The organism is Aggregatibacter actinomycetemcomitans, from assembly GCF_023518055.1.
Classification (GTDB): domain Bacteria; phylum Pseudomonadota; class Gammaproteobacteria; order Enterobacterales; family Pasteurellaceae; genus Aggregatibacter; species Aggregatibacter actinomycetemcomitans.
In genome coordinates this window covers 1,960,529-2,018,199 of the sequence record NZ_CP085096.1, presented here as the reverse complement: position 1 = coordinate 2,018,199, position 57,671 = coordinate 1,960,529, and the positions used below count along the sequence as shown (strand labels likewise).

The 57,671-nt window shown below is 42.5% G+C and carries 51 protein-coding genes, 2 tRNA genes and 3 pseudogenes (2 of these 56 running past the window's edge); 43 read left to right on the top strand and 13 right to left on the bottom strand.

The genetic code is table 11. The annotated features are described in order from the left end of the window. From rnt to LIN98_RS09885, 3 genes are all read right to left on the bottom strand, one after another. On the bottom strand, positions 1 to 400 hold the 5' portion of the coding sequence (rnt, locus tag LIN98_RS09895; RefSeq protein ID WP_005539889.1) for a ribonuclease T. Its footprint begins 254 nt before the window's first position; 400 of the gene's 654 nt are visible here — the first part of the coding sequence; it begins with the start codon at positions 398 to 400; its stop codon lies off the left edge, out of view. 86 nt (positions 401 to 486) lie between these two features. Next, positions 487 to 894, bottom strand: coding sequence for a lactoylglutathione lyase (gloA, locus tag LIN98_RS09890; RefSeq protein ID WP_005567670.1), 408 nt, complete (start codon positions 892 to 894; stop codon positions 487 to 489). A gap of 158 nt (positions 895 to 1,052) precedes the next feature. Continuing rightward, positions 1,053 to 3,005, bottom strand: coding sequence for a TonB-dependent receptor domain-containing protein (locus LIN98_RS09885; protein ID WP_005567671.1), 1,953 nt, complete (start codon positions 3,003 to 3,005; stop codon positions 1,053 to 1,055). Positions 3,006 to 3,405: 400 nt separating this feature from the next. Here LIN98_RS09885 and pgtP point away from each other — a divergent pair, with 400 nt between their 5' ends. Both pgtP and LIN98_RS09875 read left to right on the top strand, forming a co-directional pair. Beyond that, complete coding sequence (gene pgtP, locus LIN98_RS09880; RefSeq protein WP_005569178.1) at positions 3,406 to 4,737, top strand: phosphoglycerate transporter protein PgtP; 1,332 nt, start codon at positions 3,406 to 3,408, stop codon at positions 4,735 to 4,737. Between the two features lie 142 nt (positions 4,738 to 4,879). After that, positions 4,880 to 7,447 carry a GDYXXLXY domain-containing protein gene (locus LIN98_RS09875; RefSeq protein WP_061869927.1) on the top strand — a complete coding sequence of 856 codons (2,568 nt, stop codon included), beginning with the start codon at positions 4,880 to 4,882 and terminating at the stop codon, positions 7,445 to 7,447. Between the two features lie 79 nt (positions 7,448 to 7,526). On the opposite strand, the gene cmoA is transcribed toward LIN98_RS09875, so the two are convergent. Further along, positions 7,527 to 8,252: a carboxy-S-adenosyl-L-methionine synthase CmoA gene (gene cmoA, locus LIN98_RS09870; protein WP_014167374.1), complete on the bottom strand. Its 726-nt coding sequence runs from the start codon at positions 8,250 to 8,252 to the stop codon at positions 7,527 to 7,529. 71 nt (positions 8,253 to 8,323) lie between these two features. After that, positions 8,324 to 8,851, bottom strand: coding sequence for an isoprenylcysteine carboxyl methyltransferase family protein (locus tag LIN98_RS09865; protein WP_005539902.1), 528 nt, complete (start codon positions 8,849 to 8,851; stop codon positions 8,324 to 8,326). Between the two features lie 207 nt (positions 8,852 to 9,058). Here LIN98_RS09865 and aspS point away from each other — a divergent pair, with 207 nt between their 5' ends. The 8 genes from aspS (at position 9,059) to ruvB (ending at position 16,579) form a co-directional block, all read left to right on the top strand. Next, positions 9,059 to 10,837, top strand: a complete 1,779-nt coding sequence (gene aspS / locus LIN98_RS09860) for an aspartate--tRNA ligase (protein WP_014167373.1) — start codon at positions 9,059 to 9,061, stop codon at positions 10,835 to 10,837. 391 nt (positions 10,838 to 11,228) lie between these two features. Next, the gene (locus tag LIN98_RS09855; RefSeq protein ID WP_005571754.1) at positions 11,229 to 12,497 is read left to right on the top strand and encodes an NRAMP family divalent metal transporter; all 1,269 of its coding nucleotides are present in this window, start codon (positions 11,229 to 11,231) and stop codon (positions 12,495 to 12,497) included. Positions 12,498 to 12,602: 105 nt separating this feature from the next. Further along, positions 12,603 to 13,049 (top strand): dihydroneopterin triphosphate diphosphatase, encoded by a 447-nt coding sequence (gene nudB / locus LIN98_RS09850; RefSeq protein WP_005542305.1) that lies wholly within the window; start codon positions 12,603 to 12,605, stop codon positions 13,047 to 13,049. Positions 13,050 to 13,082: 33 nt separating this feature from the next. Continuing rightward, on the top strand, positions 13,083 to 13,823 hold the full coding sequence (locus tag LIN98_RS09845) for a YebC/PmpR family DNA-binding transcriptional regulator (protein WP_005567678.1): 741 nt from the start codon (positions 13,083 to 13,085) through the stop codon (positions 13,821 to 13,823). An 11-nt stretch (positions 13,824 to 13,834) separates the two neighbouring features. Further along, positions 13,835 to 14,245 (top strand): ACP-like domain-containing protein, encoded by a 411-nt coding sequence (locus LIN98_RS09840; protein WP_005545571.1) that lies wholly within the window; start codon positions 13,835 to 13,837, stop codon positions 14,243 to 14,245. Positions 14,246 to 14,300: 55 nt separating this feature from the next. Next, positions 14,301 to 14,873 (top strand): crossover junction endodeoxyribonuclease RuvC, encoded by a 573-nt coding sequence (ruvC, locus tag LIN98_RS09835; RefSeq protein WP_005545573.1) that lies wholly within the window; start codon positions 14,301 to 14,303, stop codon positions 14,871 to 14,873. Positions 14,874 to 14,936: 63 nt separating this feature from the next. Next, the gene (gene ruvA, locus LIN98_RS09830; protein ID WP_005545575.1) at positions 14,937 to 15,551 is read left to right on the top strand and encodes a Holliday junction branch migration protein RuvA; all 615 of its coding nucleotides are present in this window, start codon (positions 14,937 to 14,939) and stop codon (positions 15,549 to 15,551) included. 14 nt (positions 15,552 to 15,565) lie between these two features. Beyond that, positions 15,566 to 16,579: a Holliday junction branch migration DNA helicase RuvB gene (ruvB, locus tag LIN98_RS09825; RefSeq protein ID WP_005545577.1), complete on the top strand. Its 1,014-nt coding sequence runs from the start codon at positions 15,566 to 15,568 to the stop codon at positions 16,577 to 16,579. Positions 16,580 to 16,632: 53 nt separating this feature from the next. Here ruvB and LIN98_RS09820 read toward each other — a convergent pair whose 3' ends face one another. Then, the gene (locus LIN98_RS09820; RefSeq protein WP_005542297.1) at positions 16,633 to 16,944 is read right to left on the bottom strand and encodes a DUF5339 domain-containing protein; all 312 of its coding nucleotides are present in this window, start codon (positions 16,942 to 16,944) and stop codon (positions 16,633 to 16,635) included. A 451-nt stretch (positions 16,945 to 17,395) separates the two neighbouring features. On the opposite strand from LIN98_RS09820, the gene LIN98_RS09815 reads away from it, so the two are divergent. From LIN98_RS09815 to recC, 18 genes and pseudogenes are all read left to right on the top strand, one after another. Next, positions 17,396 to 18,961, top strand: coding sequence for a cytochrome ubiquinol oxidase subunit I (locus tag LIN98_RS09815; protein ID WP_005545579.1), 1,566 nt, complete (start codon positions 17,396 to 17,398; stop codon positions 18,959 to 18,961). Positions 18,962 to 18,975: 14 nt separating this feature from the next. Next, positions 18,976 to 20,112 (top strand): cytochrome d ubiquinol oxidase subunit II, encoded by a 1,137-nt coding sequence (gene cydB, locus LIN98_RS09810; protein ID WP_005542295.1) that lies wholly within the window; start codon positions 18,976 to 18,978, stop codon positions 20,110 to 20,112. A gap of 11 nt (positions 20,113 to 20,123) precedes the next feature. After that, complete coding sequence (locus LIN98_RS09805; RefSeq protein ID WP_019518193.1) at positions 20,124 to 20,222, top strand: cytochrome bd oxidase small subunit, CydX/CbdX family; 99 nt, start codon at positions 20,124 to 20,126, stop codon at positions 20,220 to 20,222. A 4-nt stretch (positions 20,223 to 20,226) separates the two neighbouring features. Beyond that, the gene (gene ybgE, locus LIN98_RS09800) at positions 20,227 to 20,505 is read left to right on the top strand and encodes a cyd operon protein YbgE (RefSeq protein WP_005587199.1); all 279 of its coding nucleotides are present in this window, start codon (positions 20,227 to 20,229) and stop codon (positions 20,503 to 20,505) included. Between the two features lie 115 nt (positions 20,506 to 20,620). After that, entirely contained in the window at positions 20,621 to 21,025 is a 405-nt protein-coding gene (ybgC, locus tag LIN98_RS09795) for a tol-pal system-associated acyl-CoA thioesterase (RefSeq protein ID WP_005545583.1), read from the top strand. A 29-nt stretch (positions 21,026 to 21,054) separates the two neighbouring features. Then, complete coding sequence (gene tolQ / locus LIN98_RS09790; protein ID WP_005545584.1) at positions 21,055 to 21,744, top strand: protein TolQ; 690 nt, start codon at positions 21,055 to 21,057, stop codon at positions 21,742 to 21,744. An 85-nt stretch (positions 21,745 to 21,829) separates the two neighbouring features. Continuing rightward, positions 21,830 to 22,252 carry a colicin uptake protein TolR gene (gene tolR, locus LIN98_RS09785; RefSeq protein ID WP_005545585.1) on the top strand — a complete coding sequence of 141 codons (423 nt, stop codon included), beginning with the start codon at positions 21,830 to 21,832 and terminating at the stop codon, positions 22,250 to 22,252. A gap of 16 nt (positions 22,253 to 22,268) precedes the next feature. Next, positions 22,269 to 23,477, top strand: a complete 1,209-nt coding sequence (gene tolA, locus LIN98_RS09780) for a cell envelope integrity protein TolA (RefSeq protein ID WP_005545586.1) — start codon at positions 22,269 to 22,271, stop codon at positions 23,475 to 23,477. Positions 23,478 to 23,511: 34 nt separating this feature from the next. Further along, entirely contained in the window at positions 23,512 to 24,792 is a 1,281-nt protein-coding gene (gene tolB / locus LIN98_RS09775; protein WP_005545588.1) for a Tol-Pal system beta propeller repeat protein TolB, read from the top strand. A gap of 14 nt (positions 24,793 to 24,806) precedes the next feature. Then, a complete protein-coding gene (gene pal / locus LIN98_RS09770) occupies positions 24,807 to 25,274 on the top strand; it encodes a peptidoglycan-associated lipoprotein Pal (protein WP_005544510.1) in 468 nt (155 codons plus the stop codon). A gap of 319 nt (positions 25,275 to 25,593) precedes the next feature. Continuing rightward, positions 25,594 to 25,669: transfer RNA gene (locus tag LIN98_RS09765), tRNA-Lys, on the top strand. A 25-nt stretch (positions 25,670 to 25,694) separates the two neighbouring features. Further along, positions 25,695 to 25,771: transfer RNA gene (locus LIN98_RS09760), tRNA-Lys, on the top strand. 112 nt (positions 25,772 to 25,883) lie between these two features. Beyond that, a pseudogene (locus LIN98_RS10460) lies at positions 25,884 to 26,021 on the top strand (prepilin-type N-terminal cleavage/methylation domain-containing protein); the annotation flags it as partial. 34 nt (positions 26,022 to 26,055) lie between these two features. Further along, positions 26,056 to 26,190: pseudogene (locus tag LIN98_RS10455) on the top strand (type IV pilus minor pilin ComGF family protein); the annotation flags it as partial. Beyond that, a complete protein-coding gene (locus LIN98_RS09750; RefSeq protein WP_148326111.1) occupies positions 26,177 to 26,920 on the top strand; it encodes a PulJ/GspJ family protein in 744 nt (247 codons plus the stop codon). The pseudogene LIN98_RS10455 and the gene LIN98_RS09750, both read left to right, overlap by 14 nt. Continuing rightward, the gene (locus LIN98_RS09745) at positions 26,917 to 27,612 is read left to right on the top strand and encodes a DUF2572 family protein (RefSeq protein ID WP_148321775.1); all 696 of its coding nucleotides are present in this window, start codon (positions 26,917 to 26,919) and stop codon (positions 27,610 to 27,612) included. The genes LIN98_RS09750 and LIN98_RS09745 overlap by 4 nt, the downstream gene beginning before the upstream one ends. Then, the gene (locus LIN98_RS09740) at positions 27,587 to 27,889 is read left to right on the top strand and encodes a DUF5374 domain-containing protein (RefSeq protein ID WP_005545595.1); all 303 of its coding nucleotides are present in this window, start codon (positions 27,587 to 27,589) and stop codon (positions 27,887 to 27,889) included. The genes LIN98_RS09745 and LIN98_RS09740 overlap by 26 nt, the downstream gene beginning before the upstream one ends. Positions 27,890 to 27,900: 11 nt before the next feature. Further along, positions 27,901 to 31,317, top strand: a complete 3,417-nt coding sequence (gene recC / locus LIN98_RS09735; protein ID WP_014167945.1) for an exodeoxyribonuclease V subunit gamma — start codon at positions 27,901 to 27,903, stop codon at positions 31,315 to 31,317. Between the two features lies 1 nt (position 31,318). On the opposite strand, the gene rimI is transcribed toward recC, so the two are convergent. Then, positions 31,319 to 31,762 (bottom strand): ribosomal protein S18-alanine N-acetyltransferase, encoded by a 444-nt coding sequence (gene rimI / locus LIN98_RS09730; protein WP_005590261.1) that lies wholly within the window; start codon positions 31,760 to 31,762, stop codon positions 31,319 to 31,321. Between the two features lie 9 nt (positions 31,763 to 31,771). Next, entirely contained in the window at positions 31,772 to 32,209 is a 438-nt protein-coding gene (locus LIN98_RS09725; protein ID WP_005572487.1) for a DNA polymerase III subunit psi, read from the bottom strand. Between the two features lie 67 nt (positions 32,210 to 32,276). Between LIN98_RS09725 and rsmC the strand changes: the two genes are divergently transcribed. The 12 genes and pseudogenes from rsmC (at position 32,277) to LIN98_RS09665 (ending at position 48,370) form a co-directional block, all read left to right on the top strand. After that, complete coding sequence (rsmC, locus tag LIN98_RS09720) at positions 32,277 to 33,281, top strand: 16S rRNA (guanine(1207)-N(2))-methyltransferase RsmC (protein ID WP_005557893.1); 1,005 nt, start codon at positions 32,277 to 32,279, stop codon at positions 33,279 to 33,281. Positions 33,282 to 33,367: 86 nt separating this feature from the next. Then, positions 33,368 to 33,612: pseudogene (locus LIN98_RS09715) on the top strand (PTS transporter subunit EIIB); the annotation flags it as partial. A 284-nt stretch (positions 33,613 to 33,896) separates the two neighbouring features. Continuing rightward, positions 33,897 to 34,439 (top strand): hypothetical protein, encoded by a 543-nt coding sequence (locus LIN98_RS09710; RefSeq protein ID WP_053330411.1) that lies wholly within the window; start codon positions 33,897 to 33,899, stop codon positions 34,437 to 34,439. 134 nt (positions 34,440 to 34,573) lie between these two features. Then, a complete protein-coding gene (gene glyA / locus LIN98_RS09705) occupies positions 34,574 to 35,836 on the top strand; it encodes a serine hydroxymethyltransferase (RefSeq protein ID WP_014167942.1) in 1,263 nt (420 codons plus the stop codon). A 317-nt stretch (positions 35,837 to 36,153) separates the two neighbouring features. Next, positions 36,154 to 36,606 (top strand): serine hydroxymethyltransferase, encoded by a 453-nt coding sequence (locus LIN98_RS09700; RefSeq protein ID WP_005557900.1) that lies wholly within the window; start codon positions 36,154 to 36,156, stop codon positions 36,604 to 36,606. A gap of 334 nt (positions 36,607 to 36,940) precedes the next feature. Beyond that, entirely contained in the window at positions 36,941 to 37,447 is a 507-nt protein-coding gene (locus LIN98_RS09695; RefSeq protein WP_005545611.1) for a toxin-activating lysine-acyltransferase, read from the top strand. Positions 37,448 to 37,459: 12 nt separating this feature from the next. Beyond that, on the top strand, positions 37,460 to 40,627 hold the full coding sequence (gene ltxA, locus LIN98_RS09690) for an RTX family leukotoxin LtxA (RefSeq protein WP_005557902.1): 3,168 nt from the start codon (positions 37,460 to 37,462) through the stop codon (positions 40,625 to 40,627). A gap of 68 nt (positions 40,628 to 40,695) precedes the next feature. Beyond that, positions 40,696 to 42,819 (top strand): type I secretion system permease/ATPase, encoded by a 2,124-nt coding sequence (locus tag LIN98_RS09685; RefSeq protein ID WP_249856117.1) that lies wholly within the window; start codon positions 40,696 to 40,698, stop codon positions 42,817 to 42,819. A gap of 14 nt (positions 42,820 to 42,833) precedes the next feature. After that, positions 42,834 to 44,267, top strand: coding sequence for an HlyD family type I secretion periplasmic adaptor subunit (locus LIN98_RS09680; RefSeq protein WP_005557906.1), 1,434 nt, complete (start codon positions 42,834 to 42,836; stop codon positions 44,265 to 44,267). Between the two features lie 409 nt (positions 44,268 to 44,676). Beyond that, positions 44,677 to 46,557 carry a PTS mannitol transporter subunit IICBA gene (locus tag LIN98_RS09675; RefSeq protein ID WP_005557907.1) on the top strand — a complete coding sequence of 627 codons (1,881 nt, stop codon included), beginning with the start codon at positions 44,677 to 44,679 and terminating at the stop codon, positions 46,555 to 46,557. Positions 46,558 to 46,634: 77 nt separating this feature from the next. Beyond that, positions 46,635 to 47,783: a mannitol-1-phosphate 5-dehydrogenase gene (locus LIN98_RS09670; protein WP_005569141.1), complete on the top strand. Its 1,149-nt coding sequence runs from the start codon at positions 46,635 to 46,637 to the stop codon at positions 47,781 to 47,783. Between the two features lie 74 nt (positions 47,784 to 47,857). Next, positions 47,858 to 48,370, top strand: coding sequence for an MltR family transcriptional regulator (locus LIN98_RS09665; RefSeq protein ID WP_014167940.1), 513 nt, complete (start codon positions 47,858 to 47,860; stop codon positions 48,368 to 48,370). Between the two features lie 104 nt (positions 48,371 to 48,474). Here the strand turns inward: LIN98_RS09665 and iolG are convergent, their stop codons facing one another. The 3 genes from iolG to iolD are packed head-to-tail and all read right to left on the bottom strand — an operon-like array spanning position 48,475 to position 52,386. Next, entirely contained in the window at positions 48,475 to 49,485 is a 1,011-nt protein-coding gene (iolG, locus tag LIN98_RS09660; RefSeq protein ID WP_014167939.1) for an inositol 2-dehydrogenase, read from the bottom strand. 2 nt (positions 49,486 to 49,487) lie between these two features. Continuing rightward, positions 49,488 to 50,384 (bottom strand): myo-inosose-2 dehydratase, encoded by an 897-nt coding sequence (gene iolE, locus LIN98_RS09655; RefSeq protein WP_005571035.1) that lies wholly within the window; start codon positions 50,382 to 50,384, stop codon positions 49,488 to 49,490. Between the two features lie 55 nt (positions 50,385 to 50,439). After that, entirely contained in the window at positions 50,440 to 52,386 is a 1,947-nt protein-coding gene (gene iolD, locus LIN98_RS09650) for a 3D-(3,5/4)-trihydroxycyclohexane-1,2-dione acylhydrolase (decyclizing) (RefSeq protein ID WP_014167937.1), read from the bottom strand. A 311-nt stretch (positions 52,387 to 52,697) separates the two neighbouring features. Between iolD and LIN98_RS09645 the strand changes: the two genes are divergently transcribed. Next, entirely contained in the window at positions 52,698 to 54,605 is a 1,908-nt protein-coding gene (locus LIN98_RS09645; RefSeq protein WP_005591970.1) for a bifunctional 5-dehydro-2-deoxygluconokinase/5-dehydro-2-deoxyphosphogluconate aldolase, read from the top strand. A 39-nt stretch (positions 54,606 to 54,644) separates the two neighbouring features. On the opposite strand, the gene LIN98_RS09640 is transcribed toward LIN98_RS09645, so the two are convergent. After that, a complete protein-coding gene (locus tag LIN98_RS09640) occupies positions 54,645 to 55,484 on the bottom strand; it encodes a MurR/RpiR family transcriptional regulator (protein WP_025298511.1) in 840 nt (279 codons plus the stop codon). A 128-nt stretch (positions 55,485 to 55,612) separates the two neighbouring features. After that, positions 55,613 to 56,443, bottom strand: coding sequence for a 5-deoxy-glucuronate isomerase (gene iolB, locus LIN98_RS09635; protein WP_014167933.1), 831 nt, complete (start codon positions 56,441 to 56,443; stop codon positions 55,613 to 55,615). Between the two features lie 263 nt (positions 56,444 to 56,706). Here iolB and LIN98_RS09630 point away from each other — a divergent pair, with 263 nt between their 5' ends. Then, positions 56,707 to 57,510 (top strand): inositol monophosphatase family protein, encoded by an 804-nt coding sequence (locus LIN98_RS09630; protein ID WP_014167932.1) that lies wholly within the window; start codon positions 56,707 to 56,709, stop codon positions 57,508 to 57,510. A gap of 17 nt (positions 57,511 to 57,527) precedes the next feature. Next, positions 57,528 to 57,671, top strand: partial view of an MFS transporter gene (locus LIN98_RS09625; RefSeq protein WP_014167931.1) — the 5' end (the start) only. Its footprint extends 1,200 nt past the window's final position; only the first 144 of its 1,344 coding nucleotides appear in the window; it begins with the start codon at positions 57,528 to 57,530; the stop codon falls past the right edge of the window.

Here is a 57,671-nt window from a genome sequence, read left to right as displayed (position 1 = left end):
CCATGAGAAACCCCTGATCGAACGCCGCATTATGCGCCACGATAATGGATCGCTGGCAATCCGCATCTTTTTGCGCTTTACGTACCATCTTGAACATTTCGCTGATGGCGATATTTTCGCTCACCGCACCACGCAACGGGTTATCAATATCAATGCCGTTAAATTTAAGGGATTCGGGATCGATATTCGCCCCTTCAAAAGCTTGAATGTGAAAATGGCATTTTTGATCCGGCAGCAAATTGCCGTTTTCATCCATTTTGAGGGTAATTGCTGCCAACTCCAACAACGCATCGGTTTTGGCGTTTAACCCGGCGGTTTCCACGTCGATTACCACCGGCAAATAACCTCGGAATCGATGTTTTAATATATTGTAATTAATGGTTTCTTGGGTTTCTGACATAGTTCATCCTAAAAATAAAACGTGGATAATCGTTCATAATCCACGTTAAAAAACGTTTGAATTTTCTACCGCACTTTTGGTGCGAACTAGTTGCCTAATCCGGCTTGTGCGTTTTTGTTTTCGATAAATTCGATTTTATAACCGTCCGGATCTTCCACAAAGGCAATCACTGTTTTGCCGCCTTTTACCGGGCCGGGCTCACGGGTGACATTGCCACCGGCTTTGCGCACCGCTTCGCAGGTGGCGTAAATATCGTCCGTGCCGATGGCGATATGCCCGTAAGCGGTGCCGAGTTCGTATTTATCCACGCCCCAGTTGTAAGTCAGTTCCAACACGGAGGTTTTGTCTTCATCGTCGTAACCTAAAAATGCCAGAGAATATTTGTATTCGGGATTTTCGCCGGTGCGCAATAAACGCATACCCAACACATCTTGATAAAATCGAATGGAACGTTGTAAATCGCCGACGCGTAACATGGTGTGTAAAATTCGCATGGTATTCTCCCTCACATAACTAAAAACTGCGCCAATTATGCCACAGAATGAGGGCATTTGTTTGGAGAAAATAAAAAGGACTAAGCAGCTTAGGCTTAATCCTTTTTGAATATGACGCATCATAGAAACACGGTGAAAACCCACCGCACTTTTATGGCTTAGAAGGTGTAATTGACATTTAAGCGAACATCGCGACCCGGTTCGGGTAGGGTGGAAACACCTGCACGTTGGCTGTGGCTGCGATAATATTTATTAAACGCATTATTTAACGCCAAGTTAACGTTGATGTTTTCAACCGGTTTCCATGTGACGTAGAAATCGTTCACACCATAGCCAGGGCGTTTAGTGGTGGTTGAACCGCCACCACGGTTATTCGTGCTGGTATCATAACTCGTATGCTGTACGAAACGTCCTCTCCAGCCAATTTCCACATCAGGTTGTTCAAAGCGGTAAGATACGCCGGTGGTCCAAGTACGACCAATTGGAATGGCAGTAACCGTACTGTCGACGGTTCTGCCATCTAATTCAGGCTTGCTATAGGCTACACCAGCACGTAAAGTTAAACCTTCATATTTATATGCCGCACCTAATTCGTAACCGCTATTTCTCAACTTACCTGCATTTTGAATTTCAAAATAACCCGGTCTAATTTGAGTGAACGCGTGAGTATCCTGAATCGTTTGCCAGAAATAGCTACCGTTTAATGAAAGGCTATCGGCTAATTTATAGTTGAAGCCGACTTCCGTATTGCGTGACTTTTCAGGTTTAATATTGCCGGCAATGGAATAGACTGCGGGGTTTCCTCTGGTAGTTCCTGACGACAATAGAATTTCCCGGAAACGAGGACTACGGGTTGCGTAGTTTAAGCTGGCACTAAAACTTAAATCCTTCGTTACTTCATAGATTAAACCAAAACTTGGGTTTAAATTACCTTTGTTTGATTTTCTGCCATCCATAGCTCGGAATGAGAAGTGATCGTAACGTAAACCTGTGGTTAAGGTGAATGCACCGAGACCCCAGATACCTTCTGCATAAACGCCCACATCACGTTTCTTTTGATTTCTTATTTGTACCCCGTTTTGTACCGTGAGAGAATTTGGTCTGCCTTCTTGATCACGGTAATTGACACCATATTTGATTAAGTGAGACTCACCGATTTGAGAATCTAAGTTAAGGTTTGCACCATTGGCAACCAAATGGATTTTGGAACGTTCGGTAGGTTCTTCTCGGCTAATAACTGTACGCCAAACATTGGCTTTTGCGGTACTGATAAAGCCAATGTTTTTGCCGGTCCACTCAATCTTGCCGGTATCATTAGTGGTGACGCGATAGCGTGGAGCATTAACTGATTCTCTTCCGTCCTGAGCAAAGTCAAACTCCTCACGTAATGCGCGGACACCATAATGGCGTTCTTGGCGGCGGCTTAATTCAATACGATGATCTTCGTTTAGATCTACACCGATTTTAGCCAATAAACCACGCTGACCCAGTGCACTATTTTTGATCTTATAGCCATTACCCGCTTTGTAATCACGTTCTTTTACCCAGTTACCGGAAATTAAAGCATCGAATGCACCGACTTTGGAATAAATGGTGGCGCCTTTGCTCCAACCGCTATTCGAACTTACGCCGGCATTAACTTTAAAACCAAAGTCTTGTTCCTCTTTCAGCAAATCTTTTGCGCTGACAGTTTCCGCCACAATTGTACCACTGGTGGCGCCAATGCCTGCGCTGGCGGAGCCTGTACCTTTTTGTACACTAACTTTTTTAAACAAAGACGGATCAAAAACGAAGCGACCTTGATGGTGGAACAGTTGAGCATCAGTGTAGGCATCATCGATTTTAACATCCACCTGATCCTGTCCCATACCACGAATGGTAAACCATTGAGAGGTTCCGCGCCCTCCCCCGAAGTTAAGTGCGGGCTCTTCCTTGAGTAAACCTTTTAACTCGGTTTCAGTACTGCGATTAACTGATTCTGTAGTAATTACATTGGTTTTGCTTTTGGCACCGGTATTTTCGGACACCACATTGATGATATCTAATTCCTCAGCCTGAACTGCGGTGGCAACTAATATTGCCAGAGGAAGCAATGAAAAATGTTTACGCATAAATGCTCCTGTAAGGGTTAATAAAAGTATGAAATTTATCGCGGGGCAATTTAGCTTATTTGGATTCTGTTTGCAAATGATAATTGTTGCTAATTTTAACGTCGTTTGTTAACCGACTGTTATTAAAGCGGAAAAACAACGTGAACTTTTGGTCAAAAAGTTCCCTAACTAACTGGTCTGATGTGATTTTGATAGTATGCTATGAACTATTTTTAAAGATTATTTTATTTTATTTCAAATGGTTATGCTCTTTATTTTTTTATTCAATATGAAGTGATGGATTTTTTAGTTAGAAAAATATTTGGTATTTTAAAAAAGCGTAGACGGAAATGACTTTTCCGGTCCTAATTTTCATTTCTACGCAATATTAAAAATTACATGTAAATCAAGGAGATTTAAGATGTTTTCATTTCTTAAGGCCTCTCCGCCGGCACCTCGAATTGAGTCTTCCCGAGTTGATGCGGAGTATAAGAAATTACGTTGGCAGGTATTTGCCGGTGTATTTATAGGCTATGCGGCGTATTATTTGATCCGCAAAAACTTTTCCCTCGCTATCCCTTACCTAATTGATGAATATGGTTTTACTAAAGCGGATTTAGGCACTGTGGGTGTTGCGTTGTCCCTCGCTTATGGTTTTAGTAAGTTCATTATGGGGAATGTTTCCGACCGTAGTAATCCTAAGTATTTTATCACTATAGGTTTGCTGGGTTCGGCAATCGTGAGTTTAATTTTCGGCTTAGTGCCCGGCGTGTTGGCTTCCATTCCGATCATGATCGTGCTAGCCGCTTTTAACGGCTGGTTCCAAGGAATGGGTTACCCACCGGGTGCAAAAACCATGACCAACTGGTTCTCCGTATCCGAACGGGGTGTGTGGTGGAGCTGGTGGAATGTGTCCCATAACTTGGGCGGCGGTTTAATCGGCCCGTTAGCCATTTTAGGTTTGGCGATTTTTGGTACATGGCAATCACTTTTCTATTTACCGGCATTAATTGCTATCGTGTTAGCGTTTATTATGTTTTGGTTAATGCGCGATACACCGGAATCACAAGGTTTACCGCCGGTGGATGAGTGGAAGGGCGAAAAAGTCGTACAGCAGGTTGAATCAGCCCATACCCTTTCTTCAAAAGATATTTTTATGAAATATATCTTAAATAACAAGTTCTTATGGGCAATTGCTATTGCCAATGTGTTTGTATATTTCATTCGTTACGGCATTATCGACTGGGCACCGACCTACTTAAAAGAAGTGAAACATTTTTCCGTAGATAAACAAAGCTGGGCATATTTCCTGTATGAGTATGCAGGGATTTTCGGCATGCTGACCAGTGGTTATTTGAGCGATAAAGTGTTCAAAGGTCACCGCGCCCCGCCAATGCTATTGTTCCTGACAGGTGTGCTTGTTGCGATTTTTGTTTATTGGAAAAATCCGGCGGGTAATCCGTTAGTCGATAATATCTGTTTGGTCGCAATTGGTTTCCTGATTTACGGACCGGTGATGATGATCGGCTTACAGGCAGCAGATTTGGTACCTCGTGTGGCGACCGGTACAGCAACAGGCTTAACCGGTTTATTTGGTTACTTGTTGGGATCTGCCAGTGCCGGTTATGTGATGGGTAAACTGGTGGATGTATTCGGTTGGGACGGCGGATTTTATGCGCTCATCCTTTCTTGTTTCCTCGGTTTTGCTTTTATTTCCGTCACTTTATTCCATAAACCGAATACCAAGAAATAATCTTTATTCTTAAATAATACTAAAGTGCGGTTGAAATTCGCGGCGAAAATCCACCGCACTTTTTCTTTCATTTTTCTGTTGAAGTTGGCAGAATAGCCTCGATTTTTTACGCATAATTATAAATTATCAAGGAAAGCAAAAAATGATAAATCAATCTTCTCTGTTTAATTTATCTTGGCCACGTTATTTAAATTTATTGTTTTTAATCTTAAGTGCAGGATTTTTAGCCAGCGGTATCGTGACATTAATTGCCGCTAATTTAGATTATTTTTCCGATTTAGCCAAAATTTACGGCTTGCAACTGATTTTGGTCGCTTCGGTTTTATTAGGGAGTTATTTCTTTTTGCGTGAAAGCCAAAAAGTCGCAAAAGAGAAATTAAAACTGCTTTCCGCTACTTTTTTCTTTCTTACTGCCGTGCTTATAGGCGCGGTGTTTGCCCTAGTAGGGCAGACGTATCAAACGGGCGCGAATGCGTGGGAATTATTTGCACTGTGGTCGCTGTGCCAACTGCCGTTGTTATTGTTGCTGCCGAATATTGCTTCCGCTTTATTACTTATCGCCACGACCAATCTCACCTTGTATTTGTATTATGATGCTTGGTTTGATCATGGTGTGGTGAATTATGTTGTCCTGTTAAATTTTATTTTCTTGTTGTTAAGTGAAATTTTTATTCGCCAATTACACGATCAAAACTGGCGCATTCTGCCTAAAATTCTTACCTTTTTAGTGTTAAGTCATTTATTCGGCGTCCGTGTTATTACCGATAATTTACCTAACGATATTTACTCCGGTGTGTATTTTTTTCTTGTGTTTTTACAAGTGGTGATTCCATCGGGGATCGTGATTTATGTGTATAAAAAATACCGATTTGATTTTGTTAATTTAATTACTGTAACTATCTGTTCTATCGTTGCTTTTGGTATTTTCCTATTTTCCAATGTAAATTCCGGTGATTTTGCCGTATTGGCAGGCCTGTTGCTTTTTATTATTACGATCTTTGCCATTATGTTGTTGCATGGTTGGTATAAGCAGCATTATCCGCACCTTAAGAACATTTCTTGGGCACTGTCCATTTTATTAATTTTTGCCATTTTTATCGGTATTGTGACTGCATTAATTTGGCTTTTTTTAACGTTAAATGTGTCTGAACCGAAAACCGGTTTGCTGATTTTAAACGTTATTGTGTTGTTTATTGCGCTGGGGTTGCATTTTGGCAATCCCCACGCGGAAAGTCATATGTCGATTATCATCGGGATTTTCTTCTTTATGGGCTACAATCTGCTTGCCGGTTATTTCCTTGCCGATGTATTTGATTCTTACGGTGAGGGCGCCTTAACCTGTGATGTACCGTTATTGTTTACTGCGATAATTTCTATGCTTTATTTTTTACGCAAAGAGAACTGGCTGAGAACTCTAACTCTCGTGATTGTTTTGGGCGTGTGGCATATTTATTTAACCGATTGTTCCACAGGTGATCTTAGCCATGCCAATCGCATCGAATACAGTTATGTGCCTTTGTATTTTGTCACGATGTTGGGTTGCATTATTGCTTTCTTTGTGCAAAATATATACGGAGAAAACAGTAAAGTCAGAGTGCGGATCACGCCTGTTGCTTGGGCGTTTTTACTGTTCAGCATAGGCGGCTGGGCGTTTTCCACTGATAATTTCTTGTCTTTGTTTGTAGTCTACGTTCCCGGCACTGTGGATGCGCTACCGGAAATTGATACTTTCAGCGGCTTCTTTACGATGATCACCGCCGGGTTTTATTCTCGCGCTGTGCTCGGATTAGGTTGGACAATTCCTTTCTTAGTTTGTTTTACGCCGTTGGTCACGTATTTCGCCATCAGCCGTTTTTTCAGTTTAAAAACCGATGAAAAAATGTGCATTGCCGCGATCCTGGCACTATTTACTTTCCTCTTTGTCGGTCAGCCTTCCGTATTATTTTTCGTTACGTTGTTGCTGATTGCCTACTTTGTGCAAAGCCGCACGTTGTTTTTTATCGGTGTTTTATCTTTAGTCGGTAACTTGGCAATTTACTATTATTTGTTATTTATTCCACTGCTTTACAAGGCATTTTTACTGCTGTTCTTTGCTTTGCTATTCTCTGCGGTTGCTATTTATTTACACAGAAAACATCAACCGCAAACACAAAGCGCGGTTAGTTTTTACAACGTTTCTAAAGTGAAACCGATGGTTGCGCTCTGTACGGTGTTGCTTATTCTGATTCCGTTAAATTATAAAGTGTGGCAGTTTGAAAATGTGTTGATGACAGGTAAGCCGGTGGTGTTAAAAATTGCGCCCGTTGATCCGCGTTCCATCATACAAGGGGATTATATGTCTCTCAGTTATGCTATTTTGACGGATATTCGTGCACAATTAAATACTTCCGTAAATGATCAAGAAGCTGCCATTAGTGGACGAAAAACACGCCCCAAACGGGTTTACGCGTTAGTACACCAGGACGAACAGGGTGTCGCCACATTATGTCGTGTAGAGAATCGCATTCCGACGGATTTCTACGATTGTGTGCCTGATATGTATTTGCCGGTCAATAATGTCGGTTGGTTCCCGCAACTGCCAAGTCAGGAATATTTCTTTGCGGAAGGCAAAGGACAACATTATGCGCAGGCGGAATATGCCGAATATCGCTTTAAAGACGGCATCTTATTGCTTGCCCGTTTGCTGGATAAAGATTTGAAAGGCTTGTAGAAAAGGCGTTCAACAAAAAGTGCGGTGGATTTTTAAAATGTTTTTTAAATCCACCGCACTTTTCTCTTGGAAGAACGCATTATTTGATGGCGATCATCGAACCGAAATTAAAGCACTGGAACCACAGTTCCACATGGGAAAATCCCACATTTTTTAACCGCACTTTATGGGTTTCAATACTGTCCGTACGCATAACCTTTTCCAAGGCAGTGCGTTTCTGGCTCACTTCTAATTCACTGTAGCTGTTGGCACGTTTGAATTGGTGGTGCAGGTCGATCAGCAATTCGTCAATTTTCCCATCTTCAAAACGGAATTTTTCCGATAGCACCAACACGCCATTGGGATTTAATCCTTGATAAATTTTCTCCAGTAACGCAATGCGATCCTGCGGCAGTAAAAATTGCAGGGTGAAATTTAAAATCACCATGGATGCGTTTTTGATCCCAATATGACGAATGTCATCACATAAAATTTCCACCGGGATGTTGCTGTGATAGGCGGCGATATGCTGACGACAGCGTTCCACCATCGGTTGGGAATTATCCACACCGATGATTTTCACATTTTTGCATTGAATATGACGACGGGCGGATAAGGTTGCTGCGCCACGGGAGCAGCCCAGATCGTAAACGTTACTGTCGGCACTGACAAAGCGTTCGGCAATCATACCGATAGCGGTGATGATGTTGGAGTAGCCCGGCACGGAGCGTTGGATCATGTCGGGGAAAACTTCCGCAACACTTTCATCGAAAGTAAAATCACCCAATTTTTCAATAGGGACGGAGAAAATGGTGTCTTTGTTCATGAGAGTAAATAAAAAATTACATGATTTAAAAATAACTATTTTATGGTGTTCTAGATATAGAATGTATAGATTTAGATATTATGATTTTCTTTAAACAAGCATTTCATCGCCTTTTCTTCTTGCATAATACGGATAGCTAAGATGATCATGTATAAAGGTAATATAAACATGGCAGTTAGTTTAGCTTGGCATAGTAAGCTTAAACCAATTAATTCGGGAATGATATTCAGAAAATAATTAGGATGTCTAAAATATTTGAATATAAATGAAGTATTTATCTTATGATTAGGCAAGATGTAAACTTTTACAGTCCAAATTTCTTTTAGTTGATAGATTACGTAAAACAGCATTATAAGAGAGAAAATCAAGATTATTAATCCAATCTGAGATTCTTTATTAAAAATAACTTGATTGTAATTGGCTTCAGTAATACATGAAAGATAGAATAAAATATGTACTACTGATAAGGCAATTGAATTTTTCTTTCCATATTGTATGGCGCCTTTTTTTAGTAAATTTTTTTCATTTCTGATTGAAATAGATAAAGTATAAAATCGTAATAATAGAGCTAACGCAAAGAAAATATTAATAAGTAGCATAAAGGCTATCCTTTTTAAGTGATATGTCTTGTGATAACAAAGGGTTATGTTTATTTTATCGTTCTATGAGTACAACTCATGTAAGAAGCTGATAATGACTATAGTATAATATCTCTTGTAATAAGAAATATAATTTTTATTGATAGGTATTTTAAGTTACTATATTTTTTCGCATACTACATAGATTTATCAAAATGAGGTATAAAAATGATGCGTTCACATTATTGCGGTGCGTTAAATCGTACCAATATTGGCCAAGAGATAACCTTAAGCGGATGGGTTCATCGTCGCCGTGATTTAGGCGGTTTAATTTTTATTGATATGCGCGATCGTGAAGGCATCGTGCAAGTGTGTTTTGATCCGAAATATCAAAAAGCCTTAACCGCCGCTGCGGGTTTGCGTAACGAATTTTGTATTCAAATTCAAGGCGAAGTCATTGCCCGTCCGGATAATCAAATCAACAAAAATATGGCGACCGGTGAAGTGGAAGTGTTGGCAAAAGTGTTGAAAATTTACAATGCTTCCGATGTGTTACCGCTCGATTTCAACCAAAACAATACTGAAGAACAACGCCTAAAATATCGTTATTTGGATTTACGTCGCCCTGAAATGGCGCAGCATTTGAAAACCCGCGCGAAAATCACTGGTTTTGTGCGCCGCTTTATGGACGACAACGGTTTCTTGGATATTGAAACGCCGATGCTCACTAAAGCCACCCCGGAAGGCGCGCGCGACTATCTTGTGCCAAGCCGTGTGCATAAAGGCAAATTCTACGCGCTTCCGCAATCACCGCAGCTTTTCAAACAGCTTTTGATGATGTCCGGTTTTGATCGTTATTATCAAATCGTGAAATGCTTCCGCGATGAAGATTTACGCGCGGATCGTCAGCCGGAATTCACGCAGATTGATGTGGAAACTTCGTTCTTAACCGCGCCGGAGGTACGTGAAATCATGGAACGTATGGTGCACGGTTTGTGGCAGCATACTTTAGGTGTCGATTTGGGCAAATTCCCGGTGATAACCTGGCAAGAAGCGATGCGCCGTTTTGGTTCCGATAAACCGGATTTGCGCAATCCGTTAGAACTGGTGGACGTGGCAGATATTGTCAAAAACGTAGATTTCAAGATATTCCAAGGTCCGGCAAATGACCCGAATGGTCGTGTCACCTTAATTCGTGTGCCGCAGGGGAATGAAATCACCCGTAAACAAATTGATGAATATACCCAATTTGTCGGCATTTATGGTGCTAAAGGCTTGGCTTGGTTAAAAGTGAATGACGTAAACGCCGGTCTTGAAGGCGTCCAAAGCCCTATTGCAAAATTCTTAAATGAAGACGTGCTAAAAGCCTTGTTTGAACGCGTGGGCGCGCAAACTGGCGATATTTTATTCTTCGGTGCCGACAAATGGCAAACCGCCACAGATTCAATGGGCGCGTTACGTTTGAAATTAGGACGCGATCTCGGTTTAACCCGTTTAGATGAATGGCAACCGCTTTGGGTTATTGATTTTCCCATGTTTGAACGTGATGATGAAGGCTGCTTGACGGCAATGCACCACCCATTCACCTCGCCAAAAGATTTCACACCTGAACAATTAGAAGCGGATCCGACAAGTGCGGTCGCCAATGCTTACGATATGGTCATCAATGGTTATGAAGTGGGTGGCGGTTCCGTGCGTATTTTTGATCCGAAAATGCAACAAACCGTGTTCCGCATTCTCGGTATTGACGAAGAACAACAACGCGAAAAATTCGGCTTCTTATTAGATGCGTTAAAATTCGGCACACCACCGCATGCCGGTCTTGCGTTCGGTTTAGACCGTTTGACTATGTTATTAACCGGCACGGAAAACATTCGCGACGTGATCGCCTTCCCGAAAACCACTGCAGCGGCGTGCTTAATGACGGAAGCGCCAAGTGTGGCAAATCCGCAGGCGTTGTCGGAATTAAGCATTCAAGTGGTAAAGACCAATAAAGCGGAGGGGTGATTTAATATAGAACAAACTTATCGAGAAATGTTACTACACCCTATATAAATCGGTAAATTTGTTTATATCACGCTTCTGCTGATTGGTTTTTTGTAAAGAAAGTGGGGCAGGGTGCGTTGGCATACATAAAAGTGCGGTAAAAAACATCGGCGTTTTTGACCGCACTTTTTTCATCAGAAAAATTTTATTCTCTGAGATAAATCGATTTTTTGGTATTATTGCCGGTTATTTATTTTTTATCTTAATATTATTTCCTGAAATTATTAAATAATCAGAGTTTTATTCTGCTATTTTCTCTGAGGTAGAATTTTATTTTCTTTACTCAATTGTTAAATTCTATTATAAATGGTTTCCATTGCATTTTTATGGTCAATTTATAAGAGGATATTTTATGAGTGAAGTTTCAAATCTGGTAGAAAAATCCACTTGGGCGAGTAAATTTTCTGCCTTAGGTCCGGGCATTGTCATGGCGTCAGCTGCTGTCGGTGGTTCGCATATTATCGCTTCAACCCAAGCCGGTGCAATTTATGGTTGGGAGTTGGTGAGCATTGTTATCCTGGTTAATTTATTCAAATATCCTTTTTTCCGATTTGGTGTGCAATATACCTTGGATACGGGCAATACCTTGTTGGAAGGGTATCGCCAAAAAGGGCGTTTCTATTTGTGGTTATTTCTTATTTTAAATGTCTTTGCAACAGTCGTTAATACGGCAGCGGTGGGGTTATTAACTGCTGCGATTCTGATATTTATTACACCAATCCCTTTGCCAATGCCGGTGTTAAGTTCATTAGTCATTGTTATTACAACAGGGATTCTATTGTTAGGTAAATATCGTCTTTTAGACAGATTATCAAAAATCATCATGATTGCTTTAACCGTCACGACGGTGAGTGCAGTGGTGATTGCCGTTATGCGTAACGGAATGCAAGGCGTCGCACCGGCAGATTTTGTTGCGCCTTCGCCATGGGAATTGAGCAAATTAGCATTCTTAGTTGCACTCATGGGCTGGATGCCTGCCCCGATTGAAATCTCGGCGATTAATTCCATGTGGGTGGTTGCTAAACGTCGTTTGACCAAAGTGTCTTATCAGGACGGTTTGTTTGACTTTAACGTGGGGTATATCGGCACGGCGATTTTAGCGGTGGTGTTCCTGGCACTAGGCGCCTTAGTGCAATTTGGTTTGCCTGAAACCGTTGAAATGGTCGGCGGAAAATATATTGCACAACTTATTAATATGTATGCAAGCACCATCGGTGAATGGGCGCGTTTACTGATCGCAGTGATCGCCTTTATGTGCATGTTCGGCACAACTATCACCGTGATTGACGGTTATTCCCGCACTAACGTGGAATCTTTGCGTTTATTGCTCGGTAAACATGAGTGTTCGGTCAGAACCTTAAACATTTCCATGGTTTTGGCGGCGTTATCCGGTTTGGTGATTATTTTCTGTTTTAATAACGCTGTGGGTCCGATGCTCAAATTCGCAATGATCGCCTCGTTTGTTTCTGCCCCGGTTTTTGCCTGGCTAAATTTATCCTTAACCAAGAAGTCTAAGCACAGCGTGAAAGGCGGGTTATTGTGGTTGTCTTTTATTGGATTATTCTATTTAACCGCATTCGCTGCGTTATTCATCGCTCAACAAGCAGGCTGGCTAAGTTAAAAAACAAGGTAGAAGATTACTGCACTTTATTACCGTAAAGTGCGGTAATTTTTTTGAAAGTTTTTTAAAGACAAGGTATTATGCCATTCATTTCCAATAACACGAATGACCATATTGAAATACAAAAGTAATGAGTCGGTTCTGGTTGTGATCTCCGCCCAAAATAGTGGCAGGGTATTAATGCTGCAACGCTGCGATGATCCTGATTTCTGGCAGTCTGTAACGGGATCTCTGGAAGAAAATGAAACACCGCGACAAGCCGCAATTCGTGAGTTATGGGAAGAAATCGGGTTAAAAACGCCGTCAAAAACAACCGCACTTTTTGATTGCAACGAAAGCATAGCGTTTGAAATTTTCCCGCATTTCCGCTATAAATACGCACCGAATATCACCCATTGTCGCGAACATTGGTTTTTATTGGCGGTTGAGCAGGAATTTACCCCTAAATTAACGGAACATTTAGCGTTTCAATGGGTACCTGCCGAACAAGCTGCTGAAATGACAAAGTCGCCGAATAATGCGGAAGCAATAAAAAAATATTTATTGAAATAAGCCGAATTTAAATAAATTGAGAAGGAATACAAAATGGCAGGCCATAGTAAGTGGGCAAATATTAAACACCGTAAAGCGGCACAAGATGCTCAGCGCGGGAAAATTTTTACCAAATTAATTCGTGAATTGGTGACTGCCGCTAAAATCGGTGGCGGTGATGTTAGTTCTAACCCGCGTCTGCGTGCGGCGGTAGATAAAGCATTAAGCAATAATATGACCCGTGATACCATTAACCGTGCGATTGAGCGCGGCGTCGGCGGTGGCGATGATACCAACATGGAAACCCGCGTGTATGAAGGTTACGGTCCGGGCGGTGCGGCAGTGATGGTGGAATGTTTAAGCGATAACGCCAATCGCACTATTTCCCAAGTGCGCCCGAGTTTTACCAAATGTGGCGGTAACTTAGGCACCGAGGGTTCCGTGGGCTATTTGTTTAGTAAAAAAGGCTTGATTTTAGTGAATCAGGCGGATGAAGACGCTTTGATGGAAGCAGCAATTGAAGGCGGCGCAGACGATGTTCAGCCACAAGAAGACGGTTCCTTCGAAATTTATACCGCTTGGGAAGATTTGGGTTCTGTACGTGATGCCATTGAAGCGGCAGGGTTTAACGTTGAAAACGCGGAAGTGACAATGATTCCTTCCACTACAGTAGATTTGGATGCAGAAACTGCGCCGAAGCTACTACGTTTAATCGATATGTTAGAAGACTGTGATGATGTACAAAACGTATATCATAACGGTGAAATTAGTGATGAAATCGCAGCAATGCTATAAGGAGCATATATATGAAATTAGTAAAAACATTATCTGCTGTTGCAGTCATTGCGGTACTGTCCGCGTGTTCTGCTTCTAAGAAAGAACCACAACCGGTTAAATCGGAGAAAACTGTGGTTTATTCTTGTAACAAAAGAACCGTTACCGTGACTTACCAATTTGAAAACCAAGAAGCCACTGAAGCGAAAGTTGTGATGCGCAAAAAGGTGATTGCGGAATCTCTTCCGGTGAGTAACGTCGATAAAGATTTCCCTTCATTTATTTCCGACAAATACATCTGGAGCGTTGACAGCGGGTTTTCATTAAATACGGCAACAGCAACCGATGGCGTAATGTTGACTCAACGCGGTAAGAAAGTGGATAGAATCTTGGCTAAAAATTGTAAAGTCAATGCAAAAGCCACAGCAAGAGCTAACCAATAGTTTTTAATTTGAGGTAAAACGGGTAAAGGATTTCTACCCGTTTGTTTATGAGTTCATGAGCATTATTTTAGGCATTGACCCCGGTTCCCGTGTCACCGGTTATGGTGTGATTCGGCAAAACGGACGGCATTTGGAATATCTTGGCAGCGGCGCAATTCGCACCCAAGTAGAAGATTTGCCTACGCGCTTAAAGCGTATTTATGCCAGTGTAACGGAAATTATCACGCAATTTCAGCCCGATATGTTTGCCATTGAGCAAGTTTTTATGGCGAAAAATGCCGATTCGGCATTAAAACTGGGACAAGCCCGCGGTACGGCAATTGTGGCGGCGGTGAATCATAATTTGCCGGTATTTGAATATGCGGCACGCTTAATCAAGCAAACGGTGGTCGGTATCGGTTCTGCGGATAAAGTTCAAGTGCAGGAGATGGTCACCCGCATTCTTAAACTTTCCGATAAACCGCAAGCCGATGCGGCAGATGCCTTGGCGATCGCCATTACGCATGCCCATTCCATACAGCATTCTTTCCATGTGGCAAGTTCGGCCGGTCAAAACGAAACGCAGGAAAAACTGACCGCACTTTTACGCACTCGATACAGCCGGGGACGCTTTCACTTAAAAATTTAACTGGATAAATATCCAGTTTTATTTTATGCTACGCACAATTTTTTATTCATCACTAGGATTCTTATGATTGGTCATCTCACCGGTATTTTAATGGAAAAACAGCCGCCGGAAATTTTGTTGGATGTGCAAGGTATCGGCTATGAGCTACTGCTGCCGATGACAAGTTTTTATAACTTGCCGGAAGTAGGCAAACAAACTTGTTTATTTACTCATCTGGTGGTACGTGAGGATGCCCATTTGTTGTTTGGATTTGCTCAAAAAGCCGACCGCACTTTATTCCGCGAACTGATAAAAACCAATGGTGTCGGGCCCAAATTGGCGCTGGCAATTTTATCGGCCATGTCGGTAGATGAATTTGCTTATGCTATTGAACGCGAGGAACTCTCCCGTTTGGTAAAAATTCCCGGTATCGGCAAGAAAACCGCCGAACGGTTATTGGTGGAGTTAAAAGGTAAATTTAAAGAAGTAAAAACAAACGACTTCTTCGTGCAGGCGGATCATTTACCTCGTTTTAGTACGGAAATATCGGCGACGGTTGAACCGTCCAACGAAGCGGTAGCGGCGCTCGTGGCATTAGGTTATAAACCGTTAGACGCGGAAAAAATGGTGAAGAAAGTTTCCAAACCTGAACTTTCCAGCGAACAGATCATTCGTGAAGCTCTGAAAGCGGCATTATAATTCGGATAATGAAAATGATTGAAGCAGACAGAATTATCAGTGCGACGGCAAAATTAGACGAGGATGTTATCGATCGTGCCATTCGCCCGAAATTGCTGGCGGATTATGTGGGGCAACCGCAGGTATGCGAGCAAATGGAGATTTTCATCAAGGCGGCAAAATTGCGTCAGGATGCGTTGGATCATTTGCTGATTTTTGGCCCGCCGGGTTTGGGAAAAACCACCTTGGCAAATATTGTTGCCAATGAAATGGGCGTAAATATTCGCACTACGTCAGGCCCCGTGCTGGAAAAAGCGGGGGATTTGGCGGCAATGTTGACCAATCTGGAGCCTCATGATGTGTTGTTTATTGATGAAATTCATCGTCTTTCTCCGGCGATTGAAGAAGTGCTTTATCCGGCAATGGAAGATTATCAGCTTGATATTATGATTGGCGAAGGGCCGGCAGCGCGTTCTATTAAATTGGATTTACCTCCTTTTACGCTTATCGGTGCAACCACCCGTGCGGGCTCTTTAACCTCTCCGTTGCGCGATCGTTTTGGTATTGTGCAGCGTTTGGAATTTTATTCCGTGTCGGATTTAACTTCTATTGTGTCCAGAAGTGCGGTCTGTTTACAGCTTAAAATTAACGATACAGCAGCTTATGAAATCGCCCGCCGTTCTCGCGGCACGCCACGGATTGCCAATCGGTTATTACGTCGGGTGCGTGATTATGCTGATGTGCGTAACAATGGCATGATTAGTGAAGAGATTGCTAAAGCAGCGCTATCCATGCTGGATATTGATGATGCGGGGTTTGACTACTTAGACAGAAAATTGCTTACGGCAGTTTTGGAGCGCTTTGACGGTGGTCCGGTCGGTTTGGATAATTTGGCGGCGGCAATTGGGGAAGAGCGGGATACCATTGAAGACGTATTGGAACCATACTTAATTCAACAGGGTTTTTTACAGCGAACCTCAAGGGGGCGAATTGCTACACTCACCACATATCGCCATTTTGGTATTGAGAAAATTACTCGCGAAGATTAAACGAAAAGAAGGCTTATTGGATTCCAATAAGCCTTTAGCGTGAATGGGGTAGATTACTGTTGCTGTTGTTTCATGCTGGTGAGTTTAGCTAATGCCACATTACAACTTTTGATTTGTGTTGCCAATTCCATTTCCAAGATTTGCTTTTTGCTTTGATTTAACTTACTCCTGATTTTATTTACTTGGGTATGTGTACCGGGCTGTCTTTCCGCTTCGGCAATTAAATTTTCGGCTTCACTAAATAAATCTTTGCACTGCTTTGGCATTTCTACTGCTTTTTTATCGTTTTGAGCAGCATTTGCAACGTTGTTGACAGTGATTGCCATGCAAAGTGCGGTTAGAATTCCGGTTATTTTGTTTGTCATCTGAGAGACCTACGTTTGTTAAGTTGGAAGAAATCAATAAAACTGGGCGAGAAGTTATCAGAATTTATGTGTGATGTCTAGTTTTTAATCTCAACTGTTAGAACTGAATCATACCGGGTCAAGGGCGCTATGCTTTGTGTTGCAAAGATGTTATTGAAATTTATAATTTGATCTTGAGCAAAATAGTAAAAAACACCTATGTTTGATTATTTTTGATTTATATCTAAAAATGTGATCAGCTTGGCATAATTTACTATTTTTTATCCTTACGTTTAATAGTAGAATATGCCACCTGTTTGGATTATCTATGTAATAATCGACCCCGACAACTGCAAGTGGCAGTCATTATAATAAGGTAATCCTAAATTAAAGATTCAAAGATTTTTGAGTTTCTGGGGTGATTACGAAGTAATCATAATTTAAGGACTTGTAGCATTTACAAGGAGTCGAGATGTTAGACGTTGTTGAACTCTCAAGACTGCAGTTTGCTTTGACTGCATTATATCACTTCATATTTGTGCCATTAACGTTAGGGATGACTTTTCTGTTGGCTATCATGGAAACACTTTATGTCGTCACAAATAAAGAAGTTTATAAAGATATGACCAAATTCTGGGGTAAGTTATTTGGTATTAACTTTGCGCTGGGCGTAACCACCGGCGTTACAATGGAATTTGAATTCGGCACTAACTGGTCATATTATTCTCATTATGTGGGAGATATTTTCGGCGCACCTCTTGCCATTGAAGCGTTGTTAGCCTTTTTCTTGGAATCTACTTTTGTCGGCCTTTTCTTTTTTGGATGGGATCGTTTAAGTAAAGGTAAACACCTTTTGGCAACTTACTGTGTTGCGTTCGGTTCAAATCTTTCCGCCATGTGGATTCTAGTGGCAAACGGCTGGATGCAATCTCCGGTCGGTTCCGAATTTAACTTTGAAACCATGCGGATGGAAATGACCAGTTTCATGGATTTGTGGTTGAATCCGATTGCGCAAAGTAAATTCTTACACACTTTATCCGCCGGTTATGTTTCCGCTGCATTCTTTGTATTAGCAATCAGCTCTTACTATTTACTGAAAGGTCGCGATATTGGTTTTGCCAAACGTTCGTTCTCTGTTGCTTCTACTTTCGGTATTATCTCTGTGGTTTCCTTGTTAATCATGGGGGACGAATCCGGTTATGAAATCGGCTACGCACAGCCGACTAAGTTGGCTGCAATGGAAGGCGAATGGCATACCCAGCCGGCTCCGGCAGCCTGGAATATGATTATTGTTCCAAATCAAGCAGAGCAGAAAAATGATTTCTCCTTGCAAATTCCATATATAGCAGGGGTTATTGTTACCCGTTCATTTGACAAACAATTCAGTGGTTTGATCGATTTGCAAGAACGTAATCTTGAACGTGTGCGTAGTGGTATCCAGGCCTATGCCTTATTGCAACAACTGAGAGAGGAGAAAAAGGCAAATGGTCAGGCAAGTGAAGAAACAAAAGCGAAATTTGATAAAGTACAAAAAGATTTAGGTTTCGGCTTATTGTTAAAACGTTATACCGATAACGTGGTTGATGCTACTGAAGAACAAATTAAACAGGCAGCAGCAGATACAATTCCTAAAGTAGCACCGACATTCTGGTCTTTCCGTGTGATGATGGCTACCGGTGGTGCGATTTTACTGCTAATGCTGCTTGCCTTTGTACAAAATGTTCGTAAAACCGTAGGCAGTCGTCCGTTATTATTAAAAGCATTATTGTGGGGGTTGCCACTGCCGTGGATTGGTATTGAGTGCGGTTGGTTTTTGGCGGAATATGGTCGTCAACCTTGGGCGATTTATGAAGTATTGCCGGTAGGTGTTTCTGCTTCCAAGCTTGCGCCGGGTGATTTGTGGTTCTCTATCGGTTTGATTTGTGCGTTATATACCTTATTCCTCGTCGTAGAAATGTACTTAACGTTTAAATACGGAAGATTAGGTCCAAGTGCATTAAAAACCGGCCGTTATTATTTCGAACAATCCTCTAAATAGGCAGGAGCTTAACTATGTTTGATTATGAATTTCTACGTTTTGTATGGTGGATCCTAGTTTGCGTATTGCTTATTGGATTTGCCGTTACCGATGGTTTTGATATGGGCGTTTTAAGCCTATTACCTTTTACCGGTAAAAAAGAAGTTGAAAAGCGTATTATGATTAATACTATCGCGCCGCACTGGGATGGTAACCAAGTTTGGTTGCTAACTGCCGGTGGAGCAATGTTTGCTGCATGGCCGTTAGTCTATGCAACCTCATTCTCCGGTTTCTTTATTGCGATGATTTTAGTGTTAGCCGCCTTATTTTTCCGTCCTGTCGGTTTTGAATATCGTGCCAAAATTGATAATCCAACCTGGCGTAAGGCATGGGATTGGGGGTTGTTTATCGGTGGATTTGTTCCGTCCTTGGTATTCGGTGTAGCATTTGGTAACTTATTACAGGGTGTTCCGTTTGAATTCAATGAGTTACAACAGGTACAATACACCGGTACATTCTTTGGGTTGTTAAATCCGTTTGCATTGCTTTGTGGTGTAATCAGTTTGGCAATGTTAACCACCCATGGTGCGAACTGGCTGCAAATGAAAACCACGTCAGAATTGCGTGCACGCGCTTGCGTGATTTCTCAGGTGGGTGCAACCGTGACATTAATCGCCTTTGTGTTGGCTGGTGTATGGTTATCTTTCAAAGATGGTTTTGTTGTCACCAGTGTGATTGATCACAACGCGCCTTCCAATCCGATTGGTAAAGAAGTGGCAGTACAAGCCGGTGCCTGGTTTAACAACTATAAAGAAATGCCGATTTTATGGTTATTCCCGGTATTGGCTGTAGGGGGAGCATTGCTTAACGCAATATTCTCGAAAGCAAATCGTTGTGGTTTTGCCTTCTTGTTCTCATCATTAACCATGGCCGGTGTGATTTTAACCGCTGCAATTGCTATGTTCCCATTTGTGATGCCATCCATTTCTCATCCGGAAATGAGTTTATTAATGTGGGATGCTACTTCAAGTAAATTAACCTTAACATTAATGTTCTTCTTGTCATTAATTTTTGTGGTGATTCTGCTTTCTTATACCATTTGGGCCTATTACAAAATGTTTGGTCGCATTGATAGCAGTTTCATTGAAGAAAACAAAAACTCACTATATTAAGGAGAAAGATTATGTTCTATGTTATCTGGGTATTTGGTGTTTTGTTAGCCATTATGCTAAGTGTGGTTGTGACCATTAGTATTGAAAAGACAGGTAAATTTGACGAGTAATTGAATGATTAACTCATTGTACCAATCAGTAAATAAGGGTTCGTTTCGAACCCTTTCATTTATTTTAGCTCTAATACTCACGATATTTTTCTTTTTCAATGTCAATCAATTTGCCACACAACTAAGAGCGGTCGAATTTTATTACGTTTTTGGTTTGATTTGGGGAACGATAGTCCTATGGATTCACGGCATTGGATTTGAAATTCGGCTAAGCTTATGGCGTGTGATTTTCATGCCTTGGATTGGTTATATTGCGGGGATCGGTGCGCTCCTGCATAATTAAAGTCAACACATTAATATTTGGAATAAGTATAATTTCAAGCTTGCCAATCATTTTTAGGCACTCTAGAATAATCGGCTTCCTGTGTTCTAAATTCCCGTAAGGTAAGGAAGAAAGATTGGAGCAAAAAGCTTTTTACTATTCCGCCCGTGTTTATTATGAAGATACCGATGCCGGTGGCGTAGTTTATCACGCACGCTATTTACATTTTTTGGAGCGTGCAAGAACAGAATGTTTAAGAGAATTTAATTTTTCCCAACAAACGTTGTTAAATGAGAATAAAGGCGCTTTCGTCGTTAAATCAATGAACATTGATTATTGTGTTGCGGCGAGATTAGACGATTTGTTACAAGTGGAAACTGCTGTAACCGAGCTAAAAGGCGCTTCAATTATTTTTTCTCAAACGATTAAGCGGGATGATGTCCTTTTATGTCGGGCTACCGTCAAGGTAGCCTATGTTGATCTTGGTAAGATGAAACCGGTGGCAATTCCGCAGAAAATCAAGACAATGTTAATCAAGTAACAATTAACCAGTTGTTTTCGGAGTATGTAATGGCAGCAGAGTTAAACTTTTTAGATTTATTTCTAAAAGCGAGTATCGTAGTTCAGCTCGTTATCTTAATCTTAATCATTTTCTCAATTACCTCTTGGGCTATCATCATTCAGCGTAGCCGTGTATTAACCAAAGCGTTGAAAGAATCCATGGCATTTGAAGATCGTTTTTGGTCCGGCGAAGATTTAAATAAACTTTATGAAGGTTTATCTAACCGTCGCGATGGGTTAACCGGCAGCGAACAGATTTTTTATGTAGGATTTAAAGAATTTTCCCGCTTAAAACAAGCTAATCCGGATGCGCCTGAAGCCATTATCCAAGGCAGCACCCGTGCTATGAATTTATCCATGAATCGTGAAATTGAAGATCTGGAAACCCGCGTACCGTTTTTGGCAACGGTGGCTTCCATCAGCCCGTATATCGGCTTATTCGGTACGGTTTGGGGGATTATGCACGCATTTCTGTCCTTAAGTGGCGCAAAACAAGCCACCTTACAGATGGTAGCACCGGGCATTGCGGAAGCATTGATTGCAACGGCTATCGGTTTGTTTGCTGCGATTCCTGCAGTAATGGCATATAACCGTTTGAGTTTACGTGTGAATAAACTTGAGCAAAATTACGGCAATTTCATCGATGAATTTACCACCATTTTGCACCGTCAAGTGTTTGGTAAAAACCATCACAATTAATTTACCGAAAATTCTTACCGCACTTTATGCTAAAAGTGCGGTCATTATTTTAAGCGTTTTTAGATTCCAGATTTAGAAGGTTGATATGTCCTATCGTCGCCAGCGCCGTGATATAAAATCCGAAATCAATATTGTTCCGTTTTTGGACGTGCTTTTAGTATTGGTTTTAATTTTTATGGCTACTGCGCCAATTATTAGTCAAAGCGTAGAAGTTGAACTGCCGGATGCGGTTCAAAGTCAAAATGTTTCTACGGAAGACAAAACACCGGTGATTTTAGAAGTGTCGGGAATCGGTCAGTACGCCATTTCAATCGGCGGCACCCGTACGGAAAATCTTACCGAAGAGATGGTTACCCAACTATCAAAACAAGAATTTGATAAAGATAACAATACAATGTTCTTAGTCGGCGGTGCCAAAGAAGTACCTTATGAAGAGGTCATTAAAGCACTCAATTTGCTTCATCTTGCCGGCATCAAATCCGTTGGTTTAATGACAAACCCAATTTAATTAAATAGGTGACATTGTGCAGAATAAGCGACAAAAAGGTGATGTTGATGCAGTTGTGATTTCCATCATAATGCACTTAGCGTTGTTCGGATTGTTAATTTTAAGCTCGCTCTACCATAATATTGACATTATGGGCGGCGGTGAAGGCGATAACGGTGAAGTTATCGGCGCCGTGATGGTTGATACGGGCTCGGCAGCGCAGGAATGGGGGCGAATTCAACAACAGAAAAAAGGTCAGGCGGACAGACAAAAGAAACAAGCCCTTGAAGACCAAAAACGTGAAGAGCAGAAACGGGAAGAAGAAAAACAACGGGAAGTGTTAAAAGAGCAACAACGTCAACAGGAAATTGCCCGTCAGAAAGAACTGGAACAGCAAAAAGAGCTGGAAAGACAAAGGTTCTTGGCTGAACAGAAAAAGCAACAGGAAGAAAAAGCTCGCTTAGAAGCCTTGGAAAAGCAAAAACAGGCAGAAGAGGCGAAAGCCAAACAGGCTGCTGAAGCCGCTAAGCTCAAAGCTGAAGCTGAGGCAAAACGTTTAGCAGATGCTGCAAAACAAGCGGAAGAAGAAGCAAAAGCCAAAGTGCAGGCAGACGAGAAAGCAAAACAAGAGGCAAAAGCCAAAGCAGAGGCGGAAGCTAAGGCAAAAGCAGAGGCGCAGGCTAAAGCGAAGGCGGAAGCTGATGCAAAAGCCAAAGCGGATGCTAAAGCGAAAGCTGACGCAGAAGCAAAAGCTAAGGCCGATGCTAAAGCGAAAGCTGACGCCAAGGCTAAGGCAGATGCGGAAGCCAAAGCGAAAGCGGATGCGCAACGTCGAGCTGATCAAAATGCATTAGATGATTTTTTTAATGGCGGTGATGTGGGCGGCGGCAGTGCTTTGCAAGGTAGTAACATAAATAAACAAGGCAGCCAGGGTTCAGGTGCTTCAGCGGGCGCAGGCGATGGCGGTAAGGCGGGTTCGAGGTATGCAGGTATTATCTATAAATCTGTGAAGCCATATTTTCGTGGTGATAGTCGTTTTTTTGGTAAGGTCTGTGATATTAGAATTGAGCTTTCTAGTGATGGCACTATTTTATCTTACCAAAAGGTTTCCGGGCCAAATGATTTATGTGGGGCGGCTTTAAATGCTATTGGTCAAACCAGAAAAATGAACGAACCGCCTACGCCGGAAGAATATGAAATATTTAAAAGGTCCATTGTAACCTTTGACCCAAGAAAAGTGCGGTAGATTTTCACCGCACTTTTAAACAATAGGAGAAAAAATGAAAGTAGTTATTCGAATTTTTGGCTTATTTATTATGCTGTTAGGGTTTGCCATGGTAGCCCGAGCAGAGGTGCGAATCGTGATTGATGAAGTCATGGATTCTGCCCGCCCTATTGCTGTCGTGCCATTTAAATGGAATGGACCTGGTAGTGCGCCGGCAAATATCGCTGAGATTATTTCCGCAGACTTGCGTAATAGCGGTAAATTTAATCCGTTGCCGGAAAGCAAGATGCCGCAACAGCCGACTTCGGCATCGGAAGTTAATCCGGAAGCTTGGTCGGCATTAGGCATTGAAGCCGTTATTGTTGGACAAGTTACTCCTTCCAATGGTGGTTTTGATATTGCTTACCAATTGGTTGATACCATGGGCAGCGTTGGTTCAATTTTGTCACAAAATCAATATACGGTAATGCAAAAATGGTTGCGTTATGGTGCACATACGATAAGTGATGAGACATTTGAAAAACTCACCGGTATTCGTGGTGCGTTCAGAACCCGTATTGCTTATGTCGTGCAGAAAAATGGCGGTTCCCAGCCTTATGAAGTGCGCGTGGCAGATTATGACGGTTTTAATCAATTTATCGTGAATAGAAGTTCTCAACCGTTTATGTCACCGGCATGGTCACCGGACGGTAAAAAACTCGCTTATGTAACCTTTGAAAATAAGAAAGCACAGGTTGTCTTACAGGATCTTGTTTCTATGGCGCGTAAAGTGGTTGCTTCTTTCCCGGGACATAACGGCGCACCGGCATTTTCACCGGATGGTTCCAGACTTGCATTTGCGTCTTCAAAGGACGGTGTGTTAAATATTTATGTGACTAATTTGGGCAGTGGACAGGTTTCTCAGTTAACCAGCGGTGCGGGTAATAATACCGAACCGTCATGGTCGCCTGATGGTCAGTCCATCGTGTTCACTTCTGATAGAGGTGGCTCGCCTCAAGTTTATCGTATGAGTGCATCCGGCGGTGGTGCTTCTCTTATCGGTGGGCGCGGTAGCGGTCAAATCAGTTCAGATGGTAATTTATTAGTTATGGTTGATGTAAACAATAATATCGTTAAAAAAGATTTGACGTCAGGCAGTTCTGAGGTGTTAAGTTCCACCTTCTTGGATGAAAGTCCGAGTATTTCACCAAACGGTATCATGGTTATTTATAGTTCTACCCAAGGCTTAGGAAAGGTGCTACAATTAGTATCCACTGACGGTCGCTTTAAGGCACGTTTACCTGGGAATGATGGACAAGTTAAATTTCCGGCTTGGTCACCATACTTAACTAAATAAACAAGGAGAAATCAATGAATAAATTTACGAAAGCATTGTTAGTTGCTGGTTCTGTGGCTGTGTTAGCGGCGTGTGGATCATCCAACAAAAACGAAAGCGGTAGTGGTAGCAATAATGGTCAAACATTTGGTGGCTATTCCGTTCAAGATTTACAACAACGCTACAACACCGTGTATTTCGGCTTTGATAAATATGATATTGAAGGTGAATACACTCAAATCTTAGATGCTCATGCAGCATACTTAAATGCAACACCTGCAACAAGCGTGCGTGTTGAAGGTAACACCGACGAGCGTGGTACACCGGAATATAATATGGCATTAGGTGAACGCCGTGCACGTGCAGTACAAAACTTTTTAACTGCTAAAGGTGTAAAAGCAGGTCAAATATCCACCGTTTCTTACGGTGAAGAAAAACCGGCAGTATTAGGTCATGACGAATCTGCTTATGCTAAAAACCGTCGTGCAGTATTAGCATACTAATTTTGCTGGAATGTATAAAAACCGGGTATAAGCCCGGTTTTTTGTTGGTATCAATTCGCCTAATTAGTAGAAAAATGATAAAAAAACTGACCGCACTTTATTTTGTTTGAAATACATATCTTTGATGGTATTCAAACAAATCAATAAAAAAACAAAATTTTTTATTGATTATTAAACTGAAATCAGTATTATAAGCCCTCGTTGTTAGATGTTAACGAGGTCGTTAGCTCAGCCGGTAGAGCAGCGGACTTTTAATCCGTTGGTCGAAGGTTCGAATCCTTCACGACCCACCACTTTTAAACAATATATCCCAAATAATGGGTCGTTAGCTCAGTCGGTAGAGCAGCGGACTTTTAATCCGTTGGTCGAAGGTTCGAATCCTTCACGACCCACCATTTTTAAATAACATATCCGAATAATGGGTCGTTAGCTTAGTCTGGTAGAGCAGTGGACTCTTAATCCATTGGTCATAGGTTCGAATCCTATACGACCCACCAACTAAAATCTTTATACCTCGGTCTATAATCTCTTACACTATAACCTTTCAGCTATTTTTTGCGTCTCAATCGAACGTAATTTTCTCCATCGTTACCCAAAAATACCCATCAAATGATTTCACTTTGCGATCCTGCTCGCAAAATTGCCTTTCGTTTATTTTTCTCCATGCTTTATTCCTTTAAAGTGCGGTCAAAAAAAGGAACGTTTATGCAAAAGGGATTCACTTTGTTGGAAATGTTAATAGCATTATTTATTATCAGCCTGTTACTGACACTGGCTTTGCCGGCATACGGCTTCTACCACTTGTTTTGTGCTACAAGCCAATCAGCAGCGTACTTTGTTTTCGTTCTTTAATGTGGGCAGTTTGAAATTAAAGGATAACCAATCTTTGAGTGCTTGTGTCAATGATGAAGAATAGAGCGTTTTTCCACGTGCCGCCTTATCACGGGCAAAGCCTTGTTGCGCTGATGATTTCCGTGGCGCTTTCGAGCTCTTTATTTCTCGTCATCATGCAGTTTTATAGCCAACATCAGCAACAAAATCGGGAAATGTTACTGCGTTTGCAGTTACAAATGGAATTACAACGCGTCATTCAATTAATGGGGAAAGATTTGGCAAGAAGCGGTTTTCGTGCCGTGAATAATAAATTAAAACAAAATAATATCGCCTTATTTGAGCAAGAAAATACACCATCGGCAGTGACCATCGCGCAAGTGAATGGCGAGAAAAATAACAGCTGCGTGTTGTTCTTTTATGACTTGGATGCCAATGGGTGTATCGGCGGAAATTATAAAGGCGATGCTTGTGTTGTGAACGGGCGTAACAATACAAGAGAAATTGAGCGCGAATTGTTCGGCTATCGACTTAACCAAAACATGCTGGAAACTCGTTTGACCTACAAAAGTGCGGTGAAGCAAAACTGCATACAAGAAGAATGCCGCCGTTATACGCAACAATCCGCGTGCCATTACGGTGGTTGGGCAGATTTACTGGACGAGAAAGAATATGAAATTTCGCAGTTGAGTTTTGATTGGCTGTCGGAACAAAAGGGGATTAAAATTCGCCTCAGTGGACGTTTTAAACGACATAAACAGATCGAATATGAAACCTCCATGATCGTGCCTTTATTAAACGGAGCCAAAGAATGAAACGGCTTCACCGCGGTATGATGACGATGAGCCTGTTATTATTGCTCAGTGCATTTTTGCTGTTAACCATGCTATTTAATGATGATTTATTGTGCCTGTATTCAGCCATTGCCGGTCAGCGAAATCTTTATGTTGAACAACAGGTTAAATTATTGTCATTAAGTCAATCCACACAACGGGAACGATGTGAACAGGTGCCGATCGATGAAAACGGTGATGTGTTTTTAGTACAGTTTTCTTTGGAAGGAACGCCCTTTCCCGATGGCATTCGACATCATATTTGGTGCCAACGTGATAAATTATTTCAAAAATCACCGGTGAGAAATCTGCATGAAGGCTTGTTAGCGCAATTTATTGCTGAAAGCGGGCTGATGATTTTTCGTGAGCAACTCTCCGGGCCGCCCAAAAATTCCGTAAGGAAGCAACCGCCTTCCTTATATTGGTTTAACGCCGACGAAACGGAATGGACGCTTGATAAGAATGTGAATGCGGTGATTGTGGCGGAGGGTGATTTACATATTCGGGGAAAAGGCAAAATCAGCGGGAGTGTGATCACGAAAGGGAAACTAACCTTGGATGAGGATATTAAAGTCACTTATTCCAAAAGCACCGTTGCGCACATCGTGCAACAGTACAGCCGATGGCGTTTGGCGGAGAACAGTTGGTATGATTTCGCGGTTACGGAAAATTAATTACAAAGGCATGAGCCTGTTGTCTTTATTGGTTACATTAAGTCTATTCAGCGGGATTTTTCTCACGTTTAACCAATGGGGCAATGTGCAACGAAAAAGTGCGGTGGAAATTTATCAGCGTTTTCAAGCCATCCAAATTGCCGAAAATCAGCATCAACGCCGTTTTCTCGGGTTGCCTTGTGAATCACAGGTGCAGCAAAATCAAATTCGTTTTCAGGTGATTTGTTCGCAAAATCAGGTGTCGGTAAAATATCCTCGCGGTGAAATTAGTTTATAATAGCCCCACTTATGTTAGGGCAAATTTCCGGAGGCGGCGTGTTTACTGTTTATCATTCCAATCAACTTGAGGTGCAAAAAGACATTTTAGTTGAATTAATTCAACGTCAACCGCTGAACAACCCATTACAGCCGGAAATCGCGTTGGTGCAAAGCCCGGGCATGGCGCAATGGCTGCAACTGCAAATTGCCGGACAAAAAGGTATTGCGGCGAACTTCGCCTTTCCTATGCCCGCCAGTTTTATCTGGCAACTTTATGCGGAAAACCTGCTCGATGTAGCGCAAAGTAATCAATTTAACAAAAATGCCATGATGTGGCGTTTGGTTCGTTTGATTCCTCAATATTTACAACAGGATGCGCTGCGCCCTTTGCGTCATTACTTAGCCTATTCCGCCCAATCGGAGCAATTTAAACTTTATCAACTTGCCGGGAAAATCGCCGATTTATTCGACCAATATTTGGTTTATCGTCCGGACTGGATTGCCGCTTGGGAAAATCAGCAAGACGACGACATTCGCCGACAAATCGAGAGCCAATTAAGTCTAAATAATGAACGTTTACTGGCGCAGATTACGCAAAATATCGCATGGCAAGGCATTTTGTGGCGCGCCTTGGTGCGGGCGGTGAAAGCGGATACCGGGCTGGATTTGGTACAACACCGCGCCCATTTGCACCAACTGCTATTAGAAAAACTCCGTGAAAATCGACCGCTCTTTTTGCCGGAACGCCTGTTTATTTTCGGCATTCCCGCCTTGCCAAAGGCTTATTTGGAAATTTTTCAGGCAATCAGCCAATATTGCGATGTGCACTTGTTTTTTAATAATCCCTGCGAGGAATATTGGGGCGACATCGTTGATCCGAAATTCGTAGAAAAACTGGCGTTGCGTACTCGCACCGATTATTTTAATCACGCAGATAAGCCTTTATTATCGGCGGAACAGGCTGCACAGGCGCAGCAACATTGGGAGCTGACTTATGCGCAGGAAAAATTACAGGTGGGTAATTCCTTATTGGCATCTTGGGGTAAGCTGGGACGGGATTTTTCCTACTTATTGGCGCAGCTGGAACCCAATGATATTTCTGCCTATGTGGAAATCACGCCGCACAATTTATTAAGCCAAATCCAACACCGTATTTTGCATTTAACTCCGAATGGCTCCACGCCGTTAAACTATCGGGAAAATGACCGCACTTTAACCTTCCATTCCTGCCACAGCATGATGCGCGAAGTGGAAGTGTTGCAGGATTATTTGCTACATTTGTTGCAACAAGAACCCGATTTAACGCCGAAAGACATTATTGTGATGGTGGCGGATATTGATAAATACACACCGTATATCCGCGCTGTATTCGGGCAAAATGCAACGCCGCAGACCGCTATTCCGTTTTCCATTTCCGATAACAAATTATCGGAGAATAACGTGATTATCGCCGGTTTTCTGACCTTATTGCAGCTGAAAGAAAGCACGTTTAGTGCAGAAGACGTGCTGGCATTGCTTGATGTGCCGGCAATTCGCCAACGCTTTAATATTGAATTGCAGGATTTGGCGCAAATTCGCGATTGGGTGAAAAATGCCGGCGTGCGTTTCGGCTTAGCAAAAAATGACGAAGCGGAAAGTAACTACAATTCATGGCAGGCGGGCTTGGAGCGAATGTTGTTGGGCTATGCCTTGCGTGAAGAAAACGGCATTTGGCAAGACAGCCTCGGGCTGGATAACAGTTTCGGCTTAAAAGGGCAGCTGGCGGGGCAATTGGCGGCATTTTTAGCAGCGTTATTTGATTGGTTCCAAACGCTGCAAAGCCGTTATTCCATGGAACAATGGCAACAGCATTTACTGGCGCTCACCGATAAATTCTTCTCCGCCACGGCGGAAACCGATGAAACCCTGTTTTATATTAAAGAGGTGATCCAGCAATTTGCCGAACAGTTAGCGGAGGTGCATTTTAACGACGCGTTGGGCGTGGATGTGGTGGCAGATGTCATGAACAATGCGTTGGAGGAAAATCCGAATCACTACCGCTTCCTCGCCGGCAAAGTGAATTTTTGTACATTGCTGCCGATGCGCTCTATTCCGTTCAGAGTAGTTTGTCTGCTCGGTATGAACGACGGCGAATACCCGCGTCAACAAGCGCCGAACAGTTTCGATTTAATGCAATATCATCGTTTAAAAGGCGATCGCGCCCGTCGTGATGACGATCGTTATCTGTTCCTTGAAGCCTTGCTGTCGGCGCAGGATTATTTGTACATCAGCTACATCGGACGTTCCATCGCCGATAATCAGGAACGGGAGCCGTCGGTGCTGGTGAGTCAGTTGTTGGATTACATCGTGGAAAATCTGCCGGCAGAAAATACCCCAGCGGGAAATCTCAAGTGGCGCGAACGACTGATTCAACAACATGGCATGACGGCGTTCAGTCGCAAAAACTTTGAAAAAAACGACCGCACTTTTATGCAATCTTTCGCGCAACAGTGGCTGCCTTTGGCAAATTCGCAGGCAAATCAAACCTTGCAGGATTTTATTCAGCCGATGATGGCGGATGCGGAGCCGGAAGAAGAAATCGAGTTTTCCCGCTTGGTGGCGTTTGTGAAAAATCCGGTGAAATTTTTCTTTGAAAAACGCCTTGGCGTGAATTTCTCCGAACAGGAAGAAAGCATTGCCGATAGCGAAAATTTCGCCTTGGATAATGCCTTGGAAAAATACGCCATTCATGCGGATTTGTTAGAAGCAGACGAGCAGCAAACCGACGCGTTTTTTGCGCGTCTGAAAGTCAAAGGCGTGTTGCCGCGCGGGGAGTTCTCCGCCATTTATGCCAATCAGTTGCTGGCGGATGTGGCGGAATTTAAAGGCAATATCGCCGATTATGTAAGCCAAACGCCGCAAAGCCGTTTTTTGCAATTCACCGTGCTGACCCAAGAGGGTGACATGACGTTGTCGGGCAACATATCCTATTTATACGGTGACAATCTACAGCGCGTCACTTGGCGCATGGCGACGGTAAAAGACAAAGATCGTATTGAAGCCTGGCTTTATCACTTATTGTTATGCGCCACGCAGGAACAGCCGACGGAATCGCTTTTCCAGGGGAAAGATCAGCGCGTGCGGTTTAATGTGTTGCCTCAACAGGACGCCGTTGCCCAGCTACAAATTTATGTGGAAAGTTATTTGGCGGGGCGGACGCAATTACAGCTTATTCCGACCACAAACCTTGAAGCGTATTTGAAGCTGATTGCCGATGAAAGTGCGGTGGATGTTGACAAGTGTTTTTCCCTGTTAAATAAAATCGCTATGGGCGATGAGCGTTCGCCTGGCGATTTATATTGGCGGCGCGTACTGGTGCAAACGCAGGAATTGGATTTGAATTGGATCAATCGGCAGGTAAACGCTTGGTTTGCACCGATGTTGCAAGCTATCAAAAGGGAAAAATAGCCTATAAATACGCCGCCATCACCACGGCATTTTCCCGTTTGCCGTCGGCGGTGGGATAATAATTTTTGCGAATATCCACTTGATTAAAGCCCAGCGAATCATACAGTGCCAGGGCTTTTTTATTGGATTCGCGCACTTCCAGCCACAAGGTCAAAATGCCTTTTTGTTTTAACTGCGTCATCAGCTCGGTTAATAAACGGCGCCCCAATCCCCGCCCCTGTTTTTGCGGATCCAAGGCGATATTAAACAGCGTGGCTTCATCCAACACCGTTTGGCAAATAGCAAAGCCGTCGATTCGGCTTTCTTCGCCGATTTTCAAATTGAAGTAACGTTCGCCCTGATTATTTTTCAGTGTGCCTAAGCTCCAAGGCATCGCGTGTGCCGCCTGCTCAATGAGATAAAGACGATCAAAATCCGAGGGTTCAATAGGAGAAATGTGTATCACGGCGAATCCTTACTTTATCGGTGCGGATTGCTGAATTTGCCGCCAGAGTTGGCGTTTCGCCTGCGGATCATGTTTAAACGCGGCGAGATCGACGGATTGCCAGACATTCAACGGCTGTTGCAGCCCGCTTAAAGTGCGGTGGATTTCGTCGGCGTTTTTATGGAGTAGCCAATAATTGACGGTGTGGTTGACTTGCAAATAGGCAAGCTGCTCAAAGGTGATATTCAGCACTTGCGTGCTATCAAGTGTGAGAGCGCGCAACAGGTCCTGCGCGATGGGTTGTTGCAACAGATTTTGATGGCTCACGATAACCAAACGAACCGACTCGGGCACGGCGATATTAATCGCGCCTTTTAAGGCTTCAGGGCGCACCAATTGCCATTGGCTGATGCCCATTTGCTGCAATAATAAATCTCGGCGGGAAGTGTGTCGGCGCGTTTCTTGCATATCTAAAATCAATTCAATCCAGTATAATGGGCGCCCATTTTAACCAATAAGCCATAGGATTAATAGCGTGATTTGTGCAGAAAGCGAAGTGTTGGAACGGCATTTGGATTTTTTAAGCGGGAAGTCTCTGCTGCTCACCGGGGTGGTGAATGATGATTTTCTCGCCGATTTACAACGCCAGGGATTCAACGCCCGCGCATGGAGCTGGTATTTTGACTACGCCAACCGACAACACCAAACGCCACAAAGTGCGGTGGATTTTTCCCTTGAATTTCATGGCAGCGCCGATGTGATCCTGTTTTATTGGACGAAGAATAAACAGGAATGCCATTTCCAGCTCATGCAGCTTCTCTCACAATGTACCGCCGGACAGGAAGTTTTACTGGTGGGCGAAAATCGTAGTGGTGTGCGTTCCGCCGAAAAAATGCTTGCCGATTACGGCGATATTCACAAAATCGACTCCGCCCGTCGTTGCAGTCTGTATCATTTTCAATTAAAAAATCCACCGCACTTTGAACTGAAAACTTTCTGGAAATCCTATCAATCGTCGCAACTTGCCGATTTAACTATCTATGCGTTGCCCGGCGTATTCAGCGCCGCCGAGCTGGATGGCGGCACGGCATTATTGCTTTCTACGCTAAAAAACATCGCGGGCGAGGTGTTGGACGTGGGCTGCGGCGCAGGGGTGATTGGCAGTTATATTCAACAGCACAACCCGAACACCCGATTAATCATGACGGATATTCACGCCTTGGCGTTGGCTTCCGCAAAGCGCACTTTACAGGAAAATCGGTTGCAAGGCACGGTGGTTGCCAGTGACGTGTTTTCCCATATTGACGGCAAATTCGATCTGATCATTTCCAATCCGCCTTTTCATGACGGCATTGACACCGCTTACACCGCCGTTAACGAACTGATAAAACAGGCAAAATGGCATTTGAAACCGGGCGGTGAGCTGCGCATCGTGGCAAATGCGTTTCTGCCTTACGCCGACTGGCTGAATCAACATTTCGGCAGTCATGACGTCCTGGCGAGAAATAACAAGTTTAAGGTATATTCGGTGCGCAGATGAGTTAAGTGTGCACGAAATTCCGCTGGCTTAGCGAAGCCTTTTAGTTAGAATTCTACTTATTATTTAAGACACTTCCGGCGAATAATATGAATCTTCTTAAAATCGTCCAACAGGTTATTGAAAAACTTGGCGACAAAGGAAATATTGTGACAGCTACCCACTGCGCCATGCGTTGGCGCGTTGTTCTGAATAACGAAAGCAAAGTTGACAAGGCATTGACAACATTGAAGGTGTAAAAGTGCAGTTTGCCGTAGCAGGACAGTATCAGATTATTTTCGGTTGCGGAACGATGAATAAGGTCCACGCCGAATTGATTAAATGGCCCGGTATGCTGCTTTCTTTATTTCCTTCAGTCTTTCCACTCCCTTCAAATGCTAAAAATGTGATTTAGATTTGTTCCATTAAAGCGCGAATCTGCAAACAGGTTGGTACTTTTCTGATAATGAAAAACGTTTTGTAAGACGACCGCACTTGGTGTAAATTCTTTTCCGCACTTACTCAGAAATAAGCGTATTACATGGATTACAATAAAAAATCCTTGTCGTATTTTGGACATTCCCTATTAGGAATAAAAAAACACTGAAAAAATGCACCGCACTTTTAGAGGAGATGCAAATGAAAAAATTATTTTTACTCGGATTAACCCTGTCTTTTTTGAGCGGCTGTACGCTTACGGATTTAATAGACAATGGTAAAATTACCCAACGCAAAGTGAGCGGGGAATGGCAATGTACCAGTATTTACCCTGAACACAATTTAACAATCGTAAATAATCTGCGCTTAAATCGGGATGGCACGTTGGTGAATAACCGCACCATTATTGAACCTATTGATAAGCCATTTTTTGTGTATGAAATCACGGGCACGGGAACATGGCAGCTAAGTGAACTTGATCACAAATTGACCTATACGTTTACCACTAATTGGGTACAGCGTAGGCATACGGAAGAGGCTTTGGACGCCATTAAAAAGGATTCCAGATATAAACTTTATGAAGAAAATTTGTTTAAGAAATACAGTAAGCGCGTGAATAAATCGAACACGATTAATTTTGTGATTAGCTCACTGACACGCGATATGGAGCTTGGCAGAGATATGATGACTTTAACGCAAAAAACAGCACAAAAAAGCTACACCACAGCTTGCTTTCGCCAATAACACCGACAAATACTGCCGAGTGAAAAATTTTCATAATTAGAATGAAAAAAAACACATCCGGAGTTATTAAGATTTTATTGCGAAATTGAGTACAATAGACCGCAGTTCCAATTCACTACCAAGAGGAGAACACCATGTTTAAAAAAAGTATGAACATCGCCGATTACGATCCCGTGTTATGGCAAGCTATTCAAAATGAAAACCGCCGCCAGGAAGAACATATCGAATTAATCGCTTCTGAAAACTATGCCAGCCCGCGCGTAATGCAAGCGCAAGGTTCCCAATTCACCAACAAATATGCGGAAGGCTACCCGGGCAAGCGTTATTATGGCGGTTGTGAATACGCGGACATTGTGGAACAGCTCGCTATTGAGCGTGCGAAAGAATTATTCGGCGCCGATTATGTGAACGTGCAACCGCACTCCGGTTCGCAAGCCAATGCGGCAGTTTACATGGCGTTACTCAATCCGGGCGATACCATTTTAGGCATGAGCTTAGCGCACGGCGGTCACTTAACCCACGGCGCGTCCGTGAGTTTCTCCGGCAAGATTTATCACGCGGAACAATACGGCATTACCGACGAAGGGTTAATCGACTATGATGCGTTACGCAAACAAGCCCATGACGTGAAACCGAAAATGATCGTGGGCGGATTCTCCGCGTATTCTCAAGTAGTGGATTGGAAAAAAATGCGTGAAATCGCCGATGAAGTGGGCGCATATTTATTCGTGGATATGGCGCACGTTGCGGGTTTAATCGCTGCAGGTATTTACCCGAATCCATTGCCGTACGCCCATGTGGTGACCACTACTACCCACAAAACCTTAGGCGGTCCGCGTGGCGGTTTGATTCTTTCTTCTTGCGGTGATGAAGAAATCTATAAAAAACTCAACAGCGCCGTTTTCCCTGCAGGTCAGGGCGGTCCGTTGGTGCACATTATCGCGGCGAAAGCGGTGTGCTTCAAAGAAGCCTTGGAGCCGGAATACAAAGTGTATCAACAAAATGTGTTGAAAAACGCCAAAGCCATGGTGGAAGTGTTCAAACAACGCGGTTATAAAGTCGTTTCCAACGGCACTGAAAACCACTTGTTCTTAGTGGACTTAGTCAGCCATGGATTGACCGGTAAAGCCGCCGATGCCGCATTAGGCAAGGCCAACATTACCGTGAATAAAAACTCTGTGCCGAACGATCCGCAAAAACCGTTCATCACTTCCGGTATCCGTGTGGGCACGCCTTCCGTCACCCGTCGCGGTTTCAACGAAGCGGACGTGAAAGAACTTGCCGGCTGGATGTGTGACGTATTAGACGCCATCGGCAAAGATAACGAAGCGGAAGTGATTGCCGACACCAAAGACAAAGTCTTGGCAATTTGTAAACGTCTTCCGGTTTACGCGTAATTTTAATCAAATGAAAAAAAACAAAGCGGTAATGAAAATTGCCGCTTTTTCTTTTTGAGAAATATGACAGTCAAAATCTTACAGATCAAAACCTGATAACAGTATTTTCTCAGTCTAATTTTTGCGTATTAATACAATACGGGATTGCGTAGATAAAGTATTATCAAAAAACTAATAATTTTATGAAATTAAATAATTTTTTCTATTGACTATTAAAGAATCCGGAGTAAATTAGTCTCCAAAATTAACCAAAACTAGGTAATTTATCCGGTCAAAGGTTATCTTAAGTATTAACCCTAAGAAAAAGGAAAACGAGTATGTCCAGTACAGAATATGCTCCATTTTATCTCCGTTTTATTCAGTTCCCAAGTAATGAAGTTTTACTCTATGAATACTGGAAACTTGTTCAGAATTTTGTACAAAAGGTTAGTAAAATAACGGTAAGATTAGCACAAATCGTTGGCATTCTCGGCGAAAAAACTATTTGGAAATACCAAAGTACTTTTAATGATGGCATGCTGGAAGGTGAGGTAGCTAAACAAGAAGTTTCCCTCACTTTAAGAAATAGTGCTTTACTTGTCGCAAGTGCCATAGTTATCCACTTTAAATCTAATTTTACCAACCTTCTTATACTGTCACAGATTACACAATATTGTAGACATCGCCCTAAATCTAAAAAAAGTAAATACTTCCCCCTCTACCTCTCTTGCTTATTACGCAGACGATTAACTGAATTTAAAATTACCCTTCTACCGTTGCCATGGGGCTAGCTGCTATATAGCTATGAAGATCAAATCCCGGTTTTCATTGTAAATTTAAAAATATATAAGAAATAATCTGAAGCCGACTTTATTTTTACCCAACTACGAATCACTCATTTAAATTAAGGTTTATTATGCAAAATAATAAAGCTTGAATATATTCCTGTAATATAAGGTTAAATAAGTTATATTTCTATTTATTGTTTAACAATAATAATTAAATCATAGTCTATTTGATTTCGTAATGAGTTTGGCATTTTCTGTCATGCGATCGTGTAAGTTATTTTGTATATTGTGGTTTGGTTATCTTATTCAAAATAAATTATTAACAAGGAGATTTAATATGGAGAAAAATAATAATTTTGAAGTGTTAGGGTATGTGGCTTGGTTATGGGCAAATTCTCCTTTGCATAGAAATTGGTCTTTATCATTACTTGCTATTAATGTACTGCCTGCAATTCAATATGGGCAATATACATTATTAATGAGAGATGGGGTTCCTATTGCTTTTTGTAGCTGGGCAAATTTAAGCCTTGAGAATGAGATAAAATATCTTGAAGATGTATCATCTCTTGTTTATGACGATTGGAATTCCGGTGATCGTAAATGGTTTATTGATTGGATTGCGCCATTTGGTCACAATTATGTGCTTTATAAACATATGCGTAAATCATTTCCCTATGATTTATTCAGATCAATTCGTGTTTATAAAGGTTCGTCAGAGGGCAAAATTACTGAATTCCATGGAGGTAAAGTCGATAAACAATTAGCTAATAAAATCTTTCAACAATATCATTTTGAGTTAATCAATGAATTAAAAAACAAATCTGAAGTTATATCTATTAATTAAGGAGAATAGATTATGGCAACTACTACACTGCCAAATACAAAACAGCAAGCTGCACAGTTTGCAAATTCAGTTGCAGATAGAGCTAAGGAAAATATTGATGCTGCAAAAGAACAATTGCAAAAGGCGTTAGATAAATTAGGGAAGACAGGTAAGAAATTAACTTTATATATCCCTAAGAATTACAAAAAAGGAAATGGTCTTACTGCGCTTATAAAAGCAGCACAGAAGTTAGGGATTGAAGTATATCATGAAGGGAAAGACGGCCCGGCATTAACTAATGGTATTTTAAATACTGGGAAAAAATTACTTGGTCTTACCGAACGAGGTTTAACTTTATTTGCTCCGGAATTAGATAAATGGATTCAAGGTAATAAACATTTAAGTAATTCTGTGGGTAGTACTGGAAATTTGACAAAAGCGATAGATAAGGTTCAGAGTGTTCTTGGTACGTTACAAGCGTTTTTGAACACCGCATTTTCGGGCATGGATTTAGATGCCTTAATTAAAGCCCGTCAAAATGGTAAAAATGTAACAGATGTACAGCTAGCAAAAGCCAGTCTTAACCTGATTAATGAATTGATTGGTACTATTTCTAGCATTACAAATAATGTAGATACTTTTTCTAAACAACTTAATAAGTTAGGTGAAGCACTAGGACAAGTAAAACATTTTGGTAGTTTTGGAGATAAATTAAAGAATTTACCTAAGTTAGGTAATCTTGGAAAAGGTTTAGGTGCATTATCCGGTGTATTGTCGGCTATATCAGCGGCTCTATTACTTGCAAATAAAGATGCTGATACTGCAACGAAAGCAGCGGCTGCAGCTGAATTGACAAATAAAGTGCTAGGTAACATCGGTAAAGCGATCACACAATACTTGATTGCTCAACGTGCTGCAGCGGGGCTTTCTACTACGGGACCTGTCGCAGGGTTAATTGCCTCTGTGGTCAGCTTGGCAATCAGCCCTTTGTCTTTCCTAGGTATTGCGAAACAATTTGATCGTGCGAGAATGCTTGAGGAATACTCGAAACGCTTTAAGAAATTTGGTTATAACGGCGATAGTTTACTTGGTCAATTCTACAAAAATACAGGGATCGCAGATGCTGCGATTACAACGATTAACACTGTATTAAGTGCTATTGCAGCAGGGGTTGGTGCAGCCTCCGCCGGTTCTTTAGTTGGTGCGCCAATCGGTTTGTTAGTGAGTGCGATTACCAGCTTAATTTCAGGAATTCTTGATGCTTCTAAACAAGCCGTTTTTGAACATATCGCGAATCAGCTCGCCGATAAAATTAAAGCATGGGAGAATAAGTACGGTAAGAATTACTTTGAAAATGGCTATGATGCCCGTCATTCCGCCTTCTTGGAAGATTCACTAAAATTATTTAATGAGTTACGTGAAAAATATAAAACCGAAAATATATTATCTATCACTCAACAAGGTTGGGATCAGCGCATTGGTGAATTAGCAGGTATCACTCGTAATGGAGATCGTATTCAAAGTGGTAAAGCTTATGTGGATTATTTGAAAAAGGGTGAGGAGCTTGCAAAGCATAGCGATAAATTCACTAAACAGATTTTAGATCCAATCAAAGGTAATATTGATCTTTCGGGTATAAAAGGTTCTACCACTCTAACTTTTTTAAATCCGTTGTTAACCGCAGGTAAGGAAGAACGGAAAAGACGTCAGTCAGGTAAATATGAATTTATTACTGAATTAAAAGTAAAAGGACGTACCGATTGGAAGGTAAAAGGTGTTCCTAATTCTAATGGTGTATATGATTTTTCTAACTTAATTCAACATGCCGTTACACGTGATAATAAAGTTCTAGAAGCAAGATTAATTGCTAATTTGGGTGCTAAAGATGATTATGTTTTTGTCGGATCCGGTTCAACAATAGTTAATGCTGGAGACGGTTATGATGTGGTGGACTATAGTAAAGGTCGCACCGGTGCATTAACAATCGACGGTCGTAATGCTACTAAAGCCGGACAATATAAGGTTGAAAGAGATCTTAGCGGTACTCAAGTCTTGCAGGAAACCGTATCAAAGCAAGAAACTAAACGAGGGAAGGTTACCGATCTACTTGAATATCGTAACTATAAATTAGATTACTATTATACGAATAAGGGCTTTAAAGCTCATGATGAATTAAACTCAGTAGAGGAAATTATCGGCAGTAAATTACGGGATCATTTTTATGGTTCTAGATTTAATGATGTTTTCCATGGTCACGATGGTGATGATGTGATTTATGGTTATGATGGTGATGACCGCTTATATGGAGATAATGGTAATGATGAGATCCATGGAGGAAAAGGCAACGACAAACTTTATGGTGGCGCCGGCAATGACAGGCTCTTTGGTGAATATGGTAACAACTATCTAGACGGTGGTGAAGGCGACGACCATTTAGAAGGGGGGAATGGTTCCGATATTCTAAGAGGCGGAAGTGGCAATGATAAATTATTTGGAAACCAAGGAGATGACTTGCTTGATGGCGGAAAAGGTGATGATCAACTTGCCGGTGGAGAAGGAAATGATATTTATGTTTACCGTAAGGAATATGGCCACCACACTATTACGGAACATAGCGGTGATAAAGATAAATTATCATTAGCAAATATCAACCTCAAAGAGGTGTCATTTGAACGTAACGGCAATGATCTACTATTGAAAACAAATAATAGAACAGCAGTAACATTTAAAGGATGGTTTAATAAACCTAATTCGTCGGCGGGGTTAAATGAGTATCAAAGAAAACTTCTTGAATACGCACCTGAAAAGGATCGTGCACGACTTAAGAGACAATTTGAGTTACAGCGAGGTAAAGTCGACAAATCACTCAATAATAAAGTTGAAGAAATTATCGGTAAAGATGGGGAGCGGATTACTTCGCAAGACATTGATAATCTTCTTGATAAAAGTGGGAATAAAAAGACAATTTCACCTCAAGAGCTTGCCGGGCTTATTAAGAATAAAGGTAAGTCAAGTAGCCTTATGTCTTCTTCTCGTTCGTCAAGTATGCTTACACAAAAGTCCGGTTTGTCAAATGATATTAGTCGTATGATTTCAGCAACCAGTGGTTTTGGTTCATCCGGTAAAGCGTTATCCGCTTCGCCATTGCAGACCAATAATAACTTTAACTCTTACGCAAATTCGTTAGCAACTACTGCTTAATGAGTTATTGGCTTTTTAGTGATTCCGCATATTTGTATGTGTGGAATCACTGTTTTTCAGGATATGTAATGGACTCACAGAAAAATACTAATCTTGCTCTTCAGGCATTGGAAGTACTGGCTCAATATCATAATATTTCAATTAACCCTGAAGAAATAAAACATAAATTTGATATAGATGGGCATGGGCTGAACCAAACTAAATGGTTGCTTGCAGCAAGATCACTTGGATTAAAAGTAAGAACTACGAACAAAACAATTGATAGATTACCTTTTTTACATTTACCGGTATTGGCTTGGCGTGATGATGGTGACCACTTTATTTTATTGAAAATAGATCAAGAAACCGATCGTTACCTCATTTTTGATCTAATGCAAAAAAATCCTATTGTTTTAGACAAAAATGAATTTGAAGAACGTTATCAAAGCAAGGTGATTTTAGTTGCGTCACGCGCATCTATTGTAGGAAATTTAGCAAAATTCGATTTTACCTGGTTTATTCCTGCTGTAATTAAATACCGCAAAATTTTTATAGAAACGTTAATCGTTTCTATATTTTTGCAAATTTTTGCACTGATTACACCGCTCTTTTTTCAAGTCGTGATGGATAAGGTCTTGGTTCACCGTGGATTTTCAACATTGAATGTGATTACAGTGGCTCTTGCTATTGTAGTCTTATTTGAAATAGTCTTGGGGGGGCTGAGAACCTATGTGTTTGCTCATAGCACAAGTCGTATTGATGTCGAACTGGGAGCAAGACTTTTTCGTCACTTATTAGCTTTACCGATTTCTTATTTTGAAGCTCGTCGGGTTGGGGATACGGTGGCTCGTGTTCGTGAATTAGATCAAATTCGGAATTTCTTAACAGGGCAGGCACTTACCTCTATTTTAGACTTGTTATTCTCTTTTATTTTCTTCGCCGTTATGTGGTATTACAGCCCAAAATTAACATTAGTTGTACTCGGTTCTTTACCTTGTTATGTCATTTGGTCTGTTTTTATTAGTCCTATTCTTAGGAAACGGCTTGATGATAAGTTCGCAAGAAATGCCGACAATCAGTCTTTTCTTGTTGAATCAGTGACTGCCATTAATACAATTAAAGCGATGGCTATTTCTCCTCAAATGACTAACATTTGGGATAAACAGTTGGCGAGTTATGTTGCTGCGAGTTTTAAAGTGACCGTGCTTGCAACGATCGGGCAGCAAGGTATCCAACTTATCCAGAAAGCCGTTATGGTGATCAATCTATGGCTTGGCGCACATTTAGTTATTTCCGGTGATTTAAGTATTGGTCAGCTAATTGCATTTAATATGCTTGCGGGACAAATTATTAGCCCCGTGATTCGTTTAGCCCAGATCTGGCAAGATTTCCAACAGGTCGGTATTTCTGTTACTCGCTTAGGTGATGTGCTTAATTCGCCTACAGAGAATAATACCGCCTCAGTATCATTACCGGAAATTCAGGGTGAGATTAGTTTTAGAAATATTAAGTTCCGCTATAAACCGGATTCCCCTATGATTTTAAACAGTATTAACTTAGATATCAGTCAGGGAGAAGTGATTGGTATTGTTGGTCGTTCAGGTTCGGGAAAAAGTACGCTTACTAAACTTATCCAACGTTTTTATATTCCGGAGCAGGGGCAAGTCTTAATTGATGGTCACGATTTGGCACTAGCCGATCCAAACTGGTTACGCCGGCAAGTAGGTGTCGTCCTGCAAGATAATGTGTTGCTTAATCGAAGTATCAGAGAGAATATTGCGTTAACCAATCCGGGAATGTCAATGGAAAAGGTTATTGCCGCGGCAAAACTTGCGGGCGCGCACGATTTTATTTCTGAATTAAGAGAAGGTTATAACACTGTTGTGGGGGAACAGGGAGCCGGTCTGTCCGGAGGACAACGCCAACGGATCGCGATAGCAAGGGCATTAGTCAATAACCCACGGATTTTGATTTTTGATGAAGCAACCAGTGCACTTGATTACGAATCTGAAAATATCATTATGCATAATATGCACAAAATTTGCCAAGATCGTACCGTGCTTATCATTGCTCACCGCCTTTCTACTGTAAAAAATGCTGATCGCATCATTGTGATGGACAAAGGTGAAATCATCGAACAAGGCAAGCATCAAGAATTACTGAAAGATGAAAAAGGCCTTTACTATTATTTACACCAATTACAAGTAAATTAAAGGGACGAACGATAATGAAAACTTGGCTTTTGGCATTGTATGATGTGCTTTCCCGTTATAAAAACGTGTGGAATGAAACTTGGAAAATTCGTAAACAGCTTGATTCTCCGATTAGAGAAAAAGATGAAAATGAATTTCTGCCCGCGCATTTGGAATTAATTGAGACACCTGTATCAAATGCACCACGATTCGTGTCTTATTCCATTATGCTCTTTTTAACTTTAGCGATTATTGTTTCTATCTTTAGCAATGTGGAAATTATCGCAACCGCTTCAGGAAAATTCGCACTAAGCGGGAGAAGCAAAGAAATTAAACCGATTGAAAATTCATTGGTTAAAGATATTTTTGTGAAAGAGGGCGAATACGTGAAAAAGGGTGAACTATTGTTAAAACTGACCGCACTTGGTGCCGAAGCGGATACGTTAAAAACGAAGACATCGCTTTCTCAAGCTAAACTAGAGGAATTTCGTTATAAATCTTTATTGGAAGCTGTTGAAAAAGATCAATTACCAATATTAGATTTTTCTAAAATTGATTTGCCTTTTATGACGGAAAACGATCAAAAAAGGGTGACTTTACTGATTGAAGAGCAATTCTCTACTTGGCAAAAACAACGCCATCAGAAAACCTTGAATCTTAATAAAAAAGAAGCAGAAAAACTCAGTTATTTGGCACGAATAAAAAAATATGAGGGTTTGATTAATACAGAACAAGTCCGATTGGATGATTTTAGAGCCTTATATAAGGAACATGCTATTGCAAAACATACGGTTTTAGATGAAGAAAATAAATATCAGGATGCAATCAATGAGCTTGAAGTATATAAGGCGAGTTTAATGCAAGTTGAAAATGAAGTTTTATTGGCCAAAGAAGAGCAGGAATTAGTCACACAATTGTTCAAAAATGATATTTTAGACAAGCTAAAACAGGCGACGGATAATGTGAATTTATTGACATTCGAGCTGGACAAAAACAATCAACGCCAGCAAGTCTCTGAAATTCGAGCCCCTGTATCGGGTACTGTACAGCAATTAAAGGTTCACACAATAGATGGCGTTGTTACTACGGCTGAAACATTAATGGTAGTTGTGCCGGAAGAAGATTCCCTTGAAGTCACCGCACTTATTCAAAATAAAGATATTGGTTTTGTGAAAGAAGGGCAAGACGTCGTAATTAAGGTTGAAGCCTTCCCCTATACCCGTTATGGCTACTTAACAGGAAAAGTGAAAAATATTACTTTAGATGCGATTGAACATCCAAAGCTTGGACTTGTATTTAATACAATTATTGAATTGGATAAAAAAACACTTTCTACCGAAGAAAAAGAAATCCCGCTTTCTGCAGGGATGGAAATTACTGCAGAAATTAAGACAGGCATGAGAAGTGTTATAAGCTATCTACTCAGCCCATTAGAAGAATCTATTGATAAAAGTTTAAGAGAACGTTAATTATAAAAGATAGAATATAACATTCTGATTTTCCGCAATGTATCAAAAGTCTAAATTGAAAATGGATTTGGTTAGACAGTATAAAACGGTAACTTGATGATGGATTTATAATTGAAATCGTATTACCTGCATTTGCGAATACCAGCAAGCCGAAAGCCCGTTGTAGTTTTCTGGTGCAAAAGTGCGGTGGATTTCCCTGGTGTTTTTTTATCCTACTTTATTGGGATTAAAATGTGATCTAAATCACATAATTGTCTCCTTGAATTAAAAACTGTGATCTGTATCACGTTTTAAAAATTTTTGGTTAAAAAATATTGTGATGTAGTTCACATTTTTTCCGAAAAAAGTTTTTGACAAAAATTTTCTTGTGCTATTTTGACCGCACTTTAAACCTGTGACGGAGACAATTATGTTATCAGCAAGTGCAAAAGTGAAGATTCAAAGCTTCGGACGCTTTTTGTCTAATATGGTGATGCCGAATATCGGCGCGTTTATTGCCTGGGGTTTTATTACGGCGTTATTTATTCCGAGCGGTTGGTTGCCAAATGAAACCTTGGCGAAACTGGTCGGCCCGATGATTACGTATTTACTGCCGTTATTAATCGGTTATACGGGCGGTAAATTGATCGGTGGCGATCGTGGCGCGGTAGTCGGTGCGATTACCACGGCAGGGGTGATTATCGGGACCGATATTCCGATGTTCTTGGGGGCGATGATTGCCGGTCCGACAGGCGGTTGGGCGATTAAAACCTTTGATAAATGGGCGCACGGTAAAATCAAAAGCGGTTTTGAGATGTTGGTCAACAACTTCTCCTCCGGCATTATCGGGATGATTCTGGCGATTCTGTTCTTCTTTGTGGTCGGTCCGGTGGTGAAATCCTTAACCGAAGTGTTGGCGGCAGGCGTAAAAGTGTTAGTTGATAACAACTTGTTGCCATTAACCTCCATTTTCGTTGAACCGGCGAAGATTCTGTTCTTAAACAACGCCATTAACCATGGCATTTTCTCACCGCTTGGTATTCAACAATCACAAGAATTTGGTCAGTCCATTTTCTTCTTAATCGAAGCCAACCCGGGTCCGGGCTTGGGCGTGTTGTTAGCCTATATTTTCTTCGGTAAAGGGTCTGCTAAACAAACCGCAGGCGGTGCGGCGGTGATTCACTTCTTCGGCGGTATCCACGAAATCTATTTCCCTTATGTGTTAATGAATCCGCGCTTGTTACTCGCGGTTATTGCAGGCGGTATGTCCGGCGTGTTTACGTTGACTTTATTTAACGCAGGTTTAGTGTCACCGGCATCTCCGGGATCCATCATTGCGGTGTTGCTTATGACACCGAAAACATCCTTAGTGGGCGTGATCAGTTCCGTGGTGGTGGCTTGTACGGTTTCCTTCGCCTTGTCCGTCTTCTTCCTGAAAATCCAAAAAGAAGAATCCACCAACTTGGAAGAAATGCAGGCGGCGTCTAAAGCCATGAAATCCGGTAACCTCAATCAAGGTGTGGTGACTGATTACAAAGGCTTAACCAAAATCTATGTGTCTTGCGATGCGGGCATGGGATCCAGTGCCATGGGTGCGAGTATGTTACGCAAAAAAGTGAAAGACGCGGGCTTGCCGTTGGATGTCACTAACGTGGCAATTAACGATTTACCGGAAGATGCCCGTTTGGTTATCACTCACCAGGATTTAACCCTGCGTGCGAAAAAACAAGTGCCGAACGCCATGCACTTATCCTTAACCAACTTCCTGGATAACAAATTCTACGACAGCCTGGTGCAGGATTTGAAAGAGCAATTAACAGCGCAACCGAAAGCAGAAGCAGCGCAGGCGCATGAGGACGTGGTGGAAGTGAACGGCACGAAATTCACCTTAACACCGGAACAAATTTTCCTGGGCTTAAAAGCCGATAGCAAAGAAGATGCCATTCGTTTTGCCGGTGAGCAATTAGTCAAATCGGGCTTTGTTGAACCGAGCTATGTCGATGCTATGTTTGAGCGTGAAAAATTGGTATCCACTTATCTTGGCGAAGGTGTTGCCGTGCCACACGGTACTATCGAAGCGAAAGATGCAGTGCTGAAAACCGGTATCGTGGTGTGCCAATATCCGGAAGGCGTGCGCTTCACCGACGAAGAGGACGGCATTGCCAAATTAGTGGTGGGGATTGCGGCGAAAAACAACGAGCATATTCAAGTAGTATCGGCGATTACCAACGCCTTAGACAGCGACGAAGCCATTGAATTATTGACCACCACCAACGATGTGGAAAAAGTCTTGGCGTTACTCAAAGCCTAAAAGTGCGGTTGATTTTAAAGGTGTTTTTACAGGCGACAGGCAGTGCGGTATGTAGCCTTACTTAAAGGAGAAATAACATGAAGGCATTACATTTCGGTGCGGGCAATATCGGTCGCGGATTTATCGGAAAATTATTGGCGGACAGCGGTGTTGAAGTGATTTTTGCCGATGTGAATGATAAGGTGATTGACTTGCTGAAAACGCAACAGTCCTATCATGTCAAAATCGTCGGCGACAGCGTGAATACGGTGGAAGAAGTCACTAACGTCATCGGCATCAATTCTAAAGATGAAAATGCCGTGATTGAATTATTCAAGACTGTAGATTTGGTGACCACCGCCGTCGGGCCGAATGTGCTGAAAATTATTTCCGGCACTATTGCAAAAGGCTTGGTTGCCCGTTTCGCCGCCGGAAACGACACGCCGTTAAATATCATCGCTTGTGAAAATATGGTGCGCGGCACAACCTTCTTAAAAGAGCAGGTTTTCACCCACTTAACGCCGGAACAACAAGCTAAAGCGGAAGCATTAGTCGGTTTCGTGGATTCCGCCGTGGATCGTATCGTACCGCCGGTACAAGCGGATGAAAGCGATCCGTTATTGGTCACTGTGGAAGAATTCAGCGAATGGATCGTGGATGAAACCCAGTTTAAAGGGCAAATTCCGGCAATTCGTGGCATGGAGAAAACCGATAATCTGATGGCGTTTGTGGAACGCAAATTGTTCACCCTGAATACCGGACACGCTACTACGTCTTACTTAGGCAAACTAAAAGGCTATCGCTTCGTGAAAGAAAGCATTGAAGACGACGCCATTAAAGCGGATGTGAAAGCCACCATGCAGGAAAGCGGCGCGGTGTTGATTAAACGTTATGGTTTTGATCCGCAGGCGCACGCGGCGTATATTGAAAAAATCTTAAAACGCTTTGCGAATCCGTTCCTGGTGGATGATGTGGATCGTGTGGGGCGCGAGCCTTTGCGCAAATTAAGCTACAACGACCGCTTAATCAAACCGTTGCGCGGCACATTGGAATACGGTTTGCCGAATCAGCATTTGGTCAACGCCATTGCCGCAGCCTTGGCGTATCGCAACGAACAGGATTCGCAAGCCTTGGAATTGGCGGCATCGCTTGCTGAAAACGGCGTCGCGGGAACCGTGCGTAAATATACCGAGTTGCAGGGCGATGCCGTGATTGAACGCATTGTCGCGGCTTATCAGGCGATTTAAGTGAAGTAGGGCGAATGAACGTTCGCCCTTGCGTTGTGAAATTTAAGATAATGGGTTTTTAAAAGGATTTTCAGGTGCCGATTGATCAGGTTTATGAAAAATTAAATGGCGCAATGTCTCTTCGCGGTTTCATCACCGTCTCCGTTGCGATTTTTGATGAAACCGTAGATGCATTGATTAACCGTGTTTTTCGTAAAACGGATTTCGCCGTGAAATCCGTGGTGGATTCCCTGTTTGAAACCTCCGGCCCGCTTTCCGATTTAAGCATTCGCTTAAAAGTGCTGCTGGGTTTAGGCATTGTGGAACAGCCGGTTTTTGCCGACATTCTTCACTTTATCGGGCTAAAAGAAACCTTAAATAACGACGAAAAAGACTATGATTTTTCCGATGATATTATTTTGGATTTCGCCCGCCATTTACATTTATTGGAAGATAAACAGCTCCTCGATTTCCCGCCCGAAGCCGACAATCAGGATTCCTTGCTTTACCAAATCAAACGTCAGCGCAAGGAAAAAGTTATCCGCTCCAGCCTCATTCTCACCATTACCGACATTTGCGAACGCCTGCAAACCGAAAGCCCGTTGTAGGTTTCGGGGCAAAAGTGCGGTCAAAAATTCAAGTGTTTTTTAACCCGCCGAAAAACAAAAGACCTGAATTCGCTTCAGGTCTTTTTTTATCATCGGAAATGCTTTTAGGCGATTTCCGCCAGTTTCACCGGGCGTCCTTCATCAAGAGAACGTTTTGCCGCCAACGCGATAAGCACAGGTTGCAAACCGTCGTTGCCGTTGACTAAAGTCGGTTTGTCGTTCACTACGGAATCCACAAAGCACGCCATTTCGTCAGCGAAAGATTGCATATAGCGTTCCAGGAAGAAATATTTCGGTTTTTCGGCAATCACGCCTGCTTCACAGGAATACACGGCGGTAGAATCGGTATCATTACGGGTTTGTACCGCGCCTTTCGAGCCGAACACTTCCGCCCGTTGGTCGTAGCCGTAAACCGCCTTGCGGCTGTTGTCGATTACACCGATCGCGCCATTCGCCAGTTTTAAGGTGATGACGGCGGTGTCAATATCGCCGGCTTTACCGATTTCCGGATTCACCAACACGCCACCCGCCGCATACACTTCCACGACTTCGCTGCCGGATAAATAACGGATCATGTCGAAATCATGAATGGTCATGTCAAAGAACATCCCGCCGGACACTTTAACGTATTCAATCGGCGGTGCGTCAGGGTCGCGGGAGGTGACGCGGATTAAGTGCGGTTCGCCGATGTCGCCGTTTTCCACGCGGGTCTTGATGGCTTTAAAGTTGTGGTCAAAACGACGGTTGAATCCTACCTGGAATTTCACGCCCGCTTTTTCCACTTCGGCTAAGACTTCTTTAATGCGATTTACATCGGCATCCACCGGTTTTTCGCAGAAAATGTGTTTGCCGGCACGGGCGGCTTCAATGGAAATCGGCGCGTGGGTGTTGGTGGAGGAACAAACCAACACGGCATCAATTTCAGGATCCTGCAAAATGTGTTTATAGTCTTCATAAACGTGCGGAATGCCCATGCCTTTCGCCCATTGTTTGAGCTCATCGGTGACGCGAACATCGGAAATCGCTTTGATTTCAGCGCCTTTGACATATTTTGTAATGCTTTCGGAATGTACGCGACCGATACGACCGGCGCCGATAATACCTACTTTAATCATGATTAAATCCCCACTGTTTCTTTAATGTATTTACGGCCTTTGACGGCATATTCAAATGGGTTGGCGATTGCCGGATCCTGTTCCGCTTCAACGACCATCCAGCCTTTGTAATTGTGTTTCTCGAGAATGTCGAAAATCGGTCTGAAATCAATCACACCGTCGCCCGGCACGGTAAAGGTGCCTTTACGCACGCCTTCCAGGAAGCTCAGATTATTGGCTTTTACGTCGGCGACCACTTCATCGCGCACGTCTTTCAAATGCACGTGGCAAATGCGATCGATGTATTTTTCCAAAACATCCAGCATGGCTTTTTGTGAGCCTTCGGAATAGTAGAGATGACCTGAATCGAATAACAAATACACATCATCATTAACCACCGCCATATACTTATCAATTTCTGCCGGGGTTTGAATGCCAGTGCCCATGTGGTGGTGCAGGCAAACTTTCATGCCTTTTTCGGCGGCAAGTTTGGCAAGTTCGTTGTAACCTTCGGCGAGGCGTTGCCATTCTTCTTCGGTGAATACGGTTTTCTCTTTGAACACGGCTTTGGTGGTGCCTTGAATACTACGGCTTTGCTCGGAACAGCCGATCACTTTGGCGCCCATGGCATGGAGGAAATCACGATGTTTGATAAATTCTTTGATGGTTTCCTCTTTTTTACCATCGACAAAAAACGTACTGAACCACGCATTACAAATTTGAATACCGCGAACCGCCAGTTTATGTTTTAACACTTCCACATCGCGCGGATATTTATTTCCAACTTCACATCCGGTAAAACCCGCAAGTGCCATTTCACTTACACATTGTTCAAAGGTATTCTCTTTGCCAAGATCAGGCATATCATCGTTAGTCCAACCGATTGGCGCGATACCTAATTTCACGTTTTCAGCTTTCATAGTGTTTTCCTTCTCAACAGAGTGGTTAAATTGGAGAAATAAATTAAATGACGGATTAATAACGTCTTGCTTCGTTAATGTGTTTCACGCTGTTTTTGTGCGCTTTGCGGATTTTTTCTTTTTCCGACACTTCCGGCACGCCGACGTGCCACCAGCTGCCGTAGCCGTGGATCATGGTTTTCGGCAAGACTTTTATGTCAATCAGCGTAGAGACGGTTTGTTTTTGCGCATCGGCGAGGGCGGCGCGTAATTCCTCTTCGGTGGTGACTTTATAGGTTTTGCAACCGTAAGATGCCGCATTCATGGCAAAGTCAACGGGCACGAATCCGCCGTCTAATTTATTGGTTTGCGGATTTCTGAAGCGGAATTCGGTGGCGAAGCTGTCCATACCATTGCCGATTTGCAGATTGTTAATACAGCCGTTTGTCATGTTGTCGAATAAAATTACGTTGATTTTTTTATGTTCCTGAACGGAGGTCACCAGTTCGGAATGGAGCATCATGTAAGAACCGTCGCCCAATAAGGCATAAACTTCTTTTTCAGGTTGCGCCAATTTCGCGCCCAATGCGGCGTTCACTTCATATCCCATGCAGGAATAGCCGTATTCCAGATGGTAAGTGTTTTCACCCTTGGATTGCCATGCCCGTTGCAAGTCACCCGGCAAGCTGCCCGCGGCGCCTACGATAATGTCGTTTTCGCCCAAGGTTTCATTGAGAATGCCTAACACGCGACTTTGGGGCAGATGGGATTGGGTCAATTTAATAAATTCCGCATAGACTTTTTCGCGATCTAAAGCATCGTCCACTTCCGGTACGAAATCGGTTTCGGTGTAAACCGCGTGATAAATCCGTTGGAGTTCTTGGGCAAATTGCGCTTTGGCTTCGGCAACGGCGTTGCCCCATTGAGCGCGGTAACGGTAGCCCGTCGGTGCTAAAAGTGCGGTCAGTTTTTCCAGCGTTTCTTTGGCATCGGCAACCACTTGGACGCCATCCAGTTTATAGGCATCGAAACGAGCAACGTTGATGTTCAGGAATTTCACATCCGGATTTTGGAAGATCCATTTTGAGGAGGTGGTGAAATCCGTGTAACGCGTGCCAATACCGATAATCAGATCCGCTTCTTTTGCCAACAGGTTGGCGCTCAAACAGCCGGTTTCTCCCACACCGCCCACATTCAAAACGTGCTCGGAAACGACCGCACTTTTTCCCGCCTGGGTTTCGGCAAAAGGAATCTGGAAGGTTTCGGCGAACTGTTTTAATTGCTCCGCCGCTTCGGAATAACGCACCCCGCCACCACAAATAATTAACGGTTTTTTCGCCTTCAGAATCAAATCCACGGCAGATTTCAACATAGGTTCGGTAGGGAGCGTGCGCTCAATGCGGTGAATGCGTTTTTGCAGGAAATATTCCGGGAAATCATAGGCTTCCGCTTGGACGTCTTGCGGCAGAGCGATGGTGACGGCGCCGGTGTCCGCCGGATCCGTTAACACCAGCATGGCGTTAATACAAGCGGTCATCAGTTGTTCCGGACGGCTGACTCTGTCCCAATATTTGCTCACGGCACGGAACGCGTCGTTTGTGCTGATGCTTAAATCATGGAATTGTTCGATTTGTTGTAAAACCGGATCCGGTTGGCGGGTGGCGAAAACATCACCCGGTAAAAGAAGAAGCGGAATGCGATTGGCGGTTGCGGTGGCGGCGGCAGTAATCATGTTGGCGGCGCCGGGACCGACGGAAGAGGTGCAGGCGTAAATTTTTTTACGCAGATTTTGTTTCGCAAAACCGATGGCGACATGTGCCATGCCTTGTTCATTGCGCCCTTGGCGTACAATCAGGTTACCGCTGTCTTGTTCCAGCGCCTGACCAATGCCGAGCACATTGCCATGACCGAAAATACCAAAGATACCTTCAACAAATTTTGTTACTTTGCCGTCAAATTCGATATATTGATTATCAAGGAATTTTATAAGTGCTTGTGCAACAGTAAGTCTTACGGTTTTCATCAGAATCTCCTTTACGGGTAGCGAGCATTGAAACCCAGTATATAAGCATTCTTTTAATTTTAAATGCTTTTGAAACAAAAATTTCATTTTTGCGACATAGATCAAATTTTTCCGAATTTATGTTTTATCTTGCAAGATCAGGTTAACAGCCTGTTAAATCTTGGCGAATTAAATATAGAAAAGAAAATTTAACGGGGCTGATTTTGTGATTAACGTCTAAAAAAACAAATTTCAATGTTGATTTTTTTGAAATATATGTTTCAATTTTATGCAGGTAAAATAATTTCATTAAAATAAGAAGGAATTGCATTATGAAAACGGTGGAAAAAACATTAGACCTTATTTGTCTTGGTCGGGTTGCTGTTGATCTTTATGCCCAACAAATCGGCGCCAGATTGGAAGATGTCTCTTCTTTTTCCAAATATCTTGGCGGTTCGTCCGGTAACGTTGCTTATGGCACGGCGGTGCAGGGTGTGAAATCCTCCATGCTGGCGCGTGTCGGTGATGAACACATGGGGCGTTTTTTGCGTGAGGAATTACAACGTGTCGGCGTGGATACCAGCCATTTGATTACGGATAAAGAACGCCTGACTGCCCTTGTGATTCTAGGCATTAAAGATCAGGACACTTTCCCGTTGATTTTTTACCGTGAAAATTGTGCGGATATGGCAATTACCAAAGAGGATTTTGATGAAAGTTATATTGCTTCCGCCAAAGCGCTTGCCATTACCGGCACCCATTTGTCGCATCCGAAAACACGAGAAGCCGTGTTAACGGCGTTGGAATATGCGGGCAGAAATAATACGAAACGTTTGCTGGATATTGATTATCGTCCGGTGTTATGGGGGCTGACGTCCTTGGGTGATGGGGAAACCCGGTTTATTGATTCGGCGGCGGTAACTAAATCATTGCAAGAAGTGTTACACCATTTTGATGTGTTGGTGGGCACAGAAGAAGAATTCCACATTGCCGGCGGTTCGACAGATACTTTAACCGCACTTAAAAATGTGCGTAAATTCAGCCATGCCGTTTTGGTGTGTAAACGTGGTGCGCTGGGCTGTTCTGTGTTTGAAGGGGAAATCCCTGATGATTTGGACGGCGGGTTAAATGTTTATGGAGTCAGAGTCGAAGTGCTTAATGTATTGGGTGCCGGCGATGCCTTTATGTCGGGGCTGATTCGTGGTTACATTAATAATGAAGGCTGGGAACAGGCGTGTCGTTATGCCAATGCTTGCGGTGCGTTGGTGGTTTCCCGTCACGGTTGTGCACCGGCAATGCCGACCAAAGCGGAATTGGATAATTATCTTGCCCGCGCACAATCGGTGCCGCGCCCGGATTTAGATGAACAACTTAATCATTTGCACCGAGTGACAACCAGAAAAGCCAAATGGGATAACTTATGTATTTTTGCTTTTGACCACCGTAAACAATTGGTGGATATGGCGGAAAAATACGGTGCGGACGTCAAACGTATTCCTAAACTGAAACAGCTTCTCTTGCAGGCGGCGGAAAAAACGGCACAGGAAGAAGGTATTTATAACGGTCAGGCGGGGATTCTGGCGGATACGACTTTCGGACAAGCGGCATTGAATGAAATTACCGGCAAGAAATGGTGGATTGGTCGCCCGATTGAGCTGCCGTCCTCCCGTCCGTTGCGTTTGGAACACGGCGATTTAGGCAGCCAATTAGCCGGTTGGCCCCAAGAGCATGTAGTGAAATGTTTGGTCTTTTATCATCCGAAAGACCGCGCAGAGATGAAAGCGGAGCAGGATGTCACATTAAAACAAGTGTATCAAGCCTGCTGTCGAACCGGTCATGAGTTGCTGTTGGAAGTGATTTTGCCGGCGGATATGGAACAAAACGAACAATATTACGCGGACATTCTCGCACACTTCTATCAATTAGGTATTAAGCCGGATTGGTGGAAATTACCGGGCGTTTCAGCGCAGGATTGGGAACGTATCAGCGAAGTAATTCAGGCAAATGATCCATATTGTCGCGGCATTTTGATTCTCGGCTTGGATGCGCCGGAAGTGCAGTTTAAAGCAGTATTTGATGCGTCTGCCAATACGCCTTTAGTAAAAGGCTTTGCAGTGGGGCGGACAATTTTCGGGCAGCCGTCGGCGGATTGGTTTGCCGGAAAATTAACAGATGACGAACTGATCGCCGAAGTGGGTGAAAGATACAGAAGACTGATTAAACTTTGGAAATCCCGTTAATAACCATCAACGTAAAATGCCCCGTTCGGGGCATTTTTGTTACTTGCTTGTTTTCTCTTTTTCTTTTTCCAGCCCTAGCACAATCGCCAGTGTTTGAACCAACGTCATCGTTGAGCATTGGGAACGAAATCCCAACACCTGCGCTTCTTTTATCACAAAAGCAATATCGCTGAAGGCAAGTAGCGGGCTGATTTGGCTGTCGGTGATGGCAATTTGCTTAATGCCTTTTTTGGCACTGGTATTCATAATATTGACGGTTTCCGCCGCATAAGGCGAGAAACTAATGGCAACCACCACATCGCCTTCTTTAACCTGATTGAGCTGTTCATCAAACATCCCGCCCAAGCCATTAATTAAAAAGGAACTGCAATCTAAGTGATGGAGAGCGTAGTTGAGATAACAGGCAACGCTAAAAGATCGTTTTAGACCGATAATAAAAATGTTATTGGCTTCTTTTAACATTTTGGCGGCGGCGTAAACTTGATCGTTTGTGGTTTGTTCTGCCAGTTGAATCAATGCCTGACTGTTGGCTTGCGAGAAAATCGTCAAAATGTCTTCCGGGGATTCTTCTCCTTCCGATCGGGCGATTTTGTGTGAAAGCTGTAGTCGCTCCGTGTAGTTTGTGGTTTTTTCCATGAGATTTTCACGGAAAATTTGTTTCATTTCGTTAAAGCCGGAAAAACCGAATTCGGCAGCAAAGCGGATTAATGTAGAGGGCGGTACGTCCGCTTTTTCGGCGATAGTGGCAACGGTATCAAAAACGATGCTGTCGCTGTTGTCCAAAATATATTGAGCAACCTGTTTGAGCCTTTTACTTAAGCTGTCGTAACGGGTTTGTATTTCTGTTTGTAAATTGGTTAATTGAGATTTTTCTTTCATCTTGTTATATCCATAAAATAAATATTCATAAATATTATCGAGATGAATGAAAAATTCAAGAAAAAAGCGGTTATTTCGTTTGAAAAAATGACTGCACTTTTAGTCGATTTTATGGATTTACGCTTTCACTATTTGAATTTATCGGCGTATTCTTCGCTGTTAATCCAGGCGTGATCCTGTTCCCAGGTAAAACGCCATTTTCTCACCGGACCGGCCATCACGTTTAAGTAATAATTTTCATAACCGGCGATGGTGGCAACGGGATGATAACCTCTTGGCACCTGAACTACATCACCGTCATATACCGCCATACATTCATCTAGTGATCGATCGTCAGTGTAAACGCGTTGTAATGCGAAGCCTTGTGACGGGAAGAAACGGTGATAATAGGTTTCTTCCAGGTAGGTTTCGGTTGGGGAGTTTTTATCATCGTGTTTATGGCTGGGGAATGAACTGGTATTGCCTTCATCGGTAAATACTTCAACCACCAATAACGCATCTGCGGTTTCGGTTTCCGGCAGGATATTGTGCACCAGACGTTTATTGTTGCCGTATCCGCGTTTTTCTACGCCCACATCTTTTGGTTCGATTAAACGCACCGGCAAATTCCCTTGGCTTGGTGCACGACAAACCGCCAGTTCTAAATAGCTTTCCGCGTTAATGTGGACCTGCTGATGATGCGGCACGTATACGGAATAAGGGGGGATTCGCTCAAAAGGCGAAGTGCGGTTGCCGATATGTTCAAATGTGGCTTGAGCGGTTGCAACAGTGGCTTGACCAGCAATCAGCACGAAGCAAACCTCAGTATTTTCCGTATCGAAGGTAAGCTCTTGGTCTTTTTGCAGGTGATACATCTCAAAACCGACATATTCCCAATTGGCTGTTTGCGGTGTGATTTTTTGGACTTCACCGTTCTTTTCAGGATGATTTTTTTTGGATTTAGATAGTAAGTAACTCATCGCATTCTCCTAAAATGACTCAATAGACTCCTTGGATAATACTCCCTTAACTTAATTAATCTACCGGCTTTTCCTTAAAATCAGATACAGATCACAAAAGTGGAATAAAAAGTTCATTTTAGGGTTTATATGTATTGTATTTTTCAAATGACAGGATTAATTTGAATGCGTTCATAAAATGAACAAGGAGGATAAGCACACAAGTTTTCATGTAATCATTTATGTTGTAAACCTACAACGATATATTAACCAGGAGAATATGTATGGACGTTGAACTACTAAATAGATATTTATTTTCTCAGGAGTTAGTCAAAGAAGTTGGGAAAATTGCACTGGATTTTTACCTTAAACGTAAGGAATTAAAAATTGAGTGTAAAAAAGGTGATTTACAGGATCAAGTCAGTATCGCGGATAAAACCGTTGAAGCGAAAATTAAAGAAGCATTAAAACAACATTTTCCGCAAGATGGTTTTTTAGGCGAAGAATCCGGTGCTGAAAACTTATCCTGTGAATATTGTTGGGTTGTGGATCCAATTGATGGCACCAGCCCGTTTTTATATGGGTTAAACGCATGGTGCGTGTCCATTGCAATTTTGCATAAAAATCAAATTGTCTCCGGTGTGATTTTTGATCCCGTCCACAATGAGTTGTTCAGAGCAATGAAAGGGGATGGCGCATTTCTGAATGATCAACCTATTCACGCTTCCTCTTCCACCTCTTTAAAAGAAGGATTAATGGGATTAGGCGTTTCCCACCGTGTTCACCCCGATACTTTTACTCCTGTGCTACACCAAATTTTATTGGACGGTGGGATGTTCATTCGTAACGGTTCCGGTGCGTTAATGTTGGTTTATGTGGCGGCAGGTCGCTTGATTGGCTATTTTGAGCCGCATATTAACGCTTGGGATGTTTGCGCCGCGATCATTATTGTTCAGGAAGCGGGCGGGCATGTGAATAATTTCCTTGAAAATGAAGGACTCGGCAAAGGAAATTATATTTTAGGTTGCTGTACCGAAGCGCTGTTTACAGAACTCAATCACATCAAAAATTCACACGAAATACGCTAGCGTAGAAAGGAGGCTATATGTCTGTTCTCAGCTTTTTTAAAGCCAGTTCGGCAATTCCGTTGAAGGATTACACGGAAAAAATGTTTAGAAGTACACGAATGAAAAACTTTTGGGCATTTTCATTCGCTTACGCCATTTATTATGTTTGTCGCTTATCTTTT

Excerpts from the sequence above, each read along its gene's own strand:
- LIN98_RS09815 (WP_005545579.1), top strand. The coding sequence starts at position 17,396 with ATGTTAGACGTTGTTGAACTCTCAAGACTGCAGTTTGCTTTGACTGCA.
- pal (WP_005544510.1), top strand. The coding sequence starts at position 24,807 with ATGAATAAATTTACGAAAGCATTGTTAGTTGCTGGTTCTGTGGCTGTG.
- tolQ (WP_005545584.1), top strand. The coding sequence starts at position 21,055 with ATGGCAGCAGAGTTAAACTTTTTAGATTTATTTCTAAAAGCGAGTATC.
- iolB (WP_014167933.1), bottom strand. The coding sequence starts at position 56,443 with ATGAGTTACTTACTATCTAAATCCAAAAAAAATCATCCTGAAAAGAAC.
- LIN98_RS09630 (WP_014167932.1), top strand. The coding sequence starts at position 56,707 with ATGGACGTTGAACTACTAAATAGATATTTATTTTCTCAGGAGTTAGTC.
- LIN98_RS09700 (WP_005557900.1), top strand. The coding sequence starts at position 36,154 with ATGTCCAGTACAGAATATGCTCCATTTTATCTCCGTTTTATTCAGTTC.
- LIN98_RS09855 (WP_005571754.1), top strand. The coding sequence starts at position 11,229 with ATGAGTGAAGTTTCAAATCTGGTAGAAAAATCCACTTGGGCGAGTAAA.
- tolR (WP_005545585.1), top strand. The coding sequence starts at position 21,830 with ATGTCCTATCGTCGCCAGCGCCGTGATATAAAATCCGAAATCAATATT.
- iolE (WP_005571035.1), bottom strand. The coding sequence starts at position 50,384 with ATGAAAGCTGAAAACGTGAAATTAGGTATCGCGCCAATCGGTTGGACT.
- LIN98_RS09680 (WP_005557906.1), top strand. The coding sequence starts at position 42,834 with ATGAAAACTTGGCTTTTGGCATTGTATGATGTGCTTTCCCGTTATAAA.
- LIN98_RS09820 (WP_005542297.1), bottom strand. The coding sequence starts at position 16,944 with ATGACAAACAAAATAACCGGAATTCTAACCGCACTTTGCATGGCAATC.
- glyA (WP_014167942.1), top strand. The coding sequence starts at position 34,574 with ATGTTTAAAAAAAGTATGAACATCGCCGATTACGATCCCGTGTTATGG.
- tolB (WP_005545588.1), top strand. The coding sequence starts at position 23,512 with ATGAAAGTAGTTATTCGAATTTTTGGCTTATTTATTATGCTGTTAGGG.
- LIN98_RS09875 (WP_061869927.1), top strand. The coding sequence starts at position 4,880 with ATGATAAATCAATCTTCTCTGTTTAATTTATCTTGGCCACGTTATTTA.
- LIN98_RS09725 (WP_005572487.1), bottom strand. The coding sequence starts at position 32,209 with ATGCAAGAAACGCGCCGACACACTTCCCGCCGAGATTTATTATTGCAG.
- LIN98_RS09710 (WP_053330411.1), top strand. The coding sequence starts at position 33,897 with ATGAAAAAATTATTTTTACTCGGATTAACCCTGTCTTTTTTGAGCGGC.
- LIN98_RS09640 (WP_025298511.1), bottom strand. The coding sequence starts at position 55,484 with ATGAAAGAAAAATCTCAATTAACCAATTTACAAACAGAAATACAAACC.
- iolG (WP_014167939.1), bottom strand. The coding sequence starts at position 49,485 with ATGATTAAAGTAGGTATTATCGGCGCCGGTCGTATCGGTCGCGTACAT.
- ruvB (WP_005545577.1), top strand. The coding sequence starts at position 15,566 with ATGATTGAAGCAGACAGAATTATCAGTGCGACGGCAAAATTAGACGAG.
- LIN98_RS09750 (WP_148326111.1), top strand. The coding sequence starts at position 26,177 with ATGATGAAGAATAGAGCGTTTTTCCACGTGCCGCCTTATCACGGGCAA.
- LIN98_RS09685 (WP_249856117.1), top strand. The coding sequence starts at position 40,696 with ATGGACTCACAGAAAAATACTAATCTTGCTCTTCAGGCATTGGAAGTA.
- LIN98_RS09745 (WP_148321775.1), top strand. The coding sequence starts at position 26,917 with ATGAAACGGCTTCACCGCGGTATGATGACGATGAGCCTGTTATTATTG.
- ruvA (WP_005545575.1), top strand. The coding sequence starts at position 14,937 with ATGATTGGTCATCTCACCGGTATTTTAATGGAAAAACAGCCGCCGGAA.
- LIN98_RS09740 (WP_005545595.1), top strand. The coding sequence starts at position 27,587 with ATGATTTCGCGGTTACGGAAAATTAATTACAAAGGCATGAGCCTGTTG.
- LIN98_RS09845 (WP_005567678.1), top strand. The coding sequence starts at position 13,083 with ATGGCAGGCCATAGTAAGTGGGCAAATATTAAACACCGTAAAGCGGCA.
- cydB (WP_005542295.1), top strand. The coding sequence starts at position 18,976 with ATGTTTGATTATGAATTTCTACGTTTTGTATGGTGGATCCTAGTTTGC.
- nudB (WP_005542305.1), top strand. The coding sequence starts at position 12,603 with ATGACCATATTGAAATACAAAAGTAATGAGTCGGTTCTGGTTGTGATC.
- iolD (WP_014167937.1), bottom strand. The coding sequence starts at position 52,386 with ATGAAAACCGTAAGACTTACTGTTGCACAAGCACTTATAAAATTCCTT.
- ruvC (WP_005545573.1), top strand. The coding sequence starts at position 14,301 with ATGAGCATTATTTTAGGCATTGACCCCGGTTCCCGTGTCACCGGTTAT.
- LIN98_RS09865 (WP_005539902.1), bottom strand. The coding sequence starts at position 8,851 with ATGCTACTTATTAATATTTTCTTTGCGTTAGCTCTATTATTACGATTT.
- LIN98_RS09695 (WP_005545611.1), top strand. The coding sequence starts at position 36,941 with ATGGAGAAAAATAATAATTTTGAAGTGTTAGGGTATGTGGCTTGGTTA.
- pgtP (WP_005569178.1), top strand. The coding sequence starts at position 3,406 with ATGTTTTCATTTCTTAAGGCCTCTCCGCCGGCACCTCGAATTGAGTCT.
- LIN98_RS09885 (WP_005567671.1), bottom strand. The coding sequence starts at position 3,005 with ATGCGTAAACATTTTTCATTGCTTCCTCTGGCAATATTAGTTGCCACC.
- recC (WP_014167945.1), top strand. The coding sequence starts at position 27,901 with ATGTTAGGGCAAATTTCCGGAGGCGGCGTGTTTACTGTTTATCATTCC.
- LIN98_RS09840 (WP_005545571.1), top strand. The coding sequence starts at position 13,835 with ATGAAATTAGTAAAAACATTATCTGCTGTTGCAGTCATTGCGGTACTG.
- LIN98_RS09675 (WP_005557907.1), top strand. The coding sequence starts at position 44,677 with ATGTTATCAGCAAGTGCAAAAGTGAAGATTCAAAGCTTCGGACGCTTT.
- ltxA (WP_005557902.1), top strand. The coding sequence starts at position 37,460 with ATGGCAACTACTACACTGCCAAATACAAAACAGCAAGCTGCACAGTTT.
- aspS (WP_014167373.1), top strand. The coding sequence starts at position 9,059 with ATGATGCGTTCACATTATTGCGGTGCGTTAAATCGTACCAATATTGGC.
- LIN98_RS09670 (WP_005569141.1), top strand. The coding sequence starts at position 46,635 with ATGAAGGCATTACATTTCGGTGCGGGCAATATCGGTCGCGGATTTATC.
- gloA (WP_005567670.1), bottom strand. The coding sequence starts at position 894 with ATGCGAATTTTACACACCATGTTACGCGTCGGCGATTTACAACGTTCC.
- cmoA (WP_014167374.1), bottom strand. The coding sequence starts at position 8,252 with ATGAACAAAGACACCATTTTCTCCGTCCCTATTGAAAAATTGGGTGAT.
- LIN98_RS09645 (WP_005591970.1), top strand. The coding sequence starts at position 52,698 with ATGAAAACGGTGGAAAAAACATTAGACCTTATTTGTCTTGGTCGGGTT.
- ybgE (WP_005587199.1), top strand. The coding sequence starts at position 20,227 with ATGATTAACTCATTGTACCAATCAGTAAATAAGGGTTCGTTTCGAACC.
- LIN98_RS09805 (WP_019518193.1), top strand. The coding sequence starts at position 20,124 with ATGTTCTATGTTATCTGGGTATTTGGTGTTTTGTTAGCCATTATGCTA.